This window comes from Maribacter polysiphoniae, from assembly GCF_003148665.1.
Classification (GTDB): Bacteria; Bacteroidota; Bacteroidia; order Flavobacteriales; family Flavobacteriaceae; genus Maribacter_A; species Maribacter_A polysiphoniae.
The window spans coordinates 917,804-975,474 of record NZ_QGGQ01000001.1; the positions used below are offsets into that span (position 1 = coordinate 917,804).

The 57,671-nt window shown below is 40.9% G+C and carries 47 protein-coding genes (2 of these 47 running past the window's edge); 42 read left to right on the forward strand and 5 right to left on the reverse strand.

Annotation, left to right across the window (positions count from 1 at the left end):
- The 4 genes from porL to LX92_RS03830 form a co-directional block, all read left to right on the forward strand.
- On the forward strand, positions 1-622 hold the 3' portion of the coding sequence (gene porL, locus LX92_RS03815; protein ID WP_109648924.1) for a type IX secretion system motor protein PorL/GldL. 32 nt of this gene lie to the left of the window's left edge; only the last 622 of its 654 coding nucleotides appear in the window; its start codon lies off the left edge, out of view; its stop codon occupies positions 620-622.
- 55 nt (positions 623-677) lie between these two features.
- Positions 678-2,234, forward strand: coding sequence for a type IX secretion system motor protein PorM/GldM (gene porM, locus LX92_RS03820; protein WP_109648925.1), 1,557 nt, complete (start codon positions 678-680; stop codon positions 2,232-2,234).
- Positions 2,235-2,261: 27 nt separating this feature from the next.
- The gene (porN, locus tag LX92_RS03825) at positions 2,262-3,164 is read left to right on the forward strand and encodes a type IX secretion system ring subunit PorN/GldN (RefSeq protein ID WP_109648926.1); all 903 of its coding nucleotides are present in this window, start codon (positions 2,262-2,264) and stop codon (positions 3,162-3,164) included.
- 109 nt (positions 3,165-3,273) lie between these two features.
- Positions 3,274-4,335, forward strand: coding sequence for an NAD(P)/FAD-dependent oxidoreductase (locus LX92_RS03830; protein ID WP_109648927.1), 1,062 nt, complete (start codon positions 3,274-3,276; stop codon positions 4,333-4,335).
- Here the strand turns inward: LX92_RS03830 and LX92_RS03835 are convergent.
- On the reverse strand, positions 4,322-4,708 hold the full coding sequence (locus tag LX92_RS03835) for a DUF983 domain-containing protein (protein WP_109648928.1): 387 nt from the start codon (positions 4,706-4,708) through the stop codon (positions 4,322-4,324). The two genes, LX92_RS03830 and LX92_RS03835, sit on opposite strands and share 14 nt — an antisense overlap.
- Before the next feature lie 64 nt (positions 4,709-4,772).
- Between LX92_RS03835 and LX92_RS03840 the strand changes: the two genes are divergently transcribed.
- The 24 genes from LX92_RS03840 (at position 4,773) to LX92_RS03955 (ending at position 34,785) form a co-directional block, all read left to right on the forward strand.
- Complete coding sequence (locus tag LX92_RS03840) at positions 4,773-6,689, forward strand: ABC-F family ATP-binding cassette domain-containing protein (protein WP_109648929.1); 1,917 nt, start codon at positions 4,773-4,775, stop codon at positions 6,687-6,689.
- A gap of 171 nt (positions 6,690-6,860) precedes the next feature.
- On the forward strand, positions 6,861-7,739 hold the full coding sequence (locus LX92_RS03845; protein ID WP_109648930.1) for a leucine-rich repeat domain-containing protein: 879 nt from the start codon (positions 6,861-6,863) through the stop codon (positions 7,737-7,739).
- Between the two features lie 169 nt (positions 7,740-7,908).
- Positions 7,909-8,370, forward strand: coding sequence for a MarR family winged helix-turn-helix transcriptional regulator (locus tag LX92_RS03850; RefSeq protein WP_109648931.1), 462 nt, complete (start codon positions 7,909-7,911; stop codon positions 8,368-8,370).
- A gap of 17 nt (positions 8,371-8,387) precedes the next feature.
- Positions 8,388-9,533 carry an efflux RND transporter periplasmic adaptor subunit gene (locus LX92_RS03855; RefSeq protein WP_109648932.1) on the forward strand — a complete coding sequence of 382 codons (1,146 nt, stop codon included), beginning with the start codon at positions 8,388-8,390 and terminating at the stop codon, positions 9,531-9,533.
- Complete coding sequence (locus tag LX92_RS03860; protein WP_109648933.1) at positions 9,530-12,778, forward strand: efflux RND transporter permease subunit; 3,249 nt, start codon at positions 9,530-9,532, stop codon at positions 12,776-12,778. Before LX92_RS03855 ends, LX92_RS03860 begins: the two co-directional genes overlap by 4 nt.
- Before the next feature lie 70 nt (positions 12,779-12,848).
- Complete coding sequence (locus LX92_RS03865; protein ID WP_109649068.1) at positions 12,849-14,201, forward strand: TolC family protein; 1,353 nt, start codon at positions 12,849-12,851, stop codon at positions 14,199-14,201.
- A 4-nt stretch (positions 14,202-14,205) separates the two neighbouring features.
- Positions 14,206-14,388: a CPXCG motif-containing cysteine-rich protein gene (locus tag LX92_RS03870; RefSeq protein WP_109648934.1), complete on the forward strand. Its 183-nt coding sequence runs from the start codon at positions 14,206-14,208 to the stop codon at positions 14,386-14,388.
- A gap of 161 nt (positions 14,389-14,549) precedes the next feature.
- A complete protein-coding gene (locus LX92_RS03875; protein ID WP_109648935.1) occupies positions 14,550-15,578 on the forward strand; it encodes a formylglycine-generating enzyme family protein in 1,029 nt (342 codons plus the stop codon).
- Positions 15,579-15,593: 15 nt separating this feature from the next.
- Positions 15,594-16,136, forward strand: coding sequence for a YceI family protein (locus tag LX92_RS03880; RefSeq protein WP_109648936.1), 543 nt, complete (start codon positions 15,594-15,596; stop codon positions 16,134-16,136).
- A 130-nt stretch (positions 16,137-16,266) separates the two neighbouring features.
- On the forward strand, positions 16,267-17,175 hold the full coding sequence (locus LX92_RS03885; RefSeq protein WP_109648937.1) for an FAD:protein FMN transferase: 909 nt from the start codon (positions 16,267-16,269) through the stop codon (positions 17,173-17,175).
- 311 nt (positions 17,176-17,486) lie between these two features.
- Positions 17,487-18,731: a TolB-like translocation protein gene (locus LX92_RS03890; RefSeq protein WP_109648938.1), complete on the forward strand. Its 1,245-nt coding sequence runs from the start codon at positions 17,487-17,489 to the stop codon at positions 18,729-18,731.
- A gap of 222 nt (positions 18,732-18,953) precedes the next feature.
- On the forward strand, positions 18,954-20,570 hold the full coding sequence (locus LX92_RS03895) for a PorP/SprF family type IX secretion system membrane protein (protein ID WP_394340339.1): 1,617 nt from the start codon (positions 18,954-18,956) through the stop codon (positions 20,568-20,570).
- Positions 20,571-21,346: 776 nt separating this feature from the next.
- Positions 21,347-21,967, forward strand: a complete 621-nt coding sequence (locus LX92_RS03900) for a response regulator transcription factor (protein ID WP_109648940.1) — start codon at positions 21,347-21,349, stop codon at positions 21,965-21,967.
- A 259-nt stretch (positions 21,968-22,226) separates the two neighbouring features.
- Positions 22,227-24,041 (forward strand): prolyl oligopeptidase family serine peptidase, encoded by a 1,815-nt coding sequence (locus tag LX92_RS03905; protein WP_109648941.1) that lies wholly within the window; start codon positions 22,227-22,229, stop codon positions 24,039-24,041.
- A gap of 104 nt (positions 24,042-24,145) precedes the next feature.
- The gene (gene kduI / locus LX92_RS03910) at positions 24,146-24,982 is read left to right on the forward strand and encodes a 5-dehydro-4-deoxy-D-glucuronate isomerase (RefSeq protein ID WP_109648942.1); all 837 of its coding nucleotides are present in this window, start codon (positions 24,146-24,148) and stop codon (positions 24,980-24,982) included.
- Between the two features lie 9 nt (positions 24,983-24,991).
- Positions 24,992-25,777, forward strand: a complete 786-nt coding sequence (locus LX92_RS03915) for a gluconate 5-dehydrogenase (protein ID WP_109648943.1) — start codon at positions 24,992-24,994, stop codon at positions 25,775-25,777.
- A gap of 13 nt (positions 25,778-25,790) precedes the next feature.
- Entirely contained in the window at positions 25,791-27,197 is a 1,407-nt protein-coding gene (gene uxaC, locus LX92_RS03920) for a glucuronate isomerase (protein ID WP_109648944.1), read from the forward strand.
- Between the two features lie 24 nt (positions 27,198-27,221).
- Positions 27,222-28,262: a sugar kinase gene (locus LX92_RS03925; RefSeq protein WP_109648945.1), complete on the forward strand. Its 1,041-nt coding sequence runs from the start codon at positions 27,222-27,224 to the stop codon at positions 28,260-28,262.
- 17 nt (positions 28,263-28,279) lie between these two features.
- Positions 28,280-28,951 (forward strand): bifunctional 4-hydroxy-2-oxoglutarate aldolase/2-dehydro-3-deoxy-phosphogluconate aldolase, encoded by a 672-nt coding sequence (locus LX92_RS03930; protein WP_109648946.1) that lies wholly within the window; start codon positions 28,280-28,282, stop codon positions 28,949-28,951.
- A 3-nt stretch (positions 28,952-28,954) separates the two neighbouring features.
- Positions 28,955-29,932, forward strand: coding sequence for a TRAP transporter substrate-binding protein (locus tag LX92_RS03935; protein ID WP_109648947.1), 978 nt, complete (start codon positions 28,955-28,957; stop codon positions 29,930-29,932).
- Position 29,933: 1 nt separating this feature from the next.
- Positions 29,934-30,398, forward strand: coding sequence for a TRAP transporter small permease (locus tag LX92_RS03940; protein ID WP_109648948.1), 465 nt, complete (start codon positions 29,934-29,936; stop codon positions 30,396-30,398).
- The gene (locus tag LX92_RS03945) at positions 30,398-31,693 is read left to right on the forward strand and encodes a TRAP transporter large permease (RefSeq protein WP_109649069.1); all 1,296 of its coding nucleotides are present in this window, start codon (positions 30,398-30,400) and stop codon (positions 31,691-31,693) included. The genes LX92_RS03940 and LX92_RS03945 overlap by 1 nt, the downstream gene beginning before the upstream one ends.
- Positions 31,694-31,718: 25 nt before the next feature.
- Positions 31,719-33,161, forward strand: a complete 1,443-nt coding sequence (locus LX92_RS03950; RefSeq protein ID WP_109648949.1) for a tagaturonate reductase — start codon at positions 31,719-31,721, stop codon at positions 33,159-33,161.
- A 10-nt stretch (positions 33,162-33,171) separates the two neighbouring features.
- Positions 33,172-34,785, forward strand: coding sequence for a UxaA family hydrolase (locus LX92_RS03955; protein ID WP_109648950.1), 1,614 nt, complete (start codon positions 33,172-33,174; stop codon positions 34,783-34,785).
- Here the strand turns inward: LX92_RS03955 and LX92_RS03960 are convergent.
- The gene (locus tag LX92_RS03960) at positions 34,780-35,808 is read right to left on the reverse strand and encodes a LacI family DNA-binding transcriptional regulator (protein ID WP_109648951.1); all 1,029 of its coding nucleotides are present in this window, start codon (positions 35,806-35,808) and stop codon (positions 34,780-34,782) included. The genes LX92_RS03955 and LX92_RS03960 overlap by 6 nt on opposite strands.
- Positions 35,809-36,123: 315 nt before the next feature.
- On the opposite strand from LX92_RS03960, the gene LX92_RS03965 reads away from it, so the two are divergent.
- The 14 genes from LX92_RS03965 to LX92_RS04030 all read left to right on the forward strand — a co-directional run bounded on the left by LX92_RS03965 (position 36,124) and on the right by LX92_RS04030 (position 56,149).
- Complete coding sequence (locus LX92_RS03965) at positions 36,124-37,551, forward strand: glycoside hydrolase family 28 protein (RefSeq protein ID WP_223308410.1); 1,428 nt, start codon at positions 36,124-36,126, stop codon at positions 37,549-37,551.
- A gap of 18 nt (positions 37,552-37,569) precedes the next feature.
- Complete coding sequence (locus tag LX92_RS03970; protein ID WP_109648952.1) at positions 37,570-40,731, forward strand: SusC/RagA family TonB-linked outer membrane protein; 3,162 nt, start codon at positions 37,570-37,572, stop codon at positions 40,729-40,731.
- A 10-nt stretch (positions 40,732-40,741) separates the two neighbouring features.
- Positions 40,742-42,358: a RagB/SusD family nutrient uptake outer membrane protein gene (locus tag LX92_RS03975; RefSeq protein ID WP_109648953.1), complete on the forward strand. Its 1,617-nt coding sequence runs from the start codon at positions 40,742-40,744 to the stop codon at positions 42,356-42,358.
- A 200-nt stretch (positions 42,359-42,558) separates the two neighbouring features.
- The gene (locus tag LX92_RS03980) at positions 42,559-43,548 is read left to right on the forward strand and encodes a DUF4861 family protein (protein WP_109648954.1); all 990 of its coding nucleotides are present in this window, start codon (positions 42,559-42,561) and stop codon (positions 43,546-43,548) included.
- Between the two features lie 10 nt (positions 43,549-43,558).
- The gene (locus LX92_RS03985) at positions 43,559-43,999 is read left to right on the forward strand and encodes a cupin domain-containing protein (protein ID WP_109648955.1); all 441 of its coding nucleotides are present in this window, start codon (positions 43,559-43,561) and stop codon (positions 43,997-43,999) included.
- A 25-nt stretch (positions 44,000-44,024) separates the two neighbouring features.
- On the forward strand, positions 44,025-45,245 hold the full coding sequence (locus LX92_RS03990) for a glycoside hydrolase family 88/105 protein (protein WP_223308411.1): 1,221 nt from the start codon (positions 44,025-44,027) through the stop codon (positions 45,243-45,245).
- A 29-nt stretch (positions 45,246-45,274) separates the two neighbouring features.
- Positions 45,275-46,501, forward strand: coding sequence for a glycoside hydrolase family 88/105 protein (locus tag LX92_RS03995; protein WP_109648957.1), 1,227 nt, complete (start codon positions 45,275-45,277; stop codon positions 46,499-46,501).
- A gap of 11 nt (positions 46,502-46,512) precedes the next feature.
- Positions 46,513-47,919 carry a Gfo/Idh/MocA family protein gene (locus LX92_RS04000; RefSeq protein WP_109648958.1) on the forward strand — a complete coding sequence of 469 codons (1,407 nt, stop codon included), beginning with the start codon at positions 46,513-46,515 and terminating at the stop codon, positions 47,917-47,919.
- A gap of 36 nt (positions 47,920-47,955) precedes the next feature.
- Positions 47,956-48,999 (forward strand): Gfo/Idh/MocA family oxidoreductase, encoded by a 1,044-nt coding sequence (locus tag LX92_RS04005; protein WP_109648959.1) that lies wholly within the window; start codon positions 47,956-47,958, stop codon positions 48,997-48,999.
- Positions 48,996-50,609 (forward strand): DUF5060 domain-containing protein, encoded by a 1,614-nt coding sequence (locus tag LX92_RS04010; RefSeq protein WP_109648960.1) that lies wholly within the window; start codon positions 48,996-48,998, stop codon positions 50,607-50,609. The genes LX92_RS04005 and LX92_RS04010 overlap by 4 nt, the downstream gene beginning before the upstream one ends.
- Positions 50,610-50,611: 2 nt before the next feature.
- Positions 50,612-52,264, forward strand: coding sequence for a glycoside hydrolase family 43 protein (locus LX92_RS04015; protein WP_109648961.1), 1,653 nt, complete (start codon positions 50,612-50,614; stop codon positions 52,262-52,264).
- Positions 52,265-52,278: 14 nt separating this feature from the next.
- On the forward strand, positions 52,279-54,297 hold the full coding sequence (gene pelA / locus LX92_RS04020) for a pectate lyase (protein ID WP_109648962.1): 2,019 nt from the start codon (positions 52,279-52,281) through the stop codon (positions 54,295-54,297).
- Entirely contained in the window at positions 54,294-55,034 is a 741-nt protein-coding gene (locus LX92_RS04025) for a rhamnogalacturonan acetylesterase (RefSeq protein ID WP_109648963.1), read from the forward strand. Before pelA ends, LX92_RS04025 begins: the two co-directional genes overlap by 4 nt.
- Positions 55,035-55,153: 119 nt before the next feature.
- On the forward strand, positions 55,154-56,149 hold the full coding sequence (locus tag LX92_RS04030) for an alpha/beta hydrolase (RefSeq protein ID WP_109648964.1): 996 nt from the start codon (positions 55,154-55,156) through the stop codon (positions 56,147-56,149).
- A gap of 87 nt (positions 56,150-56,236) precedes the next feature.
- Here LX92_RS04030 and LX92_RS04035 read toward each other — a convergent pair whose 3' ends face one another.
- The 3 genes in view from LX92_RS04035 to LX92_RS04045 are tightly spaced (at most 5 nt apart) and all read right to left on the reverse strand, a layout consistent with a single transcriptional unit that may run on beyond the window.
- The gene (locus LX92_RS04035; protein WP_109648965.1) at positions 56,237-56,812 is read right to left on the reverse strand and encodes an electron transport complex protein RnfA; all 576 of its coding nucleotides are present in this window, start codon (positions 56,810-56,812) and stop codon (positions 56,237-56,239) included.
- Between the two features lies 1 nt (position 56,813).
- A complete protein-coding gene (locus LX92_RS04040) occupies positions 56,814-57,419 on the reverse strand; it encodes an RnfABCDGE type electron transport complex subunit E (protein WP_154362688.1) in 606 nt (201 codons plus the stop codon).
- Positions 57,420-57,424: 5 nt separating this feature from the next.
- Positions 57,425-57,671, reverse strand: the final stretch of a protein-coding gene (locus LX92_RS04045; protein WP_109648966.1) for an RnfABCDGE type electron transport complex subunit G. 350 nt of this gene lie beyond the right edge of the window; the window shows 247 of its 597 coding nt (coding positions 351-597); the start codon falls outside the window, past its right edge; its stop codon occupies positions 57,425-57,427.

A 57,671-nucleotide genomic window follows, 5' to 3' on the forward strand; every position in this document is an offset into this window, starting at 1 on the left:
TAACATGGCTTACGGGCTTGGAGCATCGGTAGTGATTATTGGTGCATTGTTCAAGATCCTTCACTGGGAGTTCGGTCCTTTAACAGGTGGACTTTTATTAGCGGTAGGTCTTATTACAGAAGCATTGATCTTTGCTATTAGTGCATTCGAACCAGTAGACGATGAATACGATTGGTCATTGGTATACCCAGAATTAGCTGGTGGAATGACCAGTGGTGGTAAGAAAAATGAACTTGCAGAGATTAAGGAAACTGAAACTTCCCTGTCCAAAAAATTGGATAACTTATTGGAAGAAGCCGGTATCGATGCCAGTCTTATGGAAAGCTTAGGTTCTAGTATCAAGAATTTTGAAGGTGCAGCAAAAGGTATCGCCCCTACTGTGGATGCCATGGAATCTACCAAAAAATATTCTGATGAAATGGTACAAGCTGCCGCTCAAATGGAATCTTTGAACAGTTTGTATAAAGTACAATTAGAGAGTGCTAGCAGACAAGCAAGTGTCAACGAGGAAGTAGTGCAAAATGCAAGTGCACTCAAAGATCAAATGGAATCTTTAGCCACTAACCTATCTTCTTTGAACGGAGTATACGGTGGTATGTTAACTGCAATGAATAGAAACTAATTAGAACGTTAGTCCAAATCCAAATCAATTAATCATTAATACCTAATTAGAAAAAATGGCAGGAGGTAAACAAACACCACGTCAGAAGATGATCAACCTAATGTACTTGATCTTCATCGCGATGTTGGCCTTAAATATGAGTAAAGAAGTTTTAGCCGCATTCGGAATAATGAATGAAAAGCTAGAGGCTTCTAATGCAAAGACGACCGAAAGTAATGAAGCTTTCTTGGGAAGTCTTGAAACCAAAGCATCCGAGGATGCTAAGAAATATGGCGAATTATATCAGAATGCCCAGAAAATCAAGTCCATGTCCCAAGAGTATTATGACTACTTGGAAGGTCTTAAGAAAGGCATGATGGAAAAAGTGGAAGATCCCAAGGATTATGCCCGTATGGACAATTCCGATTTCTTGGATCAAAAGTTTTTCCAAGGTGATAACTTGGCCGCAGATGGTAAGGAGTTCATGAAACGGATCACCGATTATCGTGAGCAAGTTGCCGCAATGGTTCCTGCTTCATTGAAAGAGTCTGTAATGACCCGTTTTAAGACAGGAAACGAAGAAGGTAAGGTTAAGGCTAAGGATGGCATGCAAGATTGGATCAATTACCACTATGAAGGTTATCCTTTGGTAGCTTCCCTTGCTAAACTTACATCGCTTCAAGCTGATGTTAAGGCCACTGAGGAAGCTGCTTTAAAATCAATGTTGGAAGGTGAGTTGACCAGCCAAGTTTCGTTGAAGAATTTTGCAACGGCACTTGATGCGAGTAAATCAGCTTTCTATGCAGGTGAAAAGTATGATGGTAAGATCATCATCAGTAAGACCGATAAATCATCTACACCTGTAAGGGCGGAATTGACCCTTGACGGTAGAAAATTATCGGAAGGTAAGGATTACGCTTTGGAAGCAGGTGGTATCAAAATGCTTATCAGTGCAGGTTCTGCAGGTGATCATGAGATCAAGGGAACTATGTTCTTTATGCAGGATGGTGAGGAAATACCTGTTGAGGTTAAGAACAGTTTCGCAACGATCAGTAAGCCCAATGCAGCTTTGATCGCGGCGGATAAGATGAACGTTGTTTATCGTGGTGTTGCCAACCCAATGTCTATCTCTATTCCAGGTATACCCAATAATAAGGTAAATGCTTCTGCCCCAGGTTTGAAATCAGTAGGTGGTAGTAAGTATGTGATGAATCCAGGTACCGGTAGAACGGTTACAATCACGGCTTCAGGTAAATTGCCTGATGGTCAAACGGTATCGTCCAGGTCTGAATTCAGGATCAAGGATATTCCAAGACCAGCTGGTGCGATCAGAGGTGAGACCGGTAGTGCAAAAATGCCAAGAAAGAACTTGGAAATAGCTACTGTTGGTGCTTTGTTGGAAGATTTTGATTTTGACTTGAACCTTAAGGTAAGTGGATTTAAATTCAAAGTTCCTGGTCAACCAACCGTTAGTGTTAATGGTAACAAATTAGACTCTAGGGCCAAATCAGCCTTGAAAAGAGCCAAACGTGGTGATGCTGTTCAGATATTCGATGTAAACGCTTATATCACGAACAATAAGAGCTACAAACTTAAAAAGGTATCTCCGGTTGTTGTTGAGATAACAAACTAATAAGTAGTATTATTTAAATTATATTTTATGAATTGGAAGAATGTTTTATTAATCGGAGCCGTTAGTTTACTGCCCGCATCTATCATGGCCCAGGCAAACATATTGAATGCCAAAAAGCCAGAGCAGATAGGGGTAAGGACTGAAGCACAGAAAGCTCTAGACAATGATGCTCCGTTGGAGTATGGTTATGTGGATGACAGGGATATCCTTTGGTCCAAAACCGTATGGGAGACCATTGATTTGGACGAGCGTGTCAACTTTCCTCTATACTATCCTATCGACACCATTGATATAGGTTCCGATAGAAGGTCCTTATATGATGTACTTATCAAGAACATCAAAAATGGGAACTTAGAGGATGTATATGTAGATTCTTATTTTACTGAAAAAAGAAAGTTCAGTGATTTGGCTGCTACGTTACGTAAAGTGGATACCACCGATATGGGATACGAACAGATAAATGCAGGGGAGGAATTATCGCCTGAGTTTATCAACCAGCGGGATTTGACTGCCGCGGATATAGAAGAGTATCGTATAAAAGGTATGTGGTATTTCGATAAGCGCCAGGGAGAATTAAAATACCGATTGTTAGGTATAGCCCCGGTCGCGCCGGATGTGAACTTCATCGATGATGAAACCATGGACCCATCAGACGCAAAGGTTGAGCTTTTCTGGGTATGGTACCCAAGTGCAAGACATATCCTGCACGAAGCAAAGGTCTTTAACCAGCGCAACTCGGCACAGCCAATAACATATGATATGTTGTTGAATGCCAGAAGGTTCAATGGGGTTATTTATCGTGAAGACAATGTTCACGGTGACCGTAAGGTCAACGACTACATTGCAGATAATGCCTTGTTCCAACTCTTGGAGGCTAAACGAATCAAAGAGGCCATTAGGGATAGGGAGCAAGATATGTGGGCCTATTAAACATGGTTTATTCCAATTCAATCCATAAAATAAAAACCCTGGCGATTTCGTCAGGGTTTTTTGTTTGCTGGAAGTACGTATACTTTCAAGGATTGTATAATTTTACACCATGATAGATTATTTGGTTGTTGGCCTAGGATTGGCAGGTGTTTCATTTTGTGAACAGTTAGAGGCTCATAAGAAAGATTATAAGGTTATTACCGATAATTCCCAAACGTCATCCCTTGTTGCTGGGGGATTGTACAATCCAGTTATTCTTAAGCGGTTCACCTTAGCGTGGAATGCTGATACCCAACTTGAAAAGGCAATACCTTTTTATAAGGGTCTAGAAAGAAAACTGGGAACGCGGTTGGATTATAAGATTTCCATTTTAAGAAAGTTTACCTCGATAGAGGAACAAAATCTTTGGTTTGAAGCTGCGGATAAAAAAAGACTCCATAAGTTTCTCGATACAATGCTCATAGAAAATAAAGACAGATCCATCGATGCGCCTTTTGGTTTTGGCAAGGTGTTGCATACGGGGAGAATTGATGTAAAGACCTTGATTGGGGCATATCAAAATGATCTTGTTGAAAAAGGGAGGTTATTACAGGAAACTTTCGATTTCAGTTCTTTGCAAATCCATAATGGGCATGTGGAATATAAATCCATTAAAGCTCGGAAAATTGTTTTTGCCACGGGTTTTGGATTAAAATCAAACCCTTATTTCAATTACCTTCCATTGCAAGGCAGTAAGGGGGAGCTCCTGACGATAAAGGCACCGGATATAAAGACGGTGGATATCATAAAATCCTCGGTTTTCATCATCCCTATGGGTAACGACCTATATCGGGTCGGGGCAACCTATGAAAGATTGGATAAATCGAATAACCCAACAGATGGGGCCAAGAACGAACTATTGTCAAAATTGCACACTTTCTTAAAATGCGATTATGAAATCGTGGATCAAGTGGCGGGTATTCGGCCTACCGTAAGTGACAGGAGGCCCTTGGTGGGGTCACATCCAGAATACGACCAAATGTACGTGTTGAACGGGTTTGGGTCACGTGGGGTTTTGATTGCGCCAACAGTGTCCGCGCAACTTTTTGATTATATAGAGAAAGGGGAGGCGCTCCCAAGGGAGATAGATGTGTTGCGGTTTATAAAAAAGTATACTCCTAAGGTTTCTTAATGGCATTGGGATCATAATGAATGAAAAAGTTGATCCAAATATTTCTTGATAATCGTACGATTACCGGTAAAAAGACGATCATTGTAACTACAATGGCGATAAAGGAGGTGACCAGTGAAGTGCCAATGAACAAATAAGAGATTACAAAGGCAGCTACAGCAAAGGCGATACCTACACCATAACTAACATACATGGCACCATAAAAGAAGGAAGGTTCAATCTTGTATTTGGTGTTGCAATGTGAACAACGCTCATGCATTTTGAACAATTTACCCAATTTGTACGGGTTTTTTTCCAAATACATACTTTCACTCTGGCATTTGGGGCAAGTTCCTGTTAAAATGCTGTAGAGTTTGTTTCCTTTTTTTAACATTTGCAAAAGTTTCAGCGAAAATACAGTTTTTGTATTTTTTTAAACGTAACCTAGGTCACAAATTATGCTAAACATACATAACCTGTCAGTTTCTTTTGGTGGTGAATACTTATTTGAGGAAATCTCATTCAGGCTAAATGCTGGTGACCGCGTGGGCCTTATTGGAAAAAATGGGGCAGGGAAGTCCACACTCTTAAAATTACTGTCAAAAGATATGCCTATTGATTCGGGCACTATTGCTACCGAGAAGAATTTGAAGATAGGTTTTCTTCGACAGGACATAGATTTTAAACAGGGTAGAACGGTTTTGGAGGAAGCTTATCATGCTTTTGAGGAAATCAAGTCCTTGGAGGTGAAACTCGAGGATGTTAATCAACAATTGGCCGAACGTACCGATTATGAGAGTGAAGGCTATCATCAGTTAATGGTAGATCTTAATGATTTTACACATCTGTATGAAATCCTTGGGGGATACAATTATCAAGGGGATACCGAAAAAATATTGCTGGGGCTGGGCTTTAAGCGGGAAGATTTTGATAAAAAGACGGAAACCTTCTCCGGAGGTTGGCGTATGCGCATCGAATTGGCCAAATTATTGCTCCAAAGTAATGATGTTTTATTGTTGGATGAGCCTACCAACCACTTGGATATCGAGTCCATTATATGGTTGGAACAATTTTTGACCAACTATCCAGGTGCGGTTGTCATTGTATCGCATGATAAGATGTTTTTAGACAATGTGACCAATAGAACCATTGAGATATCCTTAGGGCGTATTTATGATTATAACAAGCCCTATAGCGAATTTCTAAAATTGCGTGATGAGATGAAAGGGCAACAACTCAATGCCCAAAAGAATCAAGAAAAGGAAATACAGCAAGCAGAACGTCTTATTGAAAAATTTCGGGCCAAGTCAACAAAGGCCTCAATGGCGCAATCCTTGATCAAGAAGTTGGATAAGATGGATAGGATCGAGGTCGATCAAGATGATAATGCCGTTATGAACTTGCGCTTTCCTATTTCGATTACACCGGGTAAGGTTGTTACTGAAATAGAAGGGCTATCCAAAAGATATGGCGATAATCTTGTGCTAAGTAATATTGACCTACTCATAGAACGTGATAGTAAAACCGCCTTCGTAGGCCAAAACGGACAAGGGAAGTCAACCTTGGCCAAGATCATGGTCGGTGAATTGGAATATGAGGGTAAATGCAAGTTGGGCCATAATGTGCAGATTGGCTACTTTGCCCAGAACCAGGCCGAATATCTCGATGGTCGCAAAACGGTTTTGGATACGATGATCGATTCCGCGAATGAAACCAATAGAAGTAAGGTTCGCGATATTCTTGGCTCTTTCCTTTTCAGGGGGGAAGAGGTTGATAAATATGTTAGGGTACTTTCGGGAGGGGAACGCAATAGACTCGCGTTGGCAAAAATGCTCCTACAACCCTTTAATGTGTTGGTAATGGATGAACCGACCAACCACTTGGATATTCAATCCAAGAATGTACTTAAAAAAGCCCTACAGAGTTTTGAGGGTACCTTGATACTTGTATCCCATGACAGGGATTTTCTACAGGGACTTACCAATAAGGTATATGAATTCCGCGATAGGAAGATCAAGGAGTATTTGGGTGACATTGATTTTTATCTTGAACAACGTAAGGTTGATGATTTCAGGGCCATTGAAAAGGAGAAGAGTGAGCCCGTAAAGAAAGCGAAGGCAGAAAAACCGTCCAATTCCTACCAAGATCAGAAAAAGATAAAGTCATTGAAGAATAGGTTGAGTTCCGTGGAAACCAAAATCTCCGACCTTGAGAAAGAACTGAAGAAAATAGACCATGATCTTTTGATGAACTATGATTCAACAATAGCAAAACCCAATTTCTTCGATGAATACCAAGGAAAGAAAAAAGACTTGGAAAAGTTCATGGAACAATGGACGGAAATCACCTTGGATTTGGAAAAATACGGTCAGTGATTTCAAAATGGCTTTGTCATAATTTCTTACACCACACATAATCCAACTTTCACAACATTATAGGGCCGTTTAACGATAAAAGTTGCATTGTGACAGTTATTCGTTTTATTTTTGTAGGGTAATTCTTAAGTTACATCAAATAGCATTGTTTCTAATTAATTGATTTGCAATATGAAAAGGATTTTATGTTTGGTTTTGACCGCTATTGTTTGCAGTAATGCAGTACAAGCTGAAATTTCTGGAGATGAAAAGCAAGCCTTGGTGGATTTCTATAATAGCACCAATGGGTCAACATGGAAAGTTACTTGGGATTTGAACGCTTCCTATGATACATGGCACGGGGTTCAGGTTGTAAATGACCATGTCGTCGCGATTGATTTGTTTCATAATAATCTATCAGGTTCCTTACCCAATAGTATAGGTAAACTGGCTCGTCTTGAAAAATTGAATTTGGCTTTCAATTCAATTTCAGGAACATTGCCAACAAGCTTGGGCCTACTAAAGAATCTTAAGGTTTTAAAGCTGGAGATGAACCGTATCAAAGGGTCTTTGCCAAATACGATAGGCATGATGTCAGAACTTGAAGAATTGACCATTTTCAATAATTTCATTTCAGGAAGTATTCCAGAGGCTATTGGTGGACTTAAAAAATTGAAGGTTCTTAACCTATCCAGTAATAATTTAAAGGGGGAAATCCCCAAATCCTTAGGTGATTTGACCAAATTGGAAAGTCTAGGGCTTTTTGAAAACGGGTTGGACGGTAAGATTCCCAATGAAATAGGAAACTTGGGAAAATTGAAGGAACTGGTACTGGCAAATAATCAATTGGGAGGTGAAATACCTGAAGAATTTGGACAATTGGCCAGTTTGGAAATATTCCAGATACAAAATAATAATTTCAATTCCTTTGAGAATTTAGGAATGATGGATACAAGAGGTTTGCTAGTCTTTGATTACGATAAGGACGATTCCCAATTGGATTTCAAAGACATTAACTTTAGCAAAACTAGAATGGCAGACACAAAGTTTGAGGATGATGTTGAAGAGTAGTTAGTGATTCATAGTTTTAGTTAGTTTGGTTAAAAGGGATGCAAGAGCATCCCTTTTTGTTTTTCCATAGGTTTTTTTCGTAAAAAACATTGATAAAAAAAATGATATTATGATAATTTTAACATTGGTTGCACCTGCAACCAATAGCGATTTTCATTAGCTTCGTCCCGTGCAATCAAAGGAAGTATATATCGATTTCGAAAATTCAATAATTCCTTGGTTGGGAAGGACCTCCAAGTTTGTTGATCATTATTTGCATTTACTCCTTGTCCAGCATGGTTTGACCCTTAGTAAGGAGCAGGTTGTTGTTCTAAAAAGATTGCATGATCACGATGGTGACGGCCTCAATCAAAATGAACTAGCGTATCTTACCAATAGGGATAAATCGTCTTTGGCGCGTTTGCTTTCTAACATGGAAAAGAAAAGGTTTATCACAAGAAAACAGCACAAAGAGGACAAACGGATCAACCGGGTTTTTTTGACCGATGAGGGGAGAGCGGTTTTTATAAAAGCGAAGATGGCTATAAAAGAGCTTATTCAAACCATGGAAGAAGGGATAACGGAAGAGGAGAAAAAACAATTGATCAAACTATTGAAGAAAGTACAAGTTAATTATAAGAAGGAAATATAGTACAATAACCGAACCGTATGAGAAAATCAATTTTAAGCATTTTGGGTGTTCTGATTATTGTGGCATCCGTTTTTGTCGCGAAAATGATCATTGATAGTAAAAGCAATGCTCGCCCCAAAGCTGAAAAAATAGTGAAGACCGTCTTTGCTAAAAAAGTCAAAAATGGCAAAGTACCCATTATAGTGCCTGCCAATGGCAATTTAAAAGCGAAGAACCGCTTAGAGCTTTATGCCGAGGTACAAGGTGTTTTTCGCGGTGGCAGTAAGTTGTTTCGTCCTGGACAAAAATACAGTAAGGGGGAAAGCATCATACGAATAGATGCATCGGAATATAAGGCAAATGTACAATCGGCCAAAAGTAACCTGTATAATGAGCTTACTTCGATTATGCCTGACCTGCGATTGGATTATCCTGAAATATTTCCGAAGTGGCAAGCCTATCTTAGTGGTTTCAATATAGAGGAAACCACTCCAAAGCTACCTGAAATGACAAGCGAGAAGGAGAAGTTCTTTATTTCCGGCAGGGGTATTTTGACTACTTATTACAATGTGAAGAATTTGGAACAGCGACTCTCAAAATACAGGATTTCGGCTCCTTTCAATGGCATCCTTACCGATGCCTTGGTGACAGAGGGTACACTCATTCGTTCGGGTCAGAAACTTGGGGAATTTATAAATACCGATGTCTATGAGTTGGAGGTATCCATCAGTAAAAAATTCAGTGACCTACTTAGGGTAGGAGAGCAGGTTATGCTTACGAATCTTGATAAGGTAAATACCTATCAGGGCAAGGTTACACGGATCAATGGTAGTGTTGATCAAGCGACCCAAACCATAAAAGCATATATCGAGGTTCGTGATAGTGGCCTCAGGGAAGGTATGTATTTGGAAGCCAATCTAGATGCCAAGGAAGAAGCCAATGCGATTGAAATTGATAGGAACCTGTTATTGGAGAACAACCGCATCTTTGTGGTTCGCGATTCCATTTTGGATATGATCGATGTGGAACCCGTGTATTTTTCGAATAAAAAGGTTGTGTTGAAGAACGTACCTGACGGATTGACCATTTTAAGTAAACCGGTCATAGGGGCTTATACCGGAATGTTGGTCAAACAATATCAAGAAAGTGAAGAGGGAAAGTCATCTAATCCAACGAACGAATGAGAAATATTATTTCCTATTTCATAAAGTACCATGTTGCCGTACATGTCTTTATTTTCGCAGTGTTCATTTTTGGGGTTTTAGGGGCTCTTTCCTTGAAATCCTCTTTTTTCCCACTTTCCGATTCCAAAAATATTTCTATCAATATTACGTATCCCGGTGCCTCACCCCAAGAAGTGGAAGAGGGTATTGTACTTAAAATCGAGGACAATCTAAAGGGCTTGGAAGGGGTAGATCGGGTAACATCGACCTCACGCGAGAATAGTGGAAACATAAATGTCGAGATCGAGAAGGGTCGCGATATAGATTTTATGTTGTTGCAAGTCAAGAATGCCGTGGATAGGGTGCCGACCTTTCCAACAGGAATGGAGCCCCTGATCGTTTCCAAATTGGAGGCCGTTCGGCAAACCATAAATTTTGCGATTAGTGGGGAGAACATTCCATTGGCGACCTTAAAGCAGATAGGGAGGCAAATAGAGAATGATATTCGGGCTATCGACGGAATTTCACAGATTACCATTTCGGGATATCCCGAAGAGGAAATTGAAATTGCCGTAAATGAGAATAATCTGTTGGCGTATAACCTGTCTTTCAATGAGGTGGCCCTGGCTGTGGGCAATGCCAATATCCTTGTTACAGGGGGGAATATAAAAACGAATGCGGAAGAGTATTTGATACGGGCCAATAATAGATCGTATTATGGCAATGAGTTTTCCAATATCATTGTGCGGGCAGACCCTAACGGGCAAACAATACGTCTGAAAGATGTAGCCGTTATCCGCGATCGGTTCTCTGAAACCCCGAATGCGACCTATTTCAATGGTAATATGGCCATCAATACCACCATTACCAGTACCAATACGGAAGATTTACTCAGTTCTGCGGATAAGGTCAAGGAGTATGTTTCGAGTTTTAACGAGGAACATAACAATGTGCGTTTGGATGTGGTGAGTGACCAATCCAAGACATTGAACCAACGGACACAGTTGCTTACTGAAAATGCCATAATGGGGATGATCTTGGTGCTGTTGTTCCTTTCGCTTTTTTTAAATACCAGATTGGCCTTTTGGGTGGCTTTTGGCTTACCGATTTCCTTTTTGGGAATGTTCATCTTTGCCGGTTTTTTCGATGTGACCATCAATGTGCTTTCATTGTTTGGGATGATCATCGTAATCGGTATCCTGGTCGATGATGGAATTGTTATAGCGGAGAACATCTATCAACATTATGAAAGGGGTAAATCGCCTTTGGCAGCGGCCATTGATGGTACAATGGAGGTTATTCCACCTATTGTTTCCGCGATTATAACTACCGTACTGGCATTCTCTATTTTCTTGTTTCTTGACGGTAGGATTGGGGATTTTTTCAGTGAGGTTTCCGTCATCGTGATCCTGACCCTTTTGGTTTCATTGATCGAGGCATTGATTATCCTGCCTGCCCATTTGGCCCATTCAAAAGCCCTGCAACCTGTAGATGATTCGGAAAAAACAGGATTGGCAAAAGCATTTGTACGCCTCAGGGGTATAAATCGGGCCGGGGATAGGTTTATGAAATGGATGCGCGATAGAATGTACAGTCCGACACTTAGGTTTGTGATGCGACATAAGTTGTTTTCTTTCGGGATTTTTGCCATGCTTTTGATCCTGACATTGGGTTCTATAGGCGGTGGTATTATAAGAACCTCCTTCTTTCCAAGGGTTGCCAGTGATAGGGTGCAAGTTGAATTATTGATGCCTAATGGTACCAATGAAAAAGTAACCGATTCCATTATTTCATTGATTGAGGATAAAGCTAAAATCGTAAATCAGGAATTGACCGAAAAATATTTAAAGGGAACAGGAAAGGAACTCTATGAAAATGTTATAAAGAATATTGGTCCGGGATCATCGGCCGCAACACTTACGTTGAATCTTTTGCCTGGTGAGGAACGACCCGATGAAGTTATTTCGGATATGGTCACAAACCGCTTAAGGGAATTGGTTGGTCCGGTAATCGGTGTGGAAAGTTTGATCTATGGCTCTGGAGGTAATTTTGGGGGAAGTCCGGTTTCGGTATCCCTACTCGGTAATAATATACAAGAATTAAAAGCCGCGAAAGAAGAATTGAAAACGGCCATGTTGAACAATTCCGCCTTAAAGGATATTGAGGATAACGACCCTGCGGGGATCAAGGAAATACGGTTGGAACTTAAAGAAAATGCCTATTTGTTGGGCTTGGACCTGCGAACTGTCATGAGCCAGGTAAGAGCTGGTTTTTTTGGGGCCCAGGCACAACGCTTTCAACGAGGACAGGATGAAATTCGGGTGTGGGTGCGTTATGACCGCGAAAATCGTTCTTCCATTACCGATTTGGATGAAATGCGCATACAGACCCCATCGGGAAATCGAGTGCCTTTAAAGGAAATTGCCGATTATACCATTGAAAGGGGTGATGTGGCCATAAACCGTTTGGAAGGTAGGCGTGAAATTCAAATATCTGCAGATCTGAAAGACGAGAAGGTTACTAGTGCAACCGATGTTATGGCTGAAATAAAGTCGGATATTATGCCTGCAATACAGTCTAAATACCCTACGGTGACACCTTCTTATGAAGGGCAGAATAGGGAGGCGAATAAAATGATGAAATCATTGAAAGTGGTAGGTATTGCTGTTTTACTCTTGATTTATATCACCATTGCCTTTACCTTTCGAAGTTTCAGCCAGCCTTTAATGCTGATTTTGTTGGTGCCTTTCAGTATTACCGCAGTAGGATGGGGGCATTGGATACACGGGTTTCCAGTGAACTTCCTATCTATGTTGGGTATTATCGCCTTGGTAGGGATCATGGTGAATGACGGACTGGTACTTATAGGGAAGTTCAATGCCAACCTTAGGGATGGTATGCATTTTGACGAAGCGCTGATTGAAGCGGGTAGGTCTAGGTTTAGGGCTATTTTTCTAACCTCGGCAACTACTATTGCAGGTCTGGCTCCCTTACTTTTGGAGAAAAGTAGACAGGCACAGTTTCTAAAGCCAATGGCGATTTCCATTGCTTACGGAATTGCCTTTGCGACAATCCTGACCTTATTGATGTTGCCCTTATTCCTTTCGTTCAGTAATAAAATCAAGGTGGGGACGAAATGGTTGAAGACCGGTAATAAGGTGACAAAGGAAGAAGTGGAAAGAGCGATTAAGGAACAAAAAGAAGAGGCTCATTTAAGTGGGGGACTTTCAAAAGGCCATGAAGCAACGAATATAGACAATGATTAAGTGCCTTATGATGTATAAAGAATCGGAACGCATGTACAAGAAACTTCAATCAATACAGAGGTCGAATACAATGAGGAATAAAACTGCTTTTTTAATAGTGGTCCTTGGTCTCCTGGGAGTATGTACCCAGGCACAGGAAAAAACGTTGACCAAGGAAGAGGCCATAGCACTTGCCTTGGAGAACAATTACGGTATTAATGTAGCCAAAAACCAGGTTGAGGTTGCAGGGAATAATAAAGGTATATTGAATTCCGGTTATTTGCCAACACTTACGGGTACCGCCGGGGCCAGTTATAGCCGGGACGATTCCGTTATTGAGTTTCCCGGGCAATTCAATGAGGATGCAAGTCCTAGGGAAGATGTTGAATTGGAGAAGGCAGAGGCCCAAGCATATTCTTCAGCCCTTACGGCCAGGTATACATTGTTCGATGGAATGGGAAGATTCTACAATTATAAAAAATTGAAAGAGCAATATCAGTTGAGTGAATTGCAGGCCAGGGAAACCATTGAAAATACAATAGTACAATTGTTCAGTGTTTACTATGAAATCGCGAGGCTTACCGAAAATGAATATGTATTGGGAAAAACACTGGATATATCCAAGGATCGATATAAGAGGGCGCAATATGCCTTCGAATATGGTCAGAGTACCAAATTGGATGTTCTTAATGCACAAGTGGATATTACCAATGATAGTATAAATGTATTGAATACACGTCAAGAATTGTCAAATGCTAAACGGGATCTTAACGTACTCTTGAGCCAAGATCTTAATATGCTTTATACTGTTGATACCTTGGTTACTTTTATACCGAAGATCAAACTGGAAGCGTTTGTTGAACAGGCAAAAATCAATAACGTCTCTGTATTGCAGACCGAAAGGAATCTTGCTATAAATTCTTATGATATTAAAGTTCAGCGTTCGGGCTATCTTCCTACCATTGGTTTAAGTGGGGCTTATGGGTGGAACTTGAGCCAAAGTGCCCAGTCGGCATTTTTTCCGGGGACCAATACCGATAATAACAGTTTTGATTTAGGGGCCAGTCTTACTTGGAACCTGTTCGATGGAGGGGGTACAACGGTACGGGTCAAGAATGCCAAAATAGCCTATGAGAACCAAGAATTACTAAAAAAGCAAATAGAGATCGAAGTTGATAGGGATATAAGGAATGCGATGGCCAATTACGAGAATAAATTAGTGATACATGGCATTCAGGAACAAAATGTAATTACCAACCAAAACAATTTTGAACGGTCCAAGGAACAGTTTCAATTGGGAAGGATTACATCGATAGAATTCAGGCAGGCACAAATAAATTTATTGAATGCCCAGACCAATAAGAATCTTGCCAAATATGATGCTAAATTGGCAGAACTTCAATTGTTGCAGCTAACAGGGCAATTGCTGAATGTAGAACTTTAGATACATGTACGAGCATTTTTTTCAATGTCCTTATTGTTGGGAGGAAATATCCATGTTACTCGATGCTTCCGTGGCCAAACAAACCTATGTGGAGGATTGCGAAGTATGTTGTAATCCGATGGAAATCACGCCTGAATTTCAAAACAATATCCTGATGGCTTTTGAAGCCAATGGTTTGGAACAGTAAAAATTTTTGACGATAAACTTCCGGTGTTTGACCTTCCATTTTGGGGGCCGGGGAATTGAGATTTGTTATTGGGTCATGAATAAATGGCAATTGCTGTAAATAGGTGTCATGTTTGCAGCTTATTGATCATAAATTTTAATATTTTTAGTAAAATTTATGTAATGACCTTTTCAACCACCAAATCCATAACTACGCTTTCTTTCGTATTGTCTTTTGTCTCTATTGCGATCTTGTCTGTATCCTGTAAGCCTTCATTGGCCGCGGTGAAAAAGACAAATGACAAAAGGGTCAATGACGTATATACGGAAACGATTCCACTTACCAGTAAATCCTTTGATATGGTCTTGATTCCGGAAGGGGAATTTCTTATGGGGAGTCCGCCTAATGAGCTGCATAGGAAAGATGATGAAGGTCCCCAAAAGAATGTTTCCTTGGATGCTTTTTGGATGGGTAAATACGAGGTGACATGGAGTGTTTTTGAACTTTTCTTTAAACAGAATCAGCAGCTTTTTGAAAATTTAGGGGCAGATAAACGCGATGCCATAGATGCCATAACGAGACCTAGTCCCCCTTATGAAGATCCTTCTTACGGTATGGGCAAGGATGATTTTCCTGCCGTCAGTATGTCGACCTACTCCGCTTTGGTGTTTTGTAAATGGCTTAGCGAAATAACAGGACGGTTCTATAGATTGCCCACAGAGGCCGAATGGGAATATGCCGCTCGGGCGGGATCGGAAACCATATACGGATTTGGGGATGCTATCGAGGATCTGGACAAGTATGCGGTTTATTATGGGAATTCGAATGGGAAGTATGCCAAGGTGGGTTCAAAATTACCAAACCAATGGGGATTGTATGATATGCATGGCAATGTTGCTGAATGGACGTTGGACGAATACAAGTCGGATGCCTATGCCGTAACAGGGGAGAAAAATCCCTGGGTGGTGCCAAAAGTGATTCATCCAAGGGTAATCCGGGGTGGTTCATGGGATGATGATGCCGAAAGTTTACGTTCTGCCTCACGAAGGGCCTCCAGTGTAAAATTACAGAAACGTGATCCACAAATACCAAAAAGCTTTTGGTGGTTTACCGATTCTAATTTTGTTGGGATGCGGTTAGTGAGTCCCAAAGAAGCGCCCACTCCTGAAGAGCAAAAGAAATTCTGGCAAATGGTCCTTGATGAGGGATGATAAAAAGTTGTTTATATGAGAAATACGATACTTTTATTCTTGGTGTTTATGCAATCCCTGGTGGCAGTGGCCCAGGAGAACTATACCCTTACCGATAAGGGGGGCATAACGGTTGATGGTTCCTCGACCTTACACGATTGGACGGTTACGGCTAATGCCTATAGTGGAGCATTAGCACTAAATGACAAGGTCTTCACTTCGATTTCCTTAGAGGTTGATGTTATCTCGATTTTGAGTACAAGGGGGGCGACCATGGACAAAAAGACACATAATGCCTTAAAATTTGAAGCGTTTCCCAAAATCAAGTTTGAAGCTAAGGATGTCGCTTTTTCCGAAGGGGATGGTCAAGCCATTCCAGGTACGTTGCATATTGCCGGTGTTGGGAAAGAAGTGGTGATTCAAACGAGGATACAAACGCTGGAAGGCGGTATTCAAATAAGCGGTTCGTATACCATTACCCTTCAGGATTTTAATATAGAACCACCTACGGCCATGTTTGGTTCTATAGTTGTTGGCGATGACGTAACCGTAAATTTCGATTTGGTCTTTGCGAAATAACCGTAACCCATTCCATCGAACATACGTTTGCCGGGAATTTACTTTCGCAAGGCTTTTAGGGTGTTCCTTATTGTTCCTCGGACATCTATCCGTTTGGTCCCAAAGTAGATTTGAATATACCCATCAACAGATGGGTACCCAGATTAGATTGGTGCTGTATGACTCCGATAAGGAAAAAGCGGATTCAGTATCCGTATTGGCCTTTCAAAGAATAGATGAACTGAATACTATTTTGAGTGATTATCTCGTAAATAGTGAGCTCAACCTGCTTTGTGTTAAAAAACCCGGAACCTATGAAGTAAGTGATGATCTGTATAGGGTCCTAAAAAAGGCAGATAGTGTTTCTAAGCTCACCGAAGGTGCTTTTGATGTTACTGCAGGGCCATTGATCGGGCTTTGGAGAAAGGCTAGAATGACCAAAAAGATGCCTGGGCAAACCGAACTGTCCATAGCAAGGGAAAGGGTTGGTTATAATTTATTGCAGTTAACGGCACCCAACAAGGTTCGGCTTAACGTGGAAGGAATGCGATTGGATCTTGGTGGGATAGGAAAGGGTTTCGCTGCGGATGAGGTTATTGGAATTTTGGAAATGAACGGTATTTTTTCCGGTTTGATAGATATGGGTGGTGATATACGGGTAAGTGGCCCTCCGCCGGAAAGGGAGTATTGGATTTTGGGATTCTCTTATTTTGACCGACAAGGAAAGGAGTGTTTTCAGAAAATAAAATTGAAGGATGGGGCAGTGGCTACCTCTGGCAGCCTGTATCAATTTGTTGAAATAAACGGTATAAAGTTTTCGCATATCATCAATCCGAAATCAGGTCTGGCATTGAAGGATGGTATTCAGGTGACCACCATATCAAGATATGCTGCCGAGGCCGATGCTTTCGCATCAGCCTTCAGTGTCATAGGCCTTGATCCAAGCATCCTTAGGGATGCCGATTATCAGCATTTGGAAGTTTTTATGACGAATCAATCCACAACGGGTTACGAGCAATGGGAAAGCTCTGGATTCAAACAGTTTTTAATGCCTGAATGATAAAAAAAGATAAAATTACCTTCCTCAAGAATCAATAGTAGTAGGGGAAATGGTATTGGGAATGTAATATTATTCGGGATTTTAGCCGTGTAGGGTGTCTTAAAAATCACGAAGCTGCCCAGCCGTGTAATTTGTAAAATACGCTGGCATTACTTCTTAACAGGCAAAAATATTTGTCAAAACAGTCAAAAAATACGTTCAACGAACCAAATTAATAGCAAAAAGTATTAAAACCTATGAATTTTTGCTAGTACAAAGTCTGGAACAATTAGTGAACTTTGACACCATAAGAACCCAATATCTTATTTATCATGAAAAATACTATAACCTATAACGTGGCCCTTGGCCTTATTATTACATTTTTCTGTTCTTCTTTAAACGCACAAAGCGTGAATAGTTCCAATACATCCGTTTCCGATGTTTACAAAGCAAACCAACGTGTAAGTCAATACATGGAGTTAAGAAAACTAGGGTACGAGGAAAAGGCGATATTTGAAGATCTAGGGAATGCCAATTTTCTTGCTGGAAATTATGACAATGCTGTTTTCTGGTATGATAAGTTGAAGGAAGTCAGTGATACTGATATGTTGAGCAATGGTTTCCAAAAGAGATATCAATATGCCTTGGGGAAAACATCAACAGGCCAGGTAGCGACTCCAATGAAAAAGGAAGATTGGTTAGCGAGTATTAAGGAAGATTACGAATTGGATACACCAAAGCGTGAATTGGCGAAGTACCGACCCTTGGATACCCGATTATCGCAGCAGGAAGTTTTGGAGCAAGAGTTGTTATTGGCTAATAATGCTGCTTCGAATAATGGAATGACCAACGGTAAAAATACCTTTACTGCCCCAATAACCGTTACAGCGGATGGAAAAACGGCATTTTTCAGTAAGGCGGTGTATGTTAAGCCTGAAGTTGGTCTTTTTTCTAAAAAAGAGCTGGTGTATAAAATATATAAGGCCAATAAAGTACATGGCAAATGGCAGAATATAAAGGAATTGGCCTTATGCCCAAAATACTATTCAGCCCTTCATCCTGCCGTTTCCTATGATGGTAAACGATTGTTCTTCACTTCAGACATGCCTGGTACTTATGGTAAATACGATATTTATGTATCGAACATCCGTAAGGATGGAACATTGGATGTCGCCAAGAACCTTGGACAAAAGGTGAACACCAAGAAAAATGAGATGTATCCAAAGATTGTTGGAGCCAACACCCTGTTTTTTGCATCTGATGGGCGAAAAGGTCTTGGCGGACTGGATGTGTATATGGCGGAAGTCAATAGTTCTAATGTCGGCCTGGCCATTAATTTAGGGGATACCCTGAACAGTCGGGAAGATGATTACTCGATTCGTTTCTTGCCCGAACAAGGGATGGCCTACGTTGTTTCCAGTAGGGGTAAGGATGAAGGAGACCTACATCAAGTAGCATTCTCGTACCATCAACCGAGTACCAACATTCCAGAAGAAAAAACAGCCTATACCCTTTTGGAGGCTATAAACAGTGACTCAAAAACGGATTACAGTACCTCTGTATTTGAAGATGAATAAGTGGTTGAATGTCGATTCAAACCGTAGGACTCCATATAATTTAAAAGCATTTTAAGTTCGCTCCAATGGATTTCTTTAAGCAACATACTGTATTGGTTTTCAAAGAGGGATGAATCGAACATCGCTTTAATGGGGCGCCTTAGTCTAATTTAAAATTTCGTCGTGATGGATTACAACATAACAATTATATATAGATCGAGATTATTGATAGTAATTTACATGATGCTTTGTGTATTTACATCATTCGCACAGGAAACGGCTTCGGGCCTAAGTTCTCGTAGCGCGTATCACAATCAATTGTTCTTCAATCGGTTTTTGATCAATCCGACTTTCTCCTTGGTAAGGGAAAATAAATCGTACCTGAATATCCTGCACAGAAACCAGTATGCTACTTTCGAGGACAATAGTCAAAACTATTTTTTGGGTTTCAGCAATAAATTGAACGAGAATACAGCCGTAGGAATCGGCGTATACAGTCAATGGGAGGGGGTTGTCCAAGAATTCGGTTTTAATGCGAACTATGCAAGGGCTGTACAGTTGGGAGAGAAAAGTAGACTGACTTTCGGAACCAATGTTTCGTATTACAACGAAGGATTGGATAAAAACAGGGTCATAACCAATGAGAATGATCCTGAGGTTCTAGAAGCAAGCAAACAAAGTAAGATTGCGATACAGCCCGGTGTTACCTTGTCGGTAGGAAGCTTTGATTTTGGATTGTATGCCGAGGATTTGTTCAAATTCAATCAAACCACGAACGAGTTTTTAACGCAGCTCGACGATAAGAGTATAAAGGCTTCCCTACAGTACACCCATTCTTTTGGGGCCAATATGGGAATGTTTAAAAATGCGAGATTAATGCCGTTGCTCCAAGTTGGTAGAAATGATGATAATACCTTGTCCTATATGGGCTCAGTGCTCTTGGATATGCCAAAGTACGGTTGGTTGCAAACTACTTTGGACGATACCTATGGCTTATCAATGGGTCTTGGTTTTAATATTAGCAATAAAATGTCCATCGGCTATTTAATGGAAAAGAACATTAAGCAGGAGGATGCCGATCTTGGGTTTAACCATGAGTTGTCATTGGCTTATACCTTTAAGGATTCACAGAATCTTAAAAATGCCTTTACCGACAATTCCGAGGATGAAAAGATTGATCGTATTGTTCGGAATTATGAAGAACAGATCTTGGCGTTAATGGAGGAAAAGAAAAATAAGAGCAAGGTTGAGCCTAAAGCCGAGCCTATTGAGGAAATACTAACCGATAAAAATGATCTAGCCTATCAAAACCGTCTTATCCTGGATGAGCTTATTTTGAGACAGGATTCATTGGAACGGGCACGGAACAATGAATTTGAAAAACGATTTGAGTCCATTGTCCGAGTGTTGCGTAATGACCTTAAGAAGAATATAAAGTCCAATTTACAGGAATTCACCAATGGCAGTAGAACGGTATTGGTCACCAACGATAGGCAGCCCGTAGAATCTAAGGATCTGAATGAATTGGAACATAAGGATTATGTTAAGTTACCGATTAAGGTTTTGGGCCAGTCAGATATGATAGGAGTGGAATCCGGTTATTATGTCATTGTCAATGTATATAAGAACAAAAGGTATTTAAATGCCTTTGTGGATAATCTGAAGCATCAAGGATTGAATGCCAAACACTTCTTTAATAAATCAAACGGACTGTATTATGTTTATTTGGCTGATTATGATATTAAGAAAGATGCCGAAACCGCTATAGTTTCCAATCTAGAGGGTGAATATAGGGATGAAAAATGGATCATGCAGGTTCAAAATTCTTCCGCAACGGCTGCAAATTTATACAATGATTAATTGAAAAAATGGGTCAAAATTGTGGGGACGTATCTAAACCTCAGCGGATTTACGCCACACAAGAAAGTTGAAAATGAAACATAATATTTAAAAATTTCTGATTGGGTTGATAAAAGGAGGGGTATCCGGGGGGATAGTATTTACCCCCTCCTTTTCATTTGTAATAAGATGAAAACCTAAAGTAAGCTATCCCAAAAGTTGGATCTGTAACATTACCCATGGCCTTCACGGGCTCTTCTTAAATGGTTTGTATTATGTAGTTGAACGATGTTTTTCGAATGTGGACTTAAAATTCCGTGCATTTGAACGAAAACACCTATGTTAAATTGAAGTGTATTTCAATTTTATATATCATTGTATCATAATATCAACCAATATTAACCTCCAAATCCCCCCCAAGAAATGGAACCAGACCCAAACCTACAGTACTACAAAAAAAGCAAGCACATTGATGTGTTGAATGTTGAAACCCTTAAGGAATGGGATCCGTATCGGATTTTTCGATCCAAAGGATTTTCAGGGCTGAGTTAAGGCTTCTGTCAAGGCATTTAATAGGTCATTTTGCATGGGGGAACCCATCTAAGTTCCCTGCTTATAAACCCTAGTAACAATTTCTATTTGTTGAGTTTTTTACCTGTTATATATCATAATGGGAAAGAGGCTATAGGTCTTATTATTTGATTTTTTAAGTGTCTGATTGGCGGCAAACTTGCCCTGTCCGTTCGTGGAATAATTCCAAAAAAATAGAAATATATGTAACATAAATACGCTGAGGTATGAAATCAACAATTTTAAAAATTATCATTGTAGATAATGATCAGGAGCTTTATGAAGGATACCGATTCTTCTTTGAAACTTATAGGGATTACGGACTTGAAGGACTGTTTCCTTCGATTAAGGAAGCGCTGTTGGACTATGAAAATATAATGCCCGACATCGTGATTTTAGAAACAAATTTATGGAAAGAGGATGGGATTGAGTCTATACATAAGTTTCGCAAAAAGGATCCCAATGTAAAAGTCATTATGATTAATGAACGTTCTGATTTTGAGCGTGTAAAAAAAGCATTTAAGAATGGTGCTAATGGCTATTTGACCAAGCCGTTGACAAAAAATCGATTGCACAATGCCCTGAACTCAATAAAGTATGAAGGGGCTGCCATGAGTAATGATATCGTGCAAAAGATAATATCGAATTTAAACGGGAAATCATATCAATCCTTCTCCAAAAGGGAGAACCAGATTATTGATTATCTGTGTAAGGGGGCGACCTATAAGGTCATTGCCGAAAAATTATTCGTGACCACCAGCACCATAAACTTTCACATACAGAACATATATTTAAAACTTAATGTGAATTCAAAATCAGAAGCCTTGGTTAAACTAAGGCAGTTGTAGTCGTATTGTGCTATTCGGGGTTTTCCCAGTTGTGATTTCCAAATCGTGGTAAATGGCTTGGCAAGTGTATTTTACGGTTTGGAAGGTTCCGGTATTTCATGATTTATCGAAAATAGGGAAATCCGGCTTCCCCGAATGTGTTATATTTAATGATTGGTACAATCAAATCGGATTGTGGTTTCCCAAGATTCTAGACGCTTTTTAGGGGCGATTTGTGGGTGACCACAGCGTACATTGAATCATTGCAATAACACAAGGAATGACAACATATAGGGAATTTGCAATGAAGATGGTTGTATGGTCTTTTATTCTGGCCATACCCTACGTCGTAAGGGCGCAAAATACAGTACTCCAGCTATGGGGTAAGGGTGTTCCAGGTGCGATAACCAATAAGGCTTATGTCCAAGGCACCCAATGGGATGCATTGGGGAATATTAGGGGTTATAGCAAGGTATCCCAACCTGATCTTACGTTATTTCTTGCTGACAGTACGATCGGTAATGGTACTTCGGTGGTCATATGTCCGGGAGGCGGGTATTCCCATTTGGCAATCAACAAAGAAGGTTACAAAGTAGCCAAATGGCTGAATACCTTGGGTATATCGGCCTTTGTCTTAAAATACCGCATGCCCAGTGATAAGATAATGATGGATAAGGCCATTGGTCCCTTGCAGGATGCACAGGAAGCAATACGTATAGTGCGTAGAAATGCCAAAAAGTGGAAGGTGGATCCGGATAAGATCGGTATTATGGGCTTTTCGGCAGGAGGCCACTTGGCGGCTACTTTGAGTACACATTATAATTGGCTTACATACCCTCCAATAGACAATGTTAGTGCGAAGCCTGATTTTTCTATTTTGATCTACCCTGTGGTCTCCATGCAAGACGGGGTAACCCATCAAGGTTCCAAAAAAAACCTATTGGGTAAAAATCCATCCAAGTCCCTAATTGAAGCCTTTTCCAATGCGAATCAAGTAGACTCCGATACGCCGCCGGCATTTTTGGTGCATGCTACCGATGACACAGCGGTACCTGTCATGAACAGCCTGGAGTATTATTTAGCCTTAAAGAAATGGGACGTTCCTGTTGAAATGCATTTATACGAAAGGGGTGGACATGGTTTTGGTCTCGGAATTTCAGGAACCAATGCGAACTGGCCGCAAGACTTGAAGCAATGGTTTCAGGCGAACAATTATGTGAAAAACGATTCAGTGTACTTGTTCTCCTATTTCAAGGATAATGGGGAAGACGGACTTCATCTAGCCTATAGTGAGGATGGTTATACCTGGGAGTCGCTAAAGAATGATACTTCATTTTTGACCCCAAGGGTGGGTAAGGATAGTTTAATGAGGGATCCCTGTATAATACAGGGGGGTGATGGTTTGTACCATATGGTTTGGACGGTTAGTTGGACGGACAAAGGTATTGGGTATGCATCATCGAAAGATTTGATTCATTGGTCGGAACAAAGGTATTTGCCGGTAATGGACCATGAAAAGGGAACAAGGAATACCTGGGCCCCGGAAATAACATATGATCGGGTTGCCGAACAATATATGATCTATTGGGCAAGTACCATTACGGATAAGTTTCCGGAAACAAGAAGTGTCAAGGAAAATGGGTATAACCATCGAATGTATTATACCCTTACGAAGGACTTTAAGACTTTTACGGATATGGAATTGTTATTTGATCCAGGATTTAATGTAATCGATGCGACCATTAAAAAAGTGGATGATGGGTACTTGATGTTTTTGAAGGACGAAACTGTTGTTCCGGAGCAAAAAAATATCAAAATGGCGTATAGTGAAACCCTCAATGGGCCATATTCCACACTTGGTTTGCCTATCACCGGGGATTATTGGGCCGAAGGACCCACAAGCCTGAAGGTCGATGGAAAGTGGATCGTGTATTTTGACAAGTACGTGGATAAGGAATATGGGGCAGTCCAATCAACCGATTTAAAAAAATGGGAAGACATTTCCGGTCAAATCAATTTTCCCAAAGGGGCTAGGCATGGAACTGTTTTTAAAGTGCCAAGGGGCTTATTGTCACAATTGAAGACAATAAAGTGATATCCTTAAAGAAAACACCCAAAAAAAAGAAATAGCACCATTTTTATTGGCAATTATTAGAAATCCATTATCTTCGCGTAATCGATTACGCAAAAGTTAAAAAGATGACAAAACACGAACTTAGGTATGCGGCTAATCCTGTTGATGCCAGAAAATACGGGACAGAGGAACTACGTAAAGAGTTTTTGGTCGAAGCGGTGTTTGTCCAGGATGAAATACGGTTGACCTATTCGATGTATGATCGTTATATCATAGGTGGGGTAATGCCGGTCAGTAAAGATTTAACCTTGGAAACGATACCATATTTGAAATCGGAAAACTTTTTGGATCGACGGGAATTAGGGATTGTGAATGTCGGAGGAAAAGGAAAAGTAACCGTTGATGGCAAGGAATATGAACTCAACAAAAAGGAAGCGTTGTATGTTGGGCAAGGATCCAAAGAAGTGGTGTTTTCAAATATCGGGGAAGGGCAACCTTTATTCTATATAAATTCCGCCCCGGCGCACAAAAGTTTTCCTACCAAGAAAGTGGGTGCGGATGAGGCTGAGGTTGTTCAGCTGGGGGATGAAAAATACGCCAATAAGCGAGTGCTTAACAAGCTGATCGTAAATAGCATAGTCGAGACCTGCCAATTGCAAATGGGCCTAACGGAACTTTTGCAGGGCAATGTATGGAATACCATGCCGGCACATACACATAGTAGACGAATGGAGGCCTATTTCTATTTTGATTTGGAAGAGGGGCAGACCATTAGTCACTTTATGGGTGAACCACAACATACCAGACATATTTTTATGGAGAATAACCAAGCGGTCTTATCGCCCGAATGGTCAATCCACTCTGGATCGGGTACCAGTAGCTATTCCTTTATTTGGGGAATGGCCGGCGAAAACCTTGATTATGGTGATATGGATGTTTGTGCACCGAACGAACTAAGATAAATTAACAATATGAAAGATTTATTTGATTTAACCGGAAAAAGAGCCTTGGTCACAGGAGCTGTCCATGGCTTGGGAATGGCTATGGCCAAAGGATTGGGTAAGGCAGGGGCTGAATTGATTGTGAACAATCATACCCCGGAAACGCTTGAAACTGCGAAGAAGGAATATGAAAAAGAAGGACTTAAGGTCCATACTTATGTGTTTGATGTTACGGATGATAAAGAAGTGGAAAAACATATAGATTTGATTGAGAAGGAAGTGGGGCCCATTGATATTTTGATCAATAATGCCGGTATTATAAAGAGGGTTCCCATGCAGGATATGGAAACTAAGGATTTCGAGGCGGTTATTGATGTGAATTTGGTAGGGCCCTTCATAGTCTCAAAATATGTGGGTAGAAAGATGATCACCCGACGAGCAGGTAAGATCATCAACATCAATTCAATGATGAGTGAATTGGGAAGGGACACTGTTTCGGCCTATGCGGCGTCCAAAGGCGGATTGAAAATGTTGACCAAGAATATGGCAACCGAATGGGCCAAATATAACATTCAAACCAATGGGATCGGGCCAGGGTATTTTGCTACGGCCCAAACAGCACCTATACGGGTTAATGGACACCCATTTAATGATTTTATCATCAGTAGAACCCCTGCGGCCCGTTGGGGAGACCCTGAGGATTTGGTGGGTACGGCAGTATTTTTGGCATCAAAGGCGAGTGATTTCGTTAATGGTCAGATTATTTATGTGGATGGTGGTATCTTGGCTACCATTGGTAAACCAGCTAACGAATAGTAAAGAAACATTTATGGCAGCAAGCAACCCTTTTATACATGATGATTTTCTGTTGGAAAATAAATTCGCAAAGGAATTGTATCATACCTATGCAAAGAATCAGCCCATAATCGATTACCACAATCATTTACCGCCCCAAGAGATAGCCGAGGATAAGATCTTCGGGGATATTACAAAGGTGTGGATCAATGGTGACCATTACAAATGGCGGGCCATGCGTACTTTGGGTATCGATGAGAAATTCATTACCGGTGATGGATCCGATAAGGAGAAGTTTATGCACTGGGCCAAAACAGTACCTTATACCATGCGTAACCCTTTATATCATTGGACGCATTTGGAATTGGCCCGATATTTTGATATCTACGACTTGTTAAATGAAAGTTCGGCGGAAAGGATATATTTGGATACTGCCGAAAAATTGAACACACCGGCATATAGTTGCCAGAACTTGCTTAGAAAGGCGAATGTTGAGGTCGTTTGTACTACGGAAGATCCATTGGATAATTTGGAGCATCACCAGACATTGGCGAAAAGCAATATCGATATTAAGGTAAGTACGGCCTTTAGGCCGGATAAGGCCATCCTGGTCGATGCGGAAGGTTATAATGACTACGTAGATGCCTTGGCTAAAGTCGCTGATCTGGAGATAAATACTTTTGGCGATTTATGTGATGCGCTTAAAAGTAGAATAGCCTATTTTGATAAGAATGGATGTAAGCTTTGTGACCATGGTTTGGATCGGATTCATTTCGAGAACTTTACGGATTCAGAAATAGAAGTTATTTTTAAAAGAAAAAGAAGCGGTGAAGTGATCTCTGATGAAGAAGCCTCAAAGTTTCAAGGAGCAGTTCTATTGTTCCTCTCAGAGACCTATCATGAATATGGTTGGGTACAACAATTCCATTTAGGGGCTTTAAGGAATAACAATGCCCGTATGCATCAAATTCTTGGTCCGGATACGGGATGGGATTCAATAGGGGATTATCCCCAGGCCGAAAAACTATCCGCCTTCTTGAATACATTGGATAGTAAGGATAAATTGGTGAAGACCATTATTTACAACCTGAATCCAGCCGATAATGAGGTTATGGCCAGTATGATCGGTAATTTTAACGATGGTAGTGTAAAAGGGAAAGTGCAGTTTGGATCGGGTTGGTGGTTCTTGGATCAAAAAGACGGAATGACCAAGCAGATGAATGCGCTTTCAAATATGGGGCTTATAAGTTGTTTTATCGGAATGTTGACCGATTCGAGAAGTTTCCTATCCTTTCCGAGACATGAATACTTTAGGCGTGTACTTTGCAACCTTTTCGGGAGTGAAATACAACGTGGTGAATTGCCAAATGATGTTGAATGGATTGGGAAACTGGTACAGGATATCTCATATAACAATGCCAAGGAATATTTTAATTTTTAAAGAACAATAAACCAATCAAAAAAAATGAAAAAAGTAGTTACATTCGGTGAGATCATGCTCAGATTATCCCCTCCTGGATTTTTAAGGTTTTCGCAAGCCAATAGTTTTGATGTTGTATACGGGGGCGGAGAGTCAAACGTTGCTGTATCCTTGGCGAATTACGGAGTACCGGTCGATTTTGTAACCCGTTTGCCTAAGAATGATATTGGGGAATGTGCCCTTATGGAAATGAGGAAAAGAGGGGTGAACACCCAGAACATTGTTTTTGGAGGTGACCGTTTAGGGATTTATTTCTTAGAGACCGGTGCGGTGAGTCGTGGCAGTAAGGTGGTTTATGACCGTGCACATTCGGCCATTTGTGAGATCAAACCAGGAATGATCGATTGGAAAAAAGTATTTGATGGTGCCGGTTGGTTTCATTGGACAGGTATAACGCCAGCAATCTCACAAGGTGCGGCCGATGTTTGTCTTGAAGCTGTGAAAGTGGCCAGTGAAATGGGAATCACGATTTCAACCGATTTGAATTATAGGGCCAAATTATGGAACTATGGAGGCGATAGGGAGGCCATCATGACCGAACTTACTTCTTACTGTGATATTATTTTGGGCAATGAGGAAGATGCCGAAAAGCATTTTGGAATTCATCCCGAAGGCTTGGACGTACATAAAGACGGCCATGATGTTAAGGCAGAGGCTTTTCTTTCAGTTTGCGAACAAATGATGAAAAAATTCCCGAAAGCAAAAAAAGTAATCACTACTTTAAGAGGGTCCATATCGGCATCCCATAATACATGGGCCGGTGTTCTCTATGATGGTAAAAAAATGTATGAGACGCGTCAATATCAAATAACCGATATCGTTGACCGTGTTGGTGGTGGCGATTCCTTTATGGGTGGGTTGATTTATGGACTATTGCAGTATCCCGATGATGACCAAAATGCATTGGACTTTGCTGTAGCGGCTTCCTGTTTGAAGCATACCATAAAAGGGGATGCGAATTTGGTGACCGTGGATGAAGTGAAAAAATTAATGGGAGGTGATGCCTCAGGTAGGGTAGCACGTTAATAAAGAATATAAACATTATGGCAAAATACTCAAGATTACATGTTGCAAAAGTGATGGAAGAAACAGGGATGATTCCCTTGTTTTACCATTCCGATATCGAATTGGGAAAAAAAGTACTCAAAGCCTGTTATGACGGGGGAGCCCGTTTAATGGAATTTACCGCAAGGGGCGATTTCGCTTTTGAGGTGTTTTCAGAATTGAATAAATATGCCCTTAAGGAATTACCAGGAATGATAATGGGGGTTGGTTCCATTACCGATGCTGGTGCGGCCAGTATGTTTATGCAAATGGGGGCCAATTTTATAGTAACCCCTTCCTTACGGGAAGATATTGCGTTGGTCTGCAATAGGAGAAAAGTACTTTGGTCTCCGGGCTGTGGATCATTGACTGAGATAAACCGTGCTGAAGAGCTTGGTTGCGAGATCATTAAACTATTTCCAGGTTCAACCTATGGTCCAGGCTTTGTAAAAGCGATAAAAGGACCACAACCTTGGACAAGTATTATGCCTACAGGAGGTGTGAGTACAGAGGAAAGCAACCTTAAAGGTTGGTTCGGTGCCGGTGTAACCTGTGTGGGCATGGGTTCACAATTGATCAGCAAGGAAATTCTTATGAATAAGGATTATGACCTTTTGAAAAAGAAAGTCGGGGAAGCTCTCGAAACGATTAAAAAGATCAGAAACAATTAGGATATGCAAATCTTTAGAAACCTTACCTTTTTATTTATAGTTCTTCTCATCCAAGGATGTGGCTCGGAAAATGCAACAAAGACTTTGCGATTAGGGCATGGTTTGGATGTTAGCCACTCCGTTCACAAAGCCATGGTGAAAATGGGTGAAGATCTAGCTCAACGTTCCGGCGGTAAATTGAAATTGGAGATCTATCCAAGTCAGCAGTTGGGAACAGAGCGTGAATGTTTGGAACTATTACAAATCGGTAGCTTGGACATGACCAAGGTTTCTGTGGGTGTATTAGAGAATTTCGCCCCTAAAATGAAAGTTTTAGGGTTGCCCTTTTTATTTAGGGACAGGAAACATTCCTTTGATGTCCTGGATGGTCCTATAGGACAATCCCTGTTGAACGAAGGTGAGAAATATTGGTTAAAAGGCTTGGGCTATTACGATGCGGGTAGCCGAAGTTTTTATACCATGAACAAACCTATTGAGACTCCCGATGATCTTAAAGGGCAAAAAATAAGGGTCATGGAAAGTGTTACGGCAGTGCGTATGGTACAGGAATTGGGAGGTTCACCAACACCCATTTCATGGGGTGAACTCTACACATCCTTACAACAAGGTGTCGTTGATGGTGCGGAAAACAATCCACCTAGTTTTTATCTTTCGAGGCATTATGAAGTCTGTAAGTATTATTCACTTGATGAACACACGGTCTTACCCGATGTATTACTCATGGGTACCTATAGATGGAACAAGCTGTCGAAGCAAGAACAACAATGGCTTACCGAATCGGTACAGGAATCGGTCAAATACCAAAGAAAACTTTGGGCAGAGGCTGAAGCTGAGGCCCTAAGGGAAGTTGAGAAAGCAGGGGTTACCATCACACACCCCGATAAAACACTTTTTGCAGAAAAGGTCTCTAGTATCTATGAAGATTACAAAGATGATAAGGACATCTACCCACTTATCCAGCAAATAAAAGAAACCAACTAATATGGCATTACGAAAACAAATTGATAAAATTCTTGGGAAAACCCTAGTGGTCATTATGGCCATTATGGTCATAAATGTACTCTGGCAGGTGTTTACAAGATATGTCACGGGCAACCCCAGTTCATTTACCGATGAATTGGCCCGATACCTAATGATATGGGTAGGTATTCTGGGAGCGGCTTATGTTGCCGGAAAGAATTTGCATGTGGCCATTGACATCCTGCCCTCAAGGGCTACTGCCAAAACACAGAAAAAGTTAAAGGTCATAGTAACCATACTGATAATCCTATTCGTGTTTTGTGCTTTTATAGTAGGAGGTTCCCGATTGGTTTATATCTCCTATATTTTGGGACAACAGTCCCCAGCACTGCAAATACCTTTGGCGGTAGTGTATGTAATTATTCCGATTAGTGGTCTTTTGATCATTTATTACAAAGTCTCGGATCTCTTAAACCTAAGGTCATGATGGAAAATATACCCGTTTTAGTATTAGTGATTAGTTTTATTTGTCTTTTGGCCATAGGTACGCCCGTTGCTTGGAGCATCGCTATCTCATCCTTATTGACCATGTTGGTAAGCATACCCGGAATACCGGCTTTTACCACAGTGTCACAACGAATGGCCACGGGACTCGATAGTTTTGCGCTGCTGGCCATACCCTTCTTTATACTTTCTGGGGAACTGATGAATAAGGGCGGTATTGCCCAACGGCTTATTGCCTTTGCAAAGACCCTAGTGGGTTCCCTACCTGGGGGACTTGCCCTGATCAATGTTATCGCTGCCATGTTAATGGGCGCTATTGCCGGGTCGGCTATGGCTTCAGCTTCGGCAATGGGTAGTATTCTTGGTCCGGAAATGGAGAAAGAAGGTTATTCCCGTGAGTTTGGTGCTGCCGTGAATATTACCTCGGCTACCACCGGATTGATAATTCCGCCAAGTAATGTTTTGATCGTGTATTCCTTGGCTAGTGGGGGCGCATCTATTGCCGCCTTGTTTTTGGCTGGATATATACCTGGGATTTTGACCGGCTTGTTCTTAATGATCGTAGCTTCTTTTTGGGCCAAAAAGAAAAAATATAAAGTAGGAAAACGGAGTAGCTTAAAAGAGGTTTTTAAAACCTTTATCGATGCCTTGCCCAGTCTTCTTATGCTCGTGGTCGTTATCGGGGGTATTGTAACCGGTATCTTTACCGCGACGGAAGCATCGGCCATAGCCGTTTTGTATAGTCTTATCCTGGGGTTTGTCTATAAGGAGATTTCTTCTGCGAAATTACCACAGATTTTATTGGACTCTGCTTCGACTACAGCCATAGTAATGCTGCTTATCGGGGCGTCTATGTGTATGTCATGGGCACTTTCATATGAGAACATTCCACAGGAAATAAGTTCTGGTTTATTGGGGTTGAGCGACAATAAGATCGTTATTCTTTTGATCATCAATTTGCTACTCTTGTTTGTGGGTGTGTTTATGGACATGACTCCGGCCGTATTGATTTTTACCCCTATATTTTTACCTGTCGTCACAAAATTAGGATTGGATCCCGTACATTTTGGAATCATAATGGTGTTGAATCTTTGTATTGGACTCTGTACACCTCCCGTCGGTTCTGTACTCTTTGTTGGTGTGGGCGTGGCGAAGACAACCATAGAAAAGGTGTTTAAACCGCTTTTACCTTTGTTCATTGCAATGATAGTGGCCCTGTTCTTGGTTACCTATTTTCCACAGTTGAGTTTGTGGCTACCAAGTTTATTCGACCTTTAATAGAAAATCATAAAAGACTTTGAACATGCAACAATTAAATAGGGCAAATATCGGTTTAACCGAAAGCCTTCCTATCAAAGTGGTTCAATTTGGTGAAGGTAATTTTTTAAGGGCCTTTGTGGATTATGCCATTCAAAGGTTGAATAAGGAAGCTGGCTTCAATGCAGGGATTGCTGTTGTACAACCTATTGATAGGGGCATGGTTTCCATGCTGAATGATCAGGACGGCCTATATACCCTTTTTTCAAAAGGAATCAAGGAGGGCCAGGAAGTTGAGGAAAAGGAACTTATTACCAATATTGTAAAAGGGATAGATCCATATGCTGATTTCCATGATTTTTTGGATTTGGCCAAAGAGGAGCAACTTCAATTTATCATATCGAATACTACGGAAGCAGGTATTGCATATGCGGCAACCGATACCCGGGATATGAGGCCACCAAGTTCATATCCAGCAAAACTTACTGTATTGCTGCATGAGCGTTACCGGCATTTTGATGGGGCACAAGACAAAGGGCTTACCATTATCCCCTGTGAATTGATCAATTATAATTCGGATACGTTAAAAAAAATCATACTTGATTATATTGGTTTATGGAAGTTAGAGGAAGGTTTTAAAAACTGGGTTTTGAATGCCTGTACCTTCCACAATACTTTGGTAGATCGTATTGTACCAGGTTATCCTCGAGATCAAATAGAAGCCTATAATGCACAATTGGATTATGGGGATAAGCTACTCGTGAGTGCTGAAACCTTCTTTTTGTGGGTGATAGAAGGGGATGATAGGCTGAAACAAAAACTGCCTTTTCATAAAACCGGCCTCGATGTCAAAATCGTAAAGGACATGCAGCCCTTCAGGACGCGTAAGGTGCGTATATTAAACGGTGCGCATACGGCAATGGTACCCATTTCAATCTTGTACGGAAACCAGACCGTAAAGGAAAGTGTTGATGAAAAATTCACGGGGCCATTCATCCAATCAGTGGTATTTGACGAAATAATACCCACCTTGGATATGGACAAGGCGGAATTGGAAGCTTTTGCAAAAGCGGTATTCGACCGTTTTCGAAATCCGTTTATTAAGCATCAGTTGGCAAGTATTGCCTTAAATTCCATTTCAAAATTTAAGGTTAGGGTTTTGCCTAGTCTTTTGGAGTTTGTGAAAAGAAAGAACAGCTTGCCCGTGCATATGGTTTTTGCCTTCGCCTGTCTGATCCGTTTTTATAAGGGGGATTTTAAGGGCAGGGAACTACCTGTCAATGATGATTCGGAAATCGTTGCTGAAATGGCTGGTATATGGCAGTCAGGAAATTATGATGCCATAGCGGAAAAAGTATTGTCTAAAACGGAATACTGGGGAGAAGACCTTACAAAGATTAAGGATTTGAGGCAGCGTATCGCAAAAGCTTTACAACTTATAGATGAAGATGGAATAAGTGAAGGGTTTATTGCATTTAAGAACATATAAATAATCATTTATGCAAAAGTTGATCAAGGTTCAGAATGAAGATAATGTAGCTGTCGCTCTTGTTGATTTAAAGCAAGGGGAGAAATTGCATTTTGAGGGTGATGAGCTTGAAATTTTGGAAGATACCAAAGCCAAGCACAAAATATCCTTGGTCGAACTACAACCTAATGATAACATCTACATGTATGGCGTACTGGTAGGTAAGGCAGTTACCCATATAGATAAGGGAGGGTTGTTGACGGTTGGGAATGTCAAACATCAAACCAACCCTGTAAAAGGAAAGGCTATCAGCGTTTCGTGGACGGCACCATCCATTGAAAAATGGAAGGATAGGACTTTTATGGGCTATCATCGGCCCGATGGGCAGGTGGGTACCGAGAATGTTTGGTTGTTCTTTCCATTGGTGTTTTGTGAAAACAGGAACATAGAGGTCCTGAAAGATATTTTTGAAAAAGAACTTTCGATAGGTAAGGTCAGTAAACAACAACAGTTGTTGCGAAACCTCATTAGCGGGAATGCCACTGATGTGCATGTAGAAGAAGGGGTGCAACAACCCCTGAGCTTAGAGAACATCAAGGTTAAGTTCATTACCCATCAAGGAGGGTGTGGGGGAATCCGTCAAGATTCGGAGACTTTGGCCAAACTTTTGGCAGGTTATGTAAAAAACCCGAATGTTGCCGGGGCAACGGTATTGAGTTTAGGGTGTCAAAACCTGCAGGTCGATATCTTCAAAAAAGCATTGTCGAATATTGATCCCAATTTGGAGAAACCCGTACTCATCTATGAACAGCAACAAATGGGTACTGTGGACCATATGATGAATACGATCATCAAGGAGTCTTTCGAGGCCATTAAAGAGGCTAATGGAATAAAACGAAGACCAGCTCCCCTTTCCAAATTGAAGATGGGATTGGAGTGTGGTGGTTCTGATGGTTTCTCGGGCATATCCGCCAATCCGGCCTTGGGGTATGCCTCCGATATTTTGGCGGCATTGGGTGGCTCACCGATACTTTCCGAGTTTCCGGAATTATGCGGGGTTGAACAGGAATTGGTAAACAGATGTGTGAATGATGCCGATGGCATTCGATTTATGCAATTGATGCATGACTATGAAAAATCGGTTGTGCAAGCAGGTTCTGGTTTTGACATGAATCCGTCTCCAGGAAATATAAAGGATGGTCTCATTACCGACGCGATGAAGTCTGCAGGGGCAGCCAAAAAAGGGGGTACCTCGCCAATTGAAGCTGTATTGGACTACGCAGAGTACGTTACCAAACCCGGTCTTAATTTATTGTGTACTCCGGGCAATGATGTGGAAAGCACCACGGGTTTAGTGGGCTCGGGGGCGAATATTGTCCTATTTACAACAGGTTTGGGCACGCCTACCGGTAATCCGATAGCCCCAGTGTTGAAAGTTTCAAGCAATACGGTATTGGCAGAACGAATGTCCGATATCATCGATATTGATACAGGGTCAGTCATACGTGGTGAAAAGTCTATTCCCGAAATGGGAGAGGAAATATTGGAGTATGTCATCAAAGTGGCAAGTGGAGAGGTGATGTCCAAAGCCGACCAATTGGGACAAGATGATTTTATCCCTTGGAAACGAGGGGTTTCCTTATGAGCTAGGATCGAGTCTAGATGAAGACTTGCGTATTTTTAGACTGGGAGCAAGGACCATTTGTTTTTCGATCTTTACATTGTTGGCACCCATCTGCTCCAAGAAAACCTTGGCAGCTGTTTTTCCCATTAATAGGGGGGATTGATCTACCGTACTTATCGTTAACTCCATAAACTGGGTAAATGGTTCATTACTGAACCCTACCACGCAGAAGTCTTTTGGAATCTGCAAACCGATACCTTTCAGATATTGTATGGCTCCCAAAGCCCCGGGATCACTTGCCGAGAATATGGCATCAGGGGGAGTGGGAAGTTCCATTAATTTTTTGGCAGCATCCTTTCCTGCCTCGATATCACTTTCTAGGGTAACTATATAGTTTTCATCAAAGGCAATATTATTATCCTTCAAGGCTTGTTTATACCCATGAAATCTATTTTCATATATTTCGAGGTAGCGATCAACGGTAAAATGGGCAATTTTTGTACAACCTTGATCGATAAGATGTTGGGTGGCCTGATAAGCACCTTCATAATCATCGAGAGTAACCGAATTAGCCCCCCTTACATTTAATTTACGGTCAAAGAATATAAGAGGTACGTTTTTTCTCAAAATCTGATTGTAATGTTCCGTACCCTTGGTTTGCCTTGAAGCGGAAATAAGGATACCATCAACTTGGGCGTTCAGCAGGTTTTGCAAAACATCAGCTTCCTTTTTTGCATCCTCATGGGTTTGACAGATTATAACATTATACCCCATAGGGTTCAGCTCTTCCTCTATACCGTGGATGACATTGGAGAAAAAAGACCTATTTATGTAGGGTACCACTACCCCAACATTCTTGCTTTTCCCGCTCTTTAAGGCCATAGCCAATCTATTGGGCTTGTAGTTTAATTCCGCTGCGGTCTCCAATACCATTTTCTTGGTGTCCGCACTTATCCTAGGATTGTTGTTTAGGGCTCTCGACACCGTTGCAGCAGTGATGTTCAGTGCTTTTGCGATATCATATATCGTCGTTTTTTTACTCATTTGATTTTTTGTCAAAGAAAGACATGATCCTGTTAAAATATAACATCAGTGTGTTATCGATTACAATATAAGTATTTGAGAGATAAAAGTACTGTTTTTAAGGAATAAATAGTAATGAACAATGGGTTGTATTTTATTGCTTTCAATTTATAATCGCTAAATAGGGAATTTGAGAGCATCAATTTTATTAAAATCGCATTTTTTTCTCTAAAAATTTTGTTAAATGGTATAATATTTCTTAGTATTGTGCAATCGATTGCACGTTGTATTGCAATTATGACCATAAATAGTATGTTGTTTAATACGTTTTATAAGATGCATAGGATTAAGGGTTTGGCCTTGTTAGGGGCTATTTTGTTATTTGCCTCATGTAAACAAAAAGAAAGTCAAGCATTTGACCCATGGAAGCAAATGACCCAGATAGTCGATTCCATAACACTACCGACTTTTAGGGCGGATACCCTCAATATTCTTGATTTTGGTGCTGTTGCGGATGGGGTATTTGATAATACCGATGTTTTCAGGAAGGTCATGGATACTTGTTCGAAAGCTGGTGGTGGTACGGTATTGGTCCCAAAAGGAAGGTTTTTGACCGGACCCATACATTTAGAGAATAATGTCAATCTCCACTTGGAAGAAGGGTCGGAAATAATGTTCAGTAAAAATCTGGATGATTATTACCCACTTGTGCACACGTCCTATGAAGGTACTGAATTAATGAATTTCTCACCCTTGATCTACGCTTACAAAAAGAAAAATATTGCTGTTACCGGAAAAGGGGTGTTGAATGGCCGGGCGGGTAATGATTTTTGGTGGCCTTGGTGCGGAAAGGATAGTTATGGTTGGCAAGAAGGAGCCCCAAAACAACATTCTTCCCTTAAAAAACTTAAGGAGGAAATGTCTGAGGTTGACGTTCCTGTAAATCAGAGGATATTTGGAAAAGGGGAATTTTTGAGACCAACATTCATTGAACCATTTTCCTGCGAGAATGTACTTATACAAGGGGTGAAGATCATAAACGCACCTTTTTGGGTTATCCATCCTATCAAATCAGTCAACGTGACTGTTGACGGTGTTGTTGTTGAGAGTCATGGTCCAAACAACGATGGCTGTGATCCGGAATACTCAAAAAATGTTTTGATAAAGAATGCCGTATTCAATACGGGTGATGATTGTATTGCCATAAAATCGGGTAGAAATGAAGATGGTCGACGAGTAGGTATAAAAAGTGAAAACATCGTAGTGCAGAATTGCAAAATGATCGATGGGCATGGAGGGGTCGTAATTGGAAGCGAGGTTTCTGCTGGGGTACGGAATGTGTTTGTTGAAAATTGTACCATGGACAGTCCCAATCTGGAACGGGCTATCCGTATAAAAACAAACTCCAAAAGAGGGGGTGTCATTGAAAATGTCTATGTACGGAACTTAAAGGTAGGGCAGGTTAGGGAAGCTGTGCTTAAGATCAATCTTTTTTATGGTATCTACGGAATCCAAAAAGGGGATTTTATTCCCGAGGTTAGAAATATCCATTTGGAAAATGTCCAGGTAAAGAATGGTGGGAAATATGGCATTCTGGCTAAAGGATATGCGCAATTACCTATTACGGACATTACTTTAAAGGATGTCTTGATCGAAAAGGTAGATGCAGCCTATTCCCTTGAAAACGTAACGAACTTAAACTTTATTAATACAAGAATCAATGGAAAAATAATGCAAACTAAGAGTAACTCACTTGAACATTAACTTAACTAATTAACAATTATGAAAATTAACTTACCAAAAGGGAAATCCTTTACATGGGTTTCAACAAGTGTCCTTTTCCTTTTTCTGCTGGTCGCAGGGAATGTAAAGGCACAACAGGGAAAAACGGTTAGCGGTTTAATCACCGAAGATGGGACACAAGGCCCACTTCCTGGGGTTAACATCGTGGAAAAGGGTACTACAAATGGTACCCAAACAGATTTTGATGGTAACTACGCAATTACCTTAACTACGGATAATGCTGTTTTGGTATTGAGTTATCTCGGGTATTCCACGCAAGAAATCAGTGTTGGTGGAAGAACCGAATTGAATGCAACCTTACAAGAAGACACCCAAGCCCTTGAAGAGGTAGTGGTGGTAGGTTACGGTACGCAGAAAAAGTCAGACCTTACGGGTGCGATTACTTCTGTAGGTACCGAAGCGCTGAACGAGCGAAATATGACAAGTCCTTTGGAAGCGATCCAAGGTAATGTGGCCGGGGTTCAAATATCATCCTCTACGGGTCGTATCGGTGATGGTTTTGATATAGTGATCAGAGGTAAGAATTCGACAACGGGCGATTCAGAACCCTTATACGTCGTTGATGGCGTACCAACGGACGGTATCGACTTTTTAAATCCCCAGGATATAGCGCAGATCGATATTTTGAAAGATGCATCCTCTACGGCTATTTACGGTTCAAGGGGAACAAATGGTGTCGTTATAGTAACGACAAAAAGTGGTACTTCGGCAAAAGGAGGGATTAATATTTCCTTTGATTCCTATTTGGGGGTTAAGGAAACGGCCCGGTTACCAAAAATGATGGGTGGTGATAAATGGTGGTATTACCATCAATCGGCTTATTTGGCCACAACAGCAACCGATCCCATGACCATTTCACCGGAACTATTGCAGGAAAAGGTCGTTGGCACTGCCAATTCGGTCTTAAAACAACGCGCAGACAATGGTGAGGTATTTGACTGGTACGATGCGGTTTTGAAAACAGGGATTCAGCAAAACAACTATTTGAATATTTCAGGACGGGCTGATAACGGACTTTCCTATAATATAGGTTTTGGACTTCAAAATGAAACAGGAAACGTTGACAATGAGGAGTTGGATAAGTATACCTTTAAAATAGGGGTAAATCATCGAATCAGTGATAAATTTTCCACTGGAATCAATTTAACAATGGCGCATACCATCCAAAATGATGGTAGTGATGTTGCCATGCGTGAAGCATTTAGATTAAATCCATTCTTAACACCTTATGCCATTGATGACAATGGTAATGAAACCGATGAACTTTTCCCACAACCCGGTAAATTGGTGTATCCTACCAGTGGGGATTATGCAGTCAATAAAACAAGTACCTATAACCCCTTATTGGAAATTAAGAACTCAACTGATGAATATAGAAGGTGGAACGGTATCGGTAACGTGTTTTTCCAATACAGTCCTTTGGAATGGTTGAGCTTTAAAACTACGTATTCAGCAGGATTGAATACAGAACGTAGGGGTAGGGCATGGGGTGCCATGACCAATACAGGTATAGGCAATGATAATTTGCCATCTTCCGAATTGACAAAAGAAGAGAGTTTCAATTATAGCTGGGATAATCAATTCAATATTGATTATACATTCAATGAAAAACACAATGTTAAGCTTTTGGGACTTCAGAGTTTATATTCCGATCGCTACGAAAGCTCATTTTCAAGTTCTAGAAACCAACCCTTTGAAACCGGTTTTTATAATCTTGGTTCGGGTGAACAGGGCACGTTCAACCTCAATTCCAATTTTGTGAAACAAACGTTGAGTTCTTATGCTGTTAGGTTGAACTATTCCTTTGATAATAGATATTTGGTGACCCTATCCAATAGATGGGATGGATCGTCCTTGCTTTCCGAGAGTAAGAGATGGGACTCTTTTCCATCGGCCGCTGTAGCCTGGAGGATTAGTGAGGAATCATTTATGCAGGAACAAGGGACTATTTCCAATTTAAAGTTAAGGGCTAGTTTTGGTTATACGGGTAATAACAACATTGATGCCTACAAAACAAAGAATATCTTGGACCAATCCACTTATTATGATTTTGGAGGGACTGCTGCAAATGGATTTTTGGCCTCTTCATTAGCCAATCCTTATTTAGGTTGGGAGCGAACAAGGGAATTGAATGTTGGTGTTGATTTTGGTTTCTTGAAAAACAGGATTTCCGGTAGTGTGGATATTTATGACAGGCTGTCTGAAGATTTATTGGAAGACCTGGCGTTGCCTTTGGAATCTGGATATCCTGTGATTACTGCGAATACAGGGTCGGTAAGTAATAAAGGGGTGGAAGTCGCCCTTAGGACACTCAATATAGATACTGAGAAAATTTCTTGGGAAACATCATTTACGTTCACCAAGAATACCAATACATTGGAATCCTTTCAGGGCCAAGATGAATCAGGTTTGGTTTTCGCAACGGACGAATCAAGGGTTTGGAGAATCATTGGGGAGTCATTGGATGCTCAGTATAATTATAAATTCGATGGTATTTGGCAGGCCGATGAAGTCGCCCAGGCCGAGTCTTATGGCCAAGGCGAAGGTCAAGCGAAAGTCGTTGATTTCAATGGGGACGGTGTAATTAGTCCCGGTGAAGGAAAATTAGGCATAGAAAATGACCGCGTGGTTTTAGGTTCATCTGATCCCACATGGTCAGGTAGTGTCTTTACTAGATTGCGTGTAGGTAATTTTGATATTTCGGCTTCCGCAATAACCAACCAAGGTGTTTTTGTCTATAGTCAATTCCACCAAAATTTTACCGATGTCCGCGACAGGGGGCGTCAAAAATTAGACATAGCTGATTGGTACATTCCTGCAAATGGTGCAAATATTCCAGCACAGTTTTCAAACAGTTATCCGCAAGCGAGGAACGCAGGCCAGTACTGGAGGAATGATCAAGTCGGGTACTATAGGGATGCCTCTTTTGTTAAGGTCAAGAATATTGCACTAGGCTATAATTTTGAAAAGAACACCTTGGATAGATTGGGTTTAAAATCGCTCAGGATTTATGCTAATGTTCTAAATCCATTTGTATTTACCGATTATGATGGCTACGATCCAGAATGGGCGTCTGCAGGTTATGATGTAGGTAGGGTGAGTTCCATTACGTACCAATTAGGGCTAAGTGTAAAACTTTAAAAAAAAAACGATGAAAAAAATAATAACCATTTTAGGATTTTTAGGATTGATCCTTACCTCTTGTAGCGATTATCTGGAAGAGGAAAACCTAGCGAATGCAACTGCGGAGTCATTCTATTTGACAGAATCGGGCTTTGAGAGTTTGGTCAATGCCAATTATGCCCAATTAAGGGAAATTTATGGGGAGGAAGCTTATATGTTTTGTTCCGGTACGGATCTCTATGCGCCAGGTAGGACCGAAGAACCACCAGGGTTAAGTCAATATACCCAATTGAACCCTTCATCCGAAGGTGTCGACCATATTTACAATACGGCATATAAGGCCATTCAAACGGCCAATACGGCTTTGTATTATTCAGGGGAAACTGAGCAGACCGCAAATTTGGAGGCCCGTATAGGTGAAATTAAATACTTAAGGGCCAATGCGTATTTCTTATTGGTACAGACTTATGGCGGAGTGGGTATTGTCACGGATTTTATAGATAGTCCTGTATTGGAATTTGATAGAAATTCGGCAGAAGAAGTTTATGATTTGATTATTACCGATTTGATCGATGCCTTGGGAACGGTTTCCACGGGAGGTTTTACGGGAAGGGTAAACCAAAGGGCAGTTCAGCATTTATTGGCTAAAGTATACTTGACAAGAGGTTATGAGTCTTTTGGTTCAGATGCGGATTTCACAACGGCTGCCGGTTATGCGGATGACGCTATAGGGGGACAAGCATTGAACTTGACCTTCGAGGAACTTTGGGCACCAAAGAATGACAAAAATGAAGAGGTGATATTCTCCGTACAGTATGATGGATCATCCATTAGTACAGATCCCACAGTATTGGGTAACCGACAGGCTTCTTATTTTGGACCTTATTTAGGAGGGTCCGAGGTGGCTGGTGATGCACCCTATAGAACGTATAACCTTTGTCCAACTGATTTTGCATTGAGTTTGTATACTCAGGATGATACCCGTTGGGAAGCCACATTCATGAATGAGGTGTTTGGTAGATATTTCGACTATTACGATGAAGGACCAGACAGCGGTTTGCCCATTAGCGATTTTTATGAACCACAATGGTTTACACCAGCAGACAGCTTGGCTTACGTTACCACCCAAGCTTTAACTGCAGATTTCGAATACCACTCCTATGGTACGCATTCCGCACAAGTGGTAAGTTTGGATTATGAAACTATCCCCGTAAAGAAATTTGATGATCCAGAAGCACAATTCGGCGAAGAAACAAGTACTCGTGATATTATCCTCTCAAGACTTGGGGATACTTATTTAATTGCTGCTGAGGCTTATTTGCAAGCCGCAGATCCAGCGACCGCGTTGAGCAGGCTCAATGTTGTCAGGGAACGTGCTGGGGTAGCTCCGGCAGAAATCGGTGATTTGGATATTGATTATATATTGGATGAAAGGGCTCGCGAACTTTTAGGGGAATACCACAGATGGTTTGATTTAAAACGAACTGGAAAATTGGTTGAAAGAGCTTCGCTCCACCATTATCTGATACAGGAAGCCAATTTTGTTGGTGCAGGAGGGGAACTTAAGATTTTAAGGCCAATTCCACAAAAGGCATTGGATTTAAATTTAAATAAAGATTATCCTCAAAATCCCGCTTACAACTAGAATTGTTTGTTTTGACTTTCTAATGAGGATAACAAATAGAATTATCGTTTGAGTTAGTTTAATTTAGGGATTTGGTGAAAGTGATTTTATCAAATCCCTTCTTTACCTTAGACAGAACCACACCGTAAAGGCTTATTCTATTTGTCAATTTCGGATTCATGGTACAGATGTGACCGAGTTTAAAAAATAAAATCAATAGCATGAAAAAAACAGTACTTCTTTTAATTTTATGTTTAGCGACATTTTTTGCTTGTAAAGAGGGGACTACAAACAAGATAAATACAGAGGAAACTACCCAAGATCAAAAGGCTCCGAAAACCTATGCGGAGATATCCATTAAAGAGGGAGGTCATTGGGAAGGAAAAAAATATGTTGGTGAAGCTTTTACTTTTAAAAATGTTGAATACCTGAAAGCTCCGGACAGTCTTACAGATCATTCGTATTATGTTCGTTATGAAGGTCCTGGTTGGGAAAGTAACAAAGTTGGGTACCGTTTGTACTTGGATTGGAGAAATGCCATTGATATTTTTGGAAAGAAAGTCGATACCATGGTGCTCTCCAAAGTAGGTTTGGATAATTATGACTCTTATCATGAGGATAGTGAATGGGGTCAAGATATCCTTAAGGCCGGTAAATCCTTAGGTATAGGGTCGTACGGACTTTTTGATGGGAATAAGAATGTTGCCCATTTCAAAAAGGTCGATTCCACGACAGCTAGGATAATGAATACGAAAGAAGGGTCGGGTGTTGTTGTCAATTATTACGGATGGACCGTTATGGATAACACTATGGATCTACAGGCGGATCTGTTCATCGAGCCTGATTCACGTATGACGAAGGCTACCTTAACGCCCTCAAAAAGTATCCCCGGTCTTAGTACCGGTCTCGTAAAATTTGAAGGTATCGACCTTGTCAAAAAGGAAAGTGAAAATGGGGAATGGGCTTATATAGCTACATACGGGGAGCAGACCTTGGTTCCCGATCGCTTGGGCATGGCCCTATTTTATAAGGTAGACGATGTTGAAAAAATATCCGATTCCGAATTTGACCATTTGGTGGTTTTTAACCCTACTACCAAGCCCATTACCTATTATTTTGCCGCTGCATGGGAAAAGGAAAAGGAAGGTTTGAAAAATAAGGCCGATTTCTTTGCTTATCTAGATGAATCGTTGACTTCACTAAGCCAATAAAATATTTATTATGCGTACTAAACACTTTTTTATTAGAATTAACCATTCTTTTACTTGCTTCATTTTTGTGTTCCTTTTGGTACAAACCTTAGTAGCCCAAGAAAAAGTGTTCACTATTGAAAATTGTGTGAACACTTTTGATTTGGACAAAAAACATACGACTGAGGTCGGTTACCAATATTGGTTTGCCGATAAGGATTTTTTGGATGGTAGAACGCTGAAGATGAGTGTTGTGGAACCAAATAAGGCAACACATGCGCCACACAAACACGTAGAGGATGAGTTTTTTTTCATTCTGGAAGGATCTGCGGAGTTTTATCTAGATGGAAAAACAGTTACCGTTCCACCGTATACGAGCCTATACTGTCCTTCGAATATAATGCATGGGATACGTAATGTTGGTGATACGCAATTAAAGTATTTGGTCATTAAAAAATATCCTAGCAATTAAGATGAATGCTTTTAGCCATAAGTTTATGAAGGTTGGATTTGAAATCGTCGGATTTGTTGTGTTCTTACTGCTGTCTTTTGGTTGCAAGCAATCAGTTAAGACGCCCAATGCGCAGGAACCATTGAATCCCATGGTCATTTCGGATAGTTTGCCGTGGTCAGAACGAATGGCACTTTCGGTAATAAAACGTCATCCAGAGGCATGGCAGACAGAAAATGATTCGGTCGTAAAATGGAATTATAAGATAGGATTACTGTGTACCTCATTCGAGGAGCTCTTCAAGAAAACCAGAAATATAAAATACAGTGATTATGTGGAGGCGTATTCTAAAAAAGTCATAGATAGTTCTGGTCAAATCCTGAATTACCGGATGGACGCTTATAATATTGATATGATCAATTCGGGTAAAATACTTTTTTTCCTTTATGATAAAACCAATGACAAGCGTTACTTAAATGCTTTAAGAACCCTTCGATTACAATTAAAGGGACATCCTCGGACAAAATCTGGTGGATTTTGGCACAAAAAGATATATCCCAATCAAATGTGGTTGGATGGCCTGTATATGGGTGCCCCATTTTACGCAGCTTATAACGTGCGTTTTGAGAAAGCCGATAAAATCGATGACATCATCAAACAATTCAGGTTGGTGTACCAAAATACCTTTGACGAAGAAACCGGTTTGCTTTACCACGCGTGGGACGAAAGTAAACAAATGGAATGGGCGGATAAACTGACCGGTAAATCCCCTGGATTTTGGTCAAGATCAATGGGATGGTATATGATGGCCATGGTAGATGTGCTTGATTATATTCCTGATGGACATCCAGGACGTGATGAGATTATAGGCTATCTCAATAAGTTATCGGAGGCCTTGGCCAAGCATCAGCATGAAACGGGTCTTTGGTATCAAGTTACCGACCTGCCAAATAAGGAAGGTAATTATTTGGAGGCTTCGGCCTCATGTATGTTCGTCTATGCATTTGCCAAAGGGCATACAAAGGGATATCTCCCTGAAAAATATTATTCATTGGCCCAGAAAGCATTTAATGGTATTGTTAATGCATTGATAAAAATAGACGAAGATGGTGAAATACATATAACCCAAATATGCGGTAGTGCCGGCTTGGGAGGAATTCCATATCGTGATGGCTCTTTTGAATATTACGTCGGTGAGAAGATAAAGACCGATAATCTACATGGTACCGGTCCTTTTATTTTAGCGGCACTCTCACTGGATCAATAACATTTTTGATAATAAAAAAACAAGACTAAATGAACAAAATTTATCTTCCAATCGTTATCCTTCTCTTCTTCTTTTGCAACTGCAAGGAAGCTTCAAAAGGAAAGAATGCAGCAAACACATCCGTGGAAATGTCGGTCCCGACCAATCTAAAATGGTCAGAACGTATGGCTCTTTCCGAAATCCATCGTTTCCCAGATCCAACCCTGCTCGATTTCCAAGAGAAGTCAAGATGGAGTTATACCAACGGTTTGGTCCTACAGGCCATGTCAAGGGTATATACACAGACAAAGAACGAGAAATTATATGACTACATTTATGATTACGGGAATCGTATGATCAATAGCGATGGTAGTATAAAAACTTATAAATCAAGTAATTATAATTTGGATATGATCAAGTCCGGGGATGTCACTTTCTACTTGTATCAAAAAACCAAGGAACCGAGATTTAAAGCGGCTATGGATACCCTACATCGTCAGTTAGAGGGTCAGCCAACGACTTCGGAGGGTGGTTATTGGCATAAAAAACGCTATCCTTATCAAATGTGGCTGGATGGTGTTTTTATGGCAGAACCGTTTCATGCGAAATATGCGATGGAGTTTATGGATGGCGTGGAAGCCGAAAAAGTTTTGGATAAAATAGTATTGCAGTTCGATCTTATTGAGAAACACAATAAAGATCCCAAAACGGGACTATATTACCACGGATGGGATGAAAGTAAAGCGCAGAGATGGGCAGATAAGGAAACCGGACTTTCAGAAAATTTTTGGTCACGGGGTATGGGTTGGTACGGTATGGCACTGGTGGATGTCTTGGATTATCTTCCTAAGAACCATTCGGGCCGGGACCGTATTATTGGGTATTTAAATGGGTATGTTGAGGCCATTGTAAAGTATCAGGATAAGACAGGTGCTTGGTATCAAGTACTTAATCTGCCGGAAAAAGAAGGAAATTATCTAGAGGCAACGGGTACATCAATGTTTACTTATACCTTAGCAAAAGGGGTCAATAATGGGTATATTCCCAAAGAATATCTCGATTATGCCAAGAAGGGTTTTGAGGGTATTATAGAGCAGTTTGTGACCATTGAGGACAATGGGGTCATTAACCTGAATAAATGTTGTGGTGTGGCCGGCTTGGGAGGTGACCCGTATAGGGACGGTAGCTTTGACTACTATATTAATGAGATCATTCGGTCGAACGACCCCAAGGGTACCGGACCATTTATTTTCGCAGCATTGGAACTTGATAAATAAAATATAAGCGCATGAAGAATTCAAGAAGAAAATTTTTAACATCCATAAGCATGTTGGCAGCCGCCAGTGCTTTTCCGGTTCAATCTTTTGGTTTTGGCAAATCAAGGAAACTTAAGGTCGTACTTGTTGGGACAGGTATCCGTGGTACGAGTTTTTGGGGCAAAAGATTGGTGGATGAATATTCCGATATTTTGGAGTTCGTAGGTTTAAGTGACGTGAATTCGGGTAGATTGGACTATGCCAAGGAATATATTGGTGTTACATGCCCCTTGTTCACCAACTTTGATAAAATGCTAAAGAAGACCAAACCGGATTTGGTTATCGTGACCACGGTTGATGCCACCCACCATGAGTTCATTATCAAGGGATTGGAATTCGGTTGTGATGTGCTAACGGAAAAACCACTTACAACCGATGGGGACAAGGCCCAAAGAATCCTGGATGCCGAAAGAAAATCGGGAAAAAACCTGATCGTAGGTTTCAATTACCGATGGAGTCCCTATAATACCAAGATCAAGGAGCTATTAATGGACAAAACGATCGGCGATATTACGTCGGTTGATTTTCATTGGTACTTGAACACCTATCATGGGGCTTCTTATTTTCGGAGATGGCATGGTCTAAAGGATAAAGGAGGTTCCCTATGGGTACATAAGGCCACACACCACTTTGATCTTCTGAACTGGTGGTTGGATTCCGACCCCAGTGAGGTATTTGCATATGGCAATTTGGAACATTATGGTTCAAATGGACCATTTAAGGGTGCGAATTGTAGGACCTGTGAACATAAGGGAAATTGTGAGTATTATTTTGATATCACCAAGAATCAAAGATTGATGGATCTATATGTGGCCAACGAAAACCACGATGGTTATATCAGGGATAATTGTTTGTTCAGGGATGAAATAGATATTTATGATAAAATGTCGGCACAGATCAAATACGCCAATGATGTTACCGTAAACTATTCATTGACCACCTATTCGCCTTTTGAAGGTTGGAGGATAGCCTTTAACGGAACAAAAGGTAGGATTGAAGCATCCTTGGATATACCCTATAACATAAACACCAACGTTGACCAAGCAGAAATGCATGCCAAGGAGATGGAGCAAAATGCGGTGGAAGAGGCGATGACAGAAAACATAATCGTACATAAGCTTTGGAGTGATTTTGACACCGTGACGGTTCCTACAGAGAAAGGTGGCCATGGAGGTGGTGATAAACGTTTGCATGATAAAATATTCAAAACACCGGAAATAGAAGATCCTTATGCTAGATCCGCAGGGATCAGGGATGGTATCATGTCCATACTTATCGGAATTGGTGCACGAAATAGTATTGAGACGGGGAATCCGATCAAAATAGCGGACTTAACCGATTTGGTCCCTCAGGCTAAGAGAATTAAAAGCACCAAATAATATGAATCGCGTTTAGCTTTAAATAAAACCATTTTTATGAAACCTGTTAAGACAGCAATATGCTCCTATGGTATTAGTGGCTCGGTTTTTCATGCGCCATTTATTTCTGTAAATCCAAATTTTGAGTTGTATGGGGTTTGGGAGCGGACCAAAAACAATGCACGGAAAAGATACCCCGACATTAAGACTTTTAGAAGTTTGGAAGAATTATTGGCGGATGACAATATAGAATTGGTTGTTGTGAATACCCCGAGTGTTACCCATTTCGATTATGCCAAAAAGGTGATAACATCAGGGAAGCATCTCATCGTGGAAAAACCTTTTACGGCCACATCATCCCAAGCGAAGGAATTGATCGAATTGGCCAAAAAGGAGGGTGTTAAACTTTCCGTTTATCACAATAGAAGATATGATAGCGATTGTAAAACGGTCGAAAAGGTACTAAAGGATGGTTTGCTGGGAAAAGTTGTGGAAGCGGAAATCCGTTATGACCGCTTTAACCCTGAACTGAGCTATAAAAAACACAAAGAAATACCTACCGAGGGGGTAGGAAGCTTATACGACTTGGGTTCCCATTTAATTGATCAAGCCATTCATCTGTTTGGGATGCCAAAGGCAGTATTTGCTGATTTGGATTCGTTACGCCCCAATTCAAGGGTGGTTGATTATTTTGATGTAAAACTGTTTTACGCTTCGCATAGGGTCTCCTTAAAATCGAGTTATTATGTGCGAGAGGCATTACCGGGAATTGTCTTTCACGGTACTAAGGGGTCATTTATAAAACCAAAGGGCGACATTCAAGAAGAAGAACTACAAGCCGGTAAAACACCGGGTACAAAGGATTGGGGTCTTGAACCTAAGAGCGGGGAAGGATTATTGCACACTGAAATTGACGGGACGATTGTTAAGGAAAGGATCCCGACACTGCGCGGTGATTATATGGAATATTACGAAGGAATATACGAGGCTATTCGAAATAATAAACCGTTAAACGTCACAGCAACAGAGGCTATGCAAGTAATTAAGGTAATTGAGGCTGCCCAGAAAAGCAATATAGAAAAGAAAACAATTGATTTATGAAAATTTCCAATATACTGATTGCCGGTCTGCTGTTTGTCCTAAGTCAAGCAGCTGTTTTTTCACAGGAAAAAGTTGAACAATGGAACCGTTTTGAGATTAGTTTAAACCATCGTATACAAGGTAATGGGTTTACTGATGTAGAACTTAAGGCCAAGTTCTATAATACGGACACCACCTTTTTAGTGAATGGTTTTTACGATGGGGATAATACGTTCAAGATTCGTTTTATGCCTCAGGAAATAGGTAGGTGGAACTATACGATTACAAGTAATATCAAGGAATTCAACAATAAGAAAGGCTATATTGAATGTGTAAGGGCCACAGGTGAAAACCACGGTATAGTAAGGGTTGCTGATACGTATCATTTCAAGTATGCCGATGGTAAGCAGTATTATCCTTTCGGCACCACGGCCTATGCTTGGATCCACATGGGTGAGGAGCTTCAAGAAGTAACCCTTGAGACCCTAAAAAAATCAGGCTTTAATAAAGTAAGGATGTGTGTATTTCCAAAGAGCTACAAACTGGTGCATGAAGAACCACTTCGTTATCCATTTAAGATAAAGGAAATGACACAGGACGAAGAGGGTAATAAAGTTTTTTTATGGGATTTTGAACGTTTTAACCCAGAGTTCTTCCAGCATTTGGAAAAAAGAATCGACGAATTGGCCGCACGGGGTATACAGGCCGATCTGATCCTATTCCATCCCTATGACAAAGGACGTTGGGGTTTTGATTCAATGTCTGTAAAAATGGATGTTCGATATCTAGAATATATTACGGCCCGTTTGGCTTCCTTTAAAAATGTATGGTGGTCGATTGCCAATGAATGGAAGTTCCTAAAATCAAAGTCTGTTGCCGATTGGGACGCCCTAATAGAAACGGTGGCTAAAAACGACCCATACGGCCACTTGTGTTCTATTCATGGTCCTACGTCTGTATATTATGATTATACAAAACCAGGGTTGACCCATGTCAGTATTCAGGATGAGGCTCCGGTCCTCAACTCCTATTCCACGGCAACTTTAAGGAATATCTATAAGAAACCTATTGTATTGGATGAAGTGGGTTATGAAGGTAATTTAACGCAACGGTGGGGTAGGTTGAGTCCGGAAAAAATGACAAATATGGTTTGGAACGGTATTATCTCCGGGGGGTATGTAACCCATGGGGAGACCTACATGTATGGTGGCGAAAAGGATACTATCTTTTGGGCAGATGGAGGTACTTTAAAAGGAAGTAGCTGGAAACGGATTTCGTTTTTACGAAATATTTTGGAAGATGCTCCAGGCCCCTTGATCATGTCCGATATCAGTCGGGACCTAAAAACGGCATCAGCAGGTAAGGGATACTATTTGGTCTACTTCGGGGAAGAAATGAACGAGTCCTGGATATTCAGTCTTCCTGTTAAAAATGGGGATAAAAAACGATTACAACCCGGGACTAAATTCAAAGTCGACATTATAGATGCTTGGGATATGACGATTACAGCCTATCCACAGGTTTTTGAGACCAGGACAGTAGACGGGTATCGTGTTTTTGATAAGGATATGAAAGAAGTACGGTTGCCCTTAAAACCCTATATAGCCCTAAGGATTACGGAGACCGATTAATTATGGTACGTAGAAAGAAAAGTGCTCTGGTACTAAACGGGGTTTTTGTTAAAAAGAATTGTTTTTTATTCCTTCTAGCCCCTTTATGGCTTTTAGGACAAACCCAACAGACCATATCGGAAGTATGGCAATCCGATCAAGGTGATGGTACGTATGCCAATCCAATCTTGCATGCTGATTATTCGGACCCCGATGTAGTTCGGGTAGGGGAGGATTACTATATGACAGCTTCTTCCTTCAATTGTATCCCGGGATTACCTATTCTACATTCGAAAGATCTTGTCAACTGGCAGTTGGTAAACCATGCCTTGCCAAAACAAGTGCCTTTGGATGTTTTTGATGTGCCGCAGCATGGTAATGGGGTATGGGCTCCTTGTATTCGATTTCATGAAGGCATGTATTATATTTTTTATCCAGATCCGGATTTTGGTATTTACATGATCAAGACAGATGATCCCAATACCAATTGGTCAGAACCCCAATTGATAAAAAGTGGTAAAGGGTTGATTGACCCAGCTCCCTTATGGGATGATGACGGACAGGCATATTTAGCTTATGCCTTTGCCGGAAGCAGGGCGGGAATAAAGAGCATGCTCTTGGTTTGTTCCATGTCACCTGATGCTACCAGAACTGTGGAAAATGATGTTTTGGTGTTTGATGGTCATGAAAAACAACCCACCATCGAAGGACCTAAATTTTATAAAAGAAATGGATACTACTATCTTTTTGCACCAGCAGGAGGTGTTTCTACAGGTTGGCAATTGGTATTGCGTTCAAAAAATGTCTTTGGGCCCTATGAGGAAAAAATTGTGATGGAGCAAGGAGCAACACCTATAAATGGGCCACATCAAGGTGCTTGGGTCGATACTATTACGGGTGAGGATTGGTTTATCCATTTTCAGGATAAAGGGGCTTATGGCCGTGTTGTGCATTTACAGCCAATGAAATGGGAAAACGATTGGCCCATTATCGGTAAGGATCAGGGCAATGGTGTTGGTGTGCCTGTATTGGAGTATAAAAAATCCAATGTGGGTAAAACGTATCCTAAAGTAACCCCTCCGGATTCAGATGGGTTTAATGCAACTTCACTCGGATTGCAATGGCAATGGCATGCAAACCCGAAGTTGTATTGGGGACTTCCTACCTCCAACGGATATTTTAGACTGTTTTGCCAAGCAATTCCTGAAGGGGTAACTAATTTATGGGGTGTTCCGAATTTGTTGTTGCAAAAATGGCCTTCGAAAACATTCACAGCAACAACAAAGGTAACTTTCCGCGCTCATGAAGATGGCGAGAAAGCAGGCTTTTTGATAATGGGAAGATCTTATGCTTACCTCGAAGTTAAACGGGAGAATGATGAATTGTACGTCTCTCAGGTAATCTGTAATAATGCCGATTTGGAAGGTATTGAAACAGTGGGAAAATCCTATAAGGTAAAGTCTTACGAACTGTATTTGAGAATAGCCGTTGACAAAGGGGGAAAGTGCCAATTTGGTTATAGCAAGGATGGGAAGACTTTTAAAAATGTAGGGGAAGGATTCATCGCCCGGGAAGGGAAGTGGATCGGAGCCAAGATTGGGTATTTTGCCCAAAGGAAAGGGGTTACCAATAATGCGGGGTATTTAGATATTGACTGGATTCGTTTTATGCCCTGACTAAATTTTTCTTTATGTCCAATTTTTTAAGATGTAGCCTGTTTTTTATAATAACCAACTTGACCTATGCACAAGTACAGGTGTTGGATGCTTCGTGGAAAGAAATTGCCCACTTGAAAGACAGTTCTTGGTTCGCTACAAATGAGGCTAAGGCGGTAGCAGGGAATGTTTTGTTGTTTCAAAGGGATATTGGGGGGTGGCCAAAGAACATTCAAATGCACAAGCCCCTTTCTGAAGGGAAAAAGCGTGAATTGAATGAACTGAAATCAATACCTCGGGGATGTACCATAGACAATGGGGCTACTACCCAAGAAATGATATTCCTGTCCAAAATGTACCGACAAACCAAAAATGGGCAATATCGAACGGCCTTTTTAAAGGGTTTGGATTATCTCTTGGAAGCCCAGTACGAAAATGGGGGGTGGCCGCAATTCTACCCTTTGCGCAAGGGCTATTATACGCACATAACCTATAATGATGACGCCATGGTAAATGTGCTTCGCATCCTAAAGGATATTGCCGGTTCAAAGCGATTCGTACATCTCGATATACCCGTCGAAAAAGTAGAGAAGGTTAGACTGGCTTTTGAGAAGGGTATTGATTGTATTTTGAAAACACAATATGTTCAAAGCGGAAAGTTGACCGTGTGGTGTGCCCAACATGATGAAAACACCTTACTTCCTGCTAAAGCAAGATCATATGAGTTGCCTTCATTAAGTGGGAGTGAATCCGCAAAGATCGTTTTACTTCTTTTAAGTGTTGAAAACCCTTCAGACGGGGTTGTAGCAGCGATTGAATCCGCCGTGAAATGGTTTAAGGAAACAAAAATTGAAGGGTTACGGGAAGAGCGTGTCTACAATGACAACGGTAAATTGATAAAAAAAATAATGGTGCCTGACGCTGGGGCCAAACCCCTTTGGGCCAGGTTTATGGAATTAGAGGATAACAGACCTTTTTTCTGTGATCGTGATGGCATTAAAAAAGAAAGCATAGAAGAAATAGGGGAAGAGCGTAGAAATGGTTATAAATGGTATACCGATGAACCTCTGGAGGTATTGGTAAAATACCCGAAGTGGAAGGATAAAATTACGGGAAAGGCCATAATAAAAAGGGAAATCGATATCTACAATATGATTGTGGCCAAGGATGGCACGGGAGATTTCACCTCTATTCAAGAAGCCATCAATAGTGCCAAGGGATTTCCTGATAAGCGTGTAACCATCAAGGTAAAAAATGGAATTTATAAGGAGAAAGTTGAGGTCTATGAATGGAATACACATATGTCGATCATTGGGGAGGATAAGGATAAGACCATCATTACTTATGATGATTATTTTGACAGATTGAATCTGGGAAGAAACAGTACCTTCCATACCCCTACATTCTTGGTGCAGGGCAATGACTTTTATGCCGAAAACCTTACCATTCAAAATACTGCCGGACAAAAAGGACAAGCCGTGGCCTTAGCGGTAAATGCGGACCGCGTTTTAATTGAGAATTGTAAAATCAAAGGAAATCAAGATACCTTATATACCACAGGGGAAGGTTTTAGGCAATACTATAAGGATTGCTATATCGAAGGAACGACCGACTTTATTTTTGGACAGGCGACAGCACTTTTTCAGAATAGTGTAATCCACAGTAAATCAGATTCCTATATCACAGCTGCCTCTACCCCAAAACATATGGAATTCGGCTATGTTTTCAAGGATTGTAAACTCACGGGCACTCCGGGATTGGGTAAAGTGTACTTAGGCAGACCATGGCGAACGTATGCAAAAACCGTTTTTATCAATTGTGTTATGGGAGATCATATCATCCCGGAGGGATGGGATAATTGGTCTAACGAGAAAGCCCTGAGAGGGACGTTCTACGCGGAATATAATTGCAGCGGACCAGGATTTCAACCCGGTAAAAGGGTGGGGTGGTCGCATCAGTTAAAAAAAGTGGAAGCTAAAAAATATACGGTTGGGAATATTCTAGGGAATCAAAAAATGGAGGGGAAACCATGGTATTTGAATTTCAGGAAATGAGGGTAAAAGTATTTTTGATGGTTTTCGTGTTCCTCGGTGCAATCTGTAATGCACAGGAGACAACGATTTATTGTATTGGGGATTCGACAATGGCGAACAAGGATAATCCCAATGAAAATCCAGAGCGCGGTTGGGCGCAGGTTTTGCCACTTTTTTTTACCAAGGAGGTGAAGATAGACAATAGGGCCGTTAATGGTCGGAGTTCAAAAAGTTTTATCAATGAGAAAAGATGGGATTCGGTTTGCAAAGTATTAAAACCAAATGATTATGTGTTCATCCAGTTTGGACATAACGATCAAAAGATAAAGGATTCGACCCGTTATACCAATCCACATACTGCCTATCGTTATAATTTGATTCGATTTGTCAAGGAAACAAGGGAAAAGGGGGCAATCCCAATACTTTTTTCATCCATTGCAAGAAGAAATTTCAATGAATTTGGGACTTTGGTCGATACACACGGCGAATATCCTATGGAAGTGCGATTGGTGGCCCAGGAATTGAAGGTTCCATTTGTTGACCTTCAATACTTAACCGAGGAGTTGGAAATTTCCTATGGCCCCGAAGGGTCCAAAAAACTACACCTTCACTTTAAACCTGGGGAGCATCCGTACTATCCAAACGGAAAAGAGGATAATACACATTTGTCCAAAAAAGGGGCGTTGTTGGTTTCAGGATTGGTCATAGATGAGCTAATATCCTTAGAACTTCCATTGGTGGATATGATAAAACCTTGAAGTCGGCTCATAAGGCTTTGGGTTGTTTTACTGGAGGGGAGTAGCATAATCCGAATAGGAGAAATGGCACATGGGAGAACGTTAAGACGCCCAGTTCGATAGCATAAACAAAATCAGGGATGATAAAAACACGACCTTCTCAAAATTGGTTATTTGTACTGGTGCTTCTTGTTGCCCATTATAGCCTTGCACAAAATCTAGATGGGATTACGGGGGTCAGAGATAGTTCATATACCACTTTAGCTGCGTATACCAAGGATGTGAAAAAACATCCAGGAATCAAAGTGGTTACGGAGTTCAGGTTCAATGACGTTAAAGAAAGTAGGAACATAGTCTATTCCATATTGGGTAATAGGAAGTTACTTTTGGATGTTTTTCAAAATACAACAAAAAGTCAGGTTCCAAGAACCGCCATAGTCATTATCCATGGCGGCGGCTGGCGCACAGGCGATAGAACACAACACTATCCTATGGCCCAGAAGCTTGCCGATCTGGGTTATGTCTGCTTTACCCCAGAGTACAGATTATCAACGGAAGCACTGTTCCCAGCTGCTGTATTTGATTTAAAGGCAGCTGTTCGATATGTGCGCGCAAATGCTGTTGAATATCATATTGACCCTGATAAAATCGCAGTTTTAGGCTTTTCGGCAGGGGGCGAATTGGCTTCCTTTTTGGGGGTTACTGCCAATATGCCCCTTTTTGAAGGGAATTGTATGGGTAATGAACAACCCTCCACGGTCAATGCAGTAATTGATATTGATGGTATATTGTCTTTTGTACATCCTGATAGTGGGGAAGGTAATGATACGAATGGTATTTCAGCGGCTACGTATTGGTTTGGGTTCCCTAAGAATGACAATCCAGTTCTATGGGAAACGGCATCGCCTTTAAGCTATGTGGGTCACAAAACACCACCTACTTTATTTATCAATAGTTCAATTGAGCGGATGCATGCTGGTAGGGACGATTATATTGCTGTTCTCGATAAGAACAGGATATATTCAGAGGTTCATGAATTTAGGGATGCGCCACATTCATTTTGTTTGTATCACCCTTGGTTTCAGCCCACCATAGTGTATATTGATTTGTTTTTAAGGACGGTATTGGACAAATAAACTGACCCAAGACCCAGGTTGCTGGATTTTGGTTTTCAACTAATAATGGTTGAGCTATTGTGGCTTGTTTTTGGTCACATTTTTCGATTATACCAATCCGGTGAACCCTAAAAAGGCTAAGGATAATAGTCCGGCCACCAACAAATTGATAGGAACCCCTTTCATACCTTCAGGTATATTGGCGAGTTCTAGATATTCGCGAATACTGGCAAAGACGATCAAAGCCAAACCAAATCCAAGAGAATTGGAGAAAGCGAAGAAAACGGCCTTTAAAAGGCTGCTGTTTTCGAGGCCCAAAGCCAGGATGGCAACACCAAGGACGGCACAGTTCGTGGTAATCAGTGGAAGAAAAACCCCCAAAGCCTGGTATAAAGGTGGACTCACTTTTTTAAGGATAATCTCTACCATTTGCACCAAAGCGGCAATAACAAGGATAAAGGTTATGGTCCGTAGATAATCCAATCCTGCAGGAAGTAGAATATAGTTGTGTAACAGATAGGTTGCGGTAGTCGCAATGGTCATTACGAACATTACGGCACCTGCCATACCCACCGAGGTCGATATTTTGTTGGAAACGCCTAAAAAGGGACATATGCCCAAAAATTGCGATAGTACAATATTATTGACGAATACAGCGGCTATGAGTATTACGATATAGTCCATTCTAAGCTGTTTTAGCGGTTAGTTTATTAAACAAGATTGATAGATAGGCCAGGGCTATAAATGCTCCTGGAGGAAGAATGAAAAGGATGAACGTATTGGCGTCCTCTGACACGAATTTATAATCGAAAATACTTCCATTACCCAGAATTTCACGGGTTATACCCAAAACGGTAAGCGCAAGTACAAAACCCAGTCCCATGCCAAGTGCATCCAACACCGAGGATTTTAAATCATTTTTTGAGGCAAAGGCCTCGGCCCTTCCCAGAATGAGGCAGTTTACCACGATTAAGGGGATAAAGATGCCCAGTTGCTCGTAAAGAAAGGGGATAAAAGCTTCCAAGACCATTTCAACGATGGTCACGAAAGAAGCGATTATGATGATAAAGGCAGGAATCCTGACCTTACTCGGTATTTGCGATTTGACTAGGGAAACGACCGTATTGGACATTAAGAGTACGAATAAGGTGGCAACTCCCATCCCGAATCCGTTAAAGGCCGATGAAGTAACCCCCAAAGTAGGGCACATACCCAGAAGCATTACAAAGATGGGGTTCTCCTTGACGATACCTTTTAAGAAATTTTGCTTTTGATCAATGGTATTGGCCATAATTTCTAGTTGTTCGATTTGGTTAAAGAATCCTTGATTTTCATATATTCATCATAGGCACTTTGGGCAGCTTCCGTAAAGGCCCTTGAACTGATCGTAGCTCCGGTCAAGGCATCGACCTCACCACCATCTTTGGAGACTTTTAGGTTATAGTCGGACGGATTTTTATCCCGAAATTGTCCCAAGAATTTTTCTTCTTTCATCTTGGTGCCTAGTCCAGGGGTTTCTTTCTGCTCCAGTACGACGATATTT

Excerpts from the sequence above, each read along its gene's own strand:
- porM (WP_109648925.1), top strand. The coding sequence starts at position 678 with ATGGCAGGAGGTAAACAAACACCACGTCAGAAGATGATCAACCTAATG.
- porN (WP_109648926.1), top strand. The coding sequence starts at position 2,262 with ATGAATTGGAAGAATGTTTTATTAATCGGAGCCGTTAGTTTACTGCCC.
- LX92_RS03830 (WP_109648927.1), top strand. The coding sequence starts at position 3,274 with ATGATAGATTATTTGGTTGTTGGCCTAGGATTGGCAGGTGTTTCATTT.
- LX92_RS03835 (WP_109648928.1), bottom strand. The coding sequence starts at position 4,708 with ATGTTAAAAAAAGGAAACAAACTCTACAGCATTTTAACAGGAACTTGC.
- LX92_RS03840 (WP_109648929.1), top strand. The coding sequence starts at position 4,773 with ATGCTAAACATACATAACCTGTCAGTTTCTTTTGGTGGTGAATACTTA.
- LX92_RS03845 (WP_109648930.1), top strand. The coding sequence starts at position 6,861 with ATGAAAAGGATTTTATGTTTGGTTTTGACCGCTATTGTTTGCAGTAAT.
- LX92_RS03855 (WP_109648932.1), top strand. The coding sequence starts at position 8,388 with ATGAGAAAATCAATTTTAAGCATTTTGGGTGTTCTGATTATTGTGGCA.
- LX92_RS03860 (WP_109648933.1), top strand. The coding sequence starts at position 9,530 with ATGAGAAATATTATTTCCTATTTCATAAAGTACCATGTTGCCGTACAT.
- LX92_RS03865 (WP_109649068.1), top strand. The coding sequence starts at position 12,849 with ATGAGGAATAAAACTGCTTTTTTAATAGTGGTCCTTGGTCTCCTGGGA.
- LX92_RS03870 (WP_109648934.1), top strand. The coding sequence starts at position 14,206 with ATGTACGAGCATTTTTTTCAATGTCCTTATTGTTGGGAGGAAATATCC.
- LX92_RS03875 (WP_109648935.1), top strand. The coding sequence starts at position 14,550 with ATGACCTTTTCAACCACCAAATCCATAACTACGCTTTCTTTCGTATTG.
- LX92_RS03880 (WP_109648936.1), top strand. The coding sequence starts at position 15,594 with ATGAGAAATACGATACTTTTATTCTTGGTGTTTATGCAATCCCTGGTG.
- LX92_RS03885 (WP_109648937.1), top strand. The coding sequence starts at position 16,267 with ATGGGTACCCAGATTAGATTGGTGCTGTATGACTCCGATAAGGAAAAA.
- LX92_RS03890 (WP_109648938.1), top strand. The coding sequence starts at position 17,487 with ATGAAAAATACTATAACCTATAACGTGGCCCTTGGCCTTATTATTACA.
- LX92_RS03895 (WP_394340339.1), top strand. The coding sequence starts at position 18,954 with ATGCTTTGTGTATTTACATCATTCGCACAGGAAACGGCTTCGGGCCTA.
- LX92_RS03900 (WP_109648940.1), top strand. The coding sequence starts at position 21,347 with ATGAAATCAACAATTTTAAAAATTATCATTGTAGATAATGATCAGGAG.
- LX92_RS03905 (WP_109648941.1), top strand. The coding sequence starts at position 22,227 with ATGACAACATATAGGGAATTTGCAATGAAGATGGTTGTATGGTCTTTT.
- kduI (WP_109648942.1), top strand. The coding sequence starts at position 24,146 with ATGACAAAACACGAACTTAGGTATGCGGCTAATCCTGTTGATGCCAGA.
- LX92_RS03915 (WP_109648943.1), top strand. The coding sequence starts at position 24,992 with ATGAAAGATTTATTTGATTTAACCGGAAAAAGAGCCTTGGTCACAGGA.
- uxaC (WP_109648944.1), top strand. The coding sequence starts at position 25,791 with ATGGCAGCAAGCAACCCTTTTATACATGATGATTTTCTGTTGGAAAAT.
- LX92_RS03925 (WP_109648945.1), top strand. The coding sequence starts at position 27,222 with ATGAAAAAAGTAGTTACATTCGGTGAGATCATGCTCAGATTATCCCCT.
- LX92_RS03930 (WP_109648946.1), top strand. The coding sequence starts at position 28,280 with ATGGCAAAATACTCAAGATTACATGTTGCAAAAGTGATGGAAGAAACA.
- LX92_RS03935 (WP_109648947.1), top strand. The coding sequence starts at position 28,955 with ATGCAAATCTTTAGAAACCTTACCTTTTTATTTATAGTTCTTCTCATC.
- LX92_RS03940 (WP_109648948.1), top strand. The coding sequence starts at position 29,934 with ATGGCATTACGAAAACAAATTGATAAAATTCTTGGGAAAACCCTAGTG.
- LX92_RS03945 (WP_109649069.1), top strand. The coding sequence starts at position 30,398 with ATGGAAAATATACCCGTTTTAGTATTAGTGATTAGTTTTATTTGTCTT.
- LX92_RS03950 (WP_109648949.1), top strand. The coding sequence starts at position 31,719 with ATGCAACAATTAAATAGGGCAAATATCGGTTTAACCGAAAGCCTTCCT.
- LX92_RS03955 (WP_109648950.1), top strand. The coding sequence starts at position 33,172 with ATGCAAAAGTTGATCAAGGTTCAGAATGAAGATAATGTAGCTGTCGCT.
- LX92_RS03960 (WP_109648951.1), bottom strand. The coding sequence starts at position 35,808 with ATGAGTAAAAAAACGACGATATATGATATCGCAAAAGCACTGAACATC.
- LX92_RS03965 (WP_223308410.1), top strand. The coding sequence starts at position 36,124 with ATGCATAGGATTAAGGGTTTGGCCTTGTTAGGGGCTATTTTGTTATTT.
- LX92_RS03970 (WP_109648952.1), top strand. The coding sequence starts at position 37,570 with ATGAAAATTAACTTACCAAAAGGGAAATCCTTTACATGGGTTTCAACA.
- LX92_RS03975 (WP_109648953.1), top strand. The coding sequence starts at position 40,742 with ATGAAAAAAATAATAACCATTTTAGGATTTTTAGGATTGATCCTTACC.
- LX92_RS03980 (WP_109648954.1), top strand. The coding sequence starts at position 42,559 with ATGAAAAAAACAGTACTTCTTTTAATTTTATGTTTAGCGACATTTTTT.
- LX92_RS03985 (WP_109648955.1), top strand. The coding sequence starts at position 43,559 with ATGCGTACTAAACACTTTTTTATTAGAATTAACCATTCTTTTACTTGC.
- LX92_RS03990 (WP_223308411.1), top strand. The coding sequence starts at position 44,025 with ATGAAGGTTGGATTTGAAATCGTCGGATTTGTTGTGTTCTTACTGCTG.
- LX92_RS03995 (WP_109648957.1), top strand. The coding sequence starts at position 45,275 with ATGAACAAAATTTATCTTCCAATCGTTATCCTTCTCTTCTTCTTTTGC.
- LX92_RS04000 (WP_109648958.1), top strand. The coding sequence starts at position 46,513 with ATGAAGAATTCAAGAAGAAAATTTTTAACATCCATAAGCATGTTGGCA.
- LX92_RS04005 (WP_109648959.1), top strand. The coding sequence starts at position 47,956 with ATGAAACCTGTTAAGACAGCAATATGCTCCTATGGTATTAGTGGCTCG.
- LX92_RS04010 (WP_109648960.1), top strand. The coding sequence starts at position 48,996 with ATGAAAATTTCCAATATACTGATTGCCGGTCTGCTGTTTGTCCTAAGT.
- LX92_RS04015 (WP_109648961.1), top strand. The coding sequence starts at position 50,612 with ATGGTACGTAGAAAGAAAAGTGCTCTGGTACTAAACGGGGTTTTTGTT.
- pelA (WP_109648962.1), top strand. The coding sequence starts at position 52,279 with ATGTCCAATTTTTTAAGATGTAGCCTGTTTTTTATAATAACCAACTTG.
- LX92_RS04025 (WP_109648963.1), top strand. The coding sequence starts at position 54,294 with ATGAGGGTAAAAGTATTTTTGATGGTTTTCGTGTTCCTCGGTGCAATC.
- LX92_RS04030 (WP_109648964.1), top strand. The coding sequence starts at position 55,154 with ATGATAAAAACACGACCTTCTCAAAATTGGTTATTTGTACTGGTGCTT.
- LX92_RS04035 (WP_109648965.1), bottom strand. The coding sequence starts at position 56,812 with ATGGACTATATCGTAATACTCATAGCCGCTGTATTCGTCAATAATATT.
- LX92_RS04040 (WP_154362688.1), bottom strand. The coding sequence starts at position 57,419 with ATGGCCAATACCATTGATCAAAAGCAAAATTTCTTAAAAGGTATCGTC.